This window comes from Saccharopolyspora sp. NPDC000359 (assembly GCF_040300525.1).
Lineage (GTDB): Bacteria > Actinomycetota > Actinomycetes > Mycobacteriales > Pseudonocardiaceae > Saccharopolyspora.
Genome location: NZ_JBEPDU010000031.1, coordinates 1 through 57,671, shown reverse-complemented (window position 1 = coordinate 57,671; position 57,671 = coordinate 1). Strand labels below are relative to the sequence as shown.

The following is a 57,671-nucleotide window of genomic DNA, read 5'->3' as shown; positions in this document are numbered from 1 at the left end:
CACCACGGCGGTGCGGTCGGGGTGCTCGGCGGCGCGTTCGCGCAGCATCTGGCCGAAGGTGTAGCCGCGCCAGTAGCCCGCCGCACGGTAGCGGTCGGCGAATTCCGGCGGCCAGGTCGGGTGGTCGGGGATCGTCATCTCCGGTCCTCTCAGACGGCCTTGTCCAAGCCCATCGCGGACAACGCGGTGCGGAACTTCGCTGAGGTCTCGGCGAGTTCGTCGGCCGGGTCCGAGCCCGCGACGATGCCCGCTCCGGCGTAGAGCCGCAGCGAGTCGTCCTCGACGTCGGCGCAGCGGATGGCCACCACCCACTCCCCGTCCCCGGCAGCGTCGCACCACCCGACCATGCCCGCGTAGTAGCCGCGTTCGAAAGGCTCCGCCTCGGCGATGACCTCGCGCGCCCGGTCCACCGGGGTGCCGCACACCGCCGGGGTGGGGTGCAGCGCGTCGGCCAGCTCCAGCGACGAAGTCGCCGGGTCGCGCAGCTCGCCGGTGACCTCGGTGGCCAGGTGCCACATGGCGTTGGTGCTGATCACCGACGGTTCGGGCACCCGCAGCTCGCGGCAGTACGGGCGCAGCGCCTCGGCCACCGCCTCCACCACGGCCGCGTGCTCCCGCAGGTCCTTGTCCGAAGTGGACAGTTCGGCGGCCCGCCGTCGGTCCTCGACCGGATCGGCGCTGCGCGGCCGCGATCCGGCCATCGGGTTGGAGCGCACCTGCGTGCCGCGCCGCGACACCAGCAGCTCGGGGCTCGCGCCCAGGAAGGTGCGGCGCAGCGGCGGCTGCGGGCCGAAGCTGTCGCGGGTGCCGTCCTCGCCACGCTTGGGCAGGTCGACGGCGAAGGTGTAGCTGGCCGGGTCGGCCAGGGCGAGGTTCTGCAGCACGGTGCGCACGTCGATGGGTTCGGCAGCGGCCAGCTCCAGCGAGCGGGCCAGCACCACCTTGCTCAGCTCGCCGTCCTCCAGCCGGCGCAGCACGCGCTGCACGCCGCGCTCGTACTCGGCCGGAGCGGGCACCGGGCGGACCTCGCACTCCGGTGCGCCGCTGCGCGGGATCTGCGGGACCACGACGTTCAGCGGTTCGGCGCGGAGCACGTCCTCGGGCAGCACCAGGTGCGCGGGCAGGTCGTTGCCGAACGGCACGGCACCGACGACCACGGGGTTGCGGTGCCCGAACTCCGCCGCGCTGTTGAAGAACTCCGAGACGCGTCGCGGCAGGTCCTCCCGCGCGCACTGGGTCTTCGGGACCGTGGCGGAGACGCCGCGGGCCAGCAGCACCCCGCGCGGGGTGGAGAACAGGAACGACGAGCCCGCCTCGTAGGCCGCCAGCAACCGGGCCGCCGCATCGTCCGCGACGAGGTCGATGCTGTCGATATCGCTGTCGATCGTGGTCATGGCAACCTTTCGGGGTTCGCGGCCGGGTTCAGGCGCGCAGCGTGGCGCCGCCGTCGACGTACAGGTCGTGCATCGTGATGTGCCGGGCCCGGTCGGAGGCCAGGAACACCACCGCGTCGGCGATGTCCTCCGGGGTGGCCAGCCTGCGCAGCGGGATGCCGACCTTGAAGGACTCGGGGGAACCGGCGATGACCCGCTCGGCGCCGTGCTCGTCGGCCCACATCCCGCGCTGCATGTCGGTGTCGGTGGAGCCGGGGGCGACGACGTTGCAGCGGATGCCGTGCTCGGCGAGCTCCAGCCCGAGCGACTTGGTGAACATCGTGGCCGCGGCCTTCGACGCGGCGTAGGCGGCCATGCCGTGGCGGGGCACGCCTGCGGCGTTGGAGCTGACCGTGACGATCGAGCCCGCCTTGCGGGCGATCATGTGCTTGGACACCGCGCGGGAGAAGTTGAACACCCCGGTGGTGTTGACCGCGAAGGTCCGCTGCCAGTCCTCGTCGCTGATCTCCTGCACGGTGCCCTGCTGCAGCACCCCGGCGACGTTGGCCAGCACCCCGATCGGACCCACCTCGGCCTCGACCCGCTCGACCACCGCGGTGACGGCGGCCGCATCGGCGACGTCCGCCTGGTATGCCCGCACCTGGTCGCCCAGCTCGGCGGCGACGGCGGCCACCTGCTCGCCGTTGCGGTCCACCGCGGCGACGGTGCCGCCGAGCTCGACGAAAGCCCTGGTCACCGCGGCGCCGATGCCCTGGCCCGCGCCTGTCACGATGGCGACCGCGCCGCCGATCCCCGTCCGATACATCGCACCTTCTGAAACTCAGGCAAGCCTAACCTTTGTCAGGCGAGCCTGAGTTTAGAACACGGATGCCCCTCATATCTCCCCTCCAACGAGGTGGCATTGATCACCGAGCGCAACGCCCCTCCCCCACCAGGGAGCATCGGCCAGGGCTGTTCGAGCCCAACCAGCGGATCCGCAGCACCGGACGTGCCCGACAACCGGTGAGGTGCGGCACGAGGCGTGCGGGTCAGTCGGCGATGCCCCGGGCGAAGCCGAGGTCGACGAGGTCCTGGGGGCGCAGGTGGAGGTGGTGGGCGAGGGTGGGGACCTCTGCTGGGTCGCGTTTGAGGATCGCCGCGCTGGATTCCGGGGCGATCACCGCGAAGTAGGCGTCCGCGGTGACCCAGGTCCGCCCTGGCGCCGCCAGGGCCAGGGCCCCTCCGGAGCCGCCTTCGCCGATGACCAGGGTGGTGATCGGAACTCGCGCGTCAGCGACCGCGGTGAACAGCTCCGCGAGGGCGGGGCCGACACCGCCGCGCTCGGCCGCCGCGTCGTTGGCCGCGCCAGGGGTGTCCACCAGCGTCAGCACCGGGATGCCCAGCTGGTCGGCGAGCTTGATCAGGCGGGCCGCCGTGCGGAACCCGGCCGGGGTGTTGGCGGTGCCCGTCTGGGCGGCGAAAGCGATCGTGCGACCGCCGTGCTCGCCGAAGCCGCAGCGCATCCCCGCGTCCCGGCCACCCGCCCGGTCGCCGCTGATCTCGAAGCGGGTCGAGAAGTAGGCGTCCAGGTACGCCCCGGCGCGCGCCCGGTCGGCCGCCCGCGCACGTTGGACCGCCTCCCACCCCGTGGTCGACGGCTCACCGCTGGCCAGGGACTTCGGGACCGGGGCTGGTCCGGCCACCGACCCCTGGGGACGCAGGAAGCGGACCAGCTCGGCCAGCACCCGGGGCAGTTCGGTGTCGTCGACGATCCGGTCCACCTGGCCGTCGTCGAACTTGCCCTCGGCGTGGAACGCCTCCCCGGTCTCGGTCGCGCTCCGCACCCGGCTGCCGCCGAAGGCGACCGCCGCCGCGGGCTCGGCGAGCACCACGTCGGCGGCCGCCGACAGCGCCGCCCACATGCCGCCGGTCGTCGGGTTCCGCAGCACGGTGATGTGCGGGATCCCGTCGCGCCTGGCCAGCAGACAGGCCCGCGCGATCTCCTGCAGCTGCCGGAGCGCGCAGATGCCCTCCTGCATCCGGCTGCCGCCCGAGGCCACCAGCGAGACCACCGGCAGCCGCAGCTCACGGGCCCGCTCGAAGGCGGCCACGATGCGGGCCCCGGCCGCCTCCCCGACCGATCCGCCCAGGTAGGCGAAGTCGAACGCGACGAGCACCGCCGGGAACTGCCCCACCTGGGCCCGACCACAGAGCACCGACTCCTCGGCGCCGCTGCGGTCGGTCGCGCGGGCGCGCTGGTCGTCGTAGCCCGGCCAGCCCAGCGGGCCGTCGACCACAGCCGGGCCCGCCGGGGGCTCGAACGCCTCGAAACCCCGGCCGACCGCCTCCACCAGCGCGCGGGCCGCGCTGTGCTCAGCCATGCTGCAAGGCCTTCTTCTGCACCTTGCCCATCTCGTTGCGCGGCAGGGCGTCCAGGTAGCGGATCACGCGCGGGCGCTTGTGCGGGGTGAGCAGCCGGGCAACGTGGTCGACCAGCTCCTGCTCGTCGACCTGCTGGCCGGGTGCGCGCACGATCCAAGCCACGATCCGCTCGCCCAGGTCGGCGTCGGGTTCACCGGTGACCGCGACCTCGGCGACCGCCGGGTGCTCCAGCAGGCAGTTCTCGATCTCGCCCGCGCCGATCTTGTAACCACCGCTCTTGATGATGTCGGTGGCCTTGCGGCCGACGATGCGGATGTAGCCGTCCGGGGCGCGGGTGGCCACGTCGCCGGTGCGGAACCAGCCGTCGGTGAACGCCTCGGCGGTGGCCTCGGGGCGGTTGAGGTAGCCGCTGAACAGGTTCGAGCCGCGGATCCAGATCTCGCCGACCGCCTCGTCGTCGCTGACCTCGATCTCGGTGCCCTGCTCGTCGACCAGCCTGAGCTCGACCCCGGCGAACGGGCGCCCGACGTAGCCGGGTCGGCGGTCGCCGTCAGCGCGCACCCCGCAGTTCATGATCGTCTCGCTCATGCCGTAGCGCTCCACGACCCGCTGGCCGGTCAGCCGCTCGATCCGCTCGTGCTCGACCGCGGGCAGCGCCGCCGAACCCGACACGAGCAGCCGGGCCCCGCCGACCGCCTTGCCGATCTCCGGATCGCGCTCGGCGTCCTCGGCCAGCCGGTGGTACATCGTCGGCACGCCGAACATCATGGTCGCCGGACCGGCCAGCTCCGCGGCGATGGCCGCGGAGGAGAACTTGCCCAGGTGGTGCACCGTGCCACCCAGTCGCACCGGGCCGAGCGTGCCGAGGATGAGCCCGTGCACGTGAAACAGCGGCAGCGCGTGGGCGAGCACGTCGCGCTCGGTCCACTCCCAGGCCTCGGCCAGCGCGTCGAGGTTGGCGCGGATCGCGCGGCGCGGCAGCACCACGCCCTTGGGCGGACCGGTGGTGCCCGAGGTGTAGACGATCAGCGCCGGGGCGTCCTCGTCGGCCTCGGGCGGCAGCTCACCGCCGCGGGCGGTCAGGTCGACCTCGTGCACCGGGACCTCACCGAGACCGTCCGGGGCCTGGAACCCGGGGGCGGCGAGCAGGAGTTCCGGCTGGCTGTCGCCGAGAATGTGCGCGAGCTCGCGCTCCCCCACCTTCGGGTTGATCGGCACCACCGCGACGCCCGCGCTGAGCCCGCCGATGACCGCCGCGCAGGTCTCCAGCTCGTTGGTCGCCCACACCGCGATCCGCTCGCGGCCCGCGACGCGCTCGGCGATCGCCGCGGCCACCCCGGCCAGCTCCTGGTAGTCCAGCGCCCGCGCGCCGAAGCGCAGCGCCTCCTTGCCGTCCGGCTGCCGCAACTTCGGGAACAGCACCGGCCACCTCCACGATCGTCCGAGCATTGGTCCACTGGCTGGACCACTTTTGCGCCGCTGCGGACGCTCCGTCAAGCCGGTGTGGGAAAACTGGCTCAGCCACTCGGCCGCGCACCCGGTGCTAGCCTGATCAGCACCCCCGTCCCGGCCTGGAGGAACCCGGTGTCCGACGCCCTGCGCCCGCTCTCCCGCCCGCGCCTGTACGAGCAGGTCGTGCAGCGGCTGCGCGAGCACGTCGCCGCGTCCGGGTTGCGCGCGGGCGACCGGCTGCCCCCGGAGCGCAAGCTCGCCGAGCAGCTCGGCGTCAGCCGCGCCTCGGTCAAGCAGGCCATCGTGGTGCTGGAGGTCCAGGGCCTGGTCGAGGTCCGGCACGGCGGCGGCACCTACCTGCGCCGGGAGTCGCTGGAGGTGGAACCGGTCGACGAGCTGGTGGAGCGCAAGCGCCGCCTGCCCGACGTGCTGGACGCGCGCGAGGCGCTGGAGACCAAGCTCGCCGAGCTGGCCGCGCAGCGGCGCACCGAGGACGACCTGGCCGAGATCGACGCCGCCCTGGCGGACATGCGCCGCGAGATCGCCGACGGCGAGCTCGGCAACGACGGCGACCGCCGGTTCCACGCCGCGATCACCGCAGCCGCGCACAGCTCCCTGCTCGCCGACTTCATGCGCACCATCGCAACCGAGATCGCCGAGAGCCGCCAGGAGTCGCTGCGCCAGCCGGACCGCCCGACCAAGTCCCTGGCCCAGCACGAGCGCATCGCCGAGGCCGTCCGAGCGGGTGATGCCCGCGCCGCGGTCACCGCGATGCGCCGCCACCTGCGCACGGTCAGCCGCGTCCGCCTCCTGTCGTGGGACCCCGACGCCGACCCCGCTCCCCCGGCCGGGTGAGCTGCGGCACCTCTTCCCCGGCCGGGTGAGCCAGCGCGCCGGCCGATACAGTTGGTCGTCCTGTTCTGGTCGTTGTGGAGTGCGTGACGTGGCGAACCGCCCGGCTCCGGCGCGCGGGCGGGTGGTCCGATGATCGGGTGGCTGGCGGCCACCGCGGGCACCGCCGCGCTGGGCAGCTTCTTCCCGCTGGTCAACATCGAGCTGTACCTGCTCGGCGTGGTGTCCACCGTGGACGGCGTGAGCTGGTGGGCGCTCGGGCTGGCCGCCGCGGTCGGCCAGGTCGCCGGCAAGACGCTGTTCTACTTCGCGGGCAGGGGCGGGTTCGCGCTCGGTGAGCGGTTGCTGAAGCGGGTCGAGGCCGGGCGCCACGGCCGCTGGGCAGCCTGGTTCGACAAGTTCCACCAGCGCACCGCGGAGCGTCCCTGGTGGGGGTTGGGCGTGTTGTGCCTGACCGCGATCCCCGGCCTGCCGCCCTACAGCCTGATGTGCCTGCTCTCCGGCGCGGCCGGGCTGCCGCTGCTGGGCTTCCTGGCGGCGAGCCTGGTCGGCCGCGGCGCGCACTTCCTGGTCGTGGCGGGCGCTCCCGAGCTGCTGCACTGGCTCCCGACCGCGTTGGGGTCGTGACGGGGAATACCCCACCGCACCGGTGGGAAACCTGGTGGGCGGTTCGCGCCGACACCGAGGGGAGCCCACCACGATGACCACCGACGGAAACGACCCGAAGCAGCGGCAGCTCGACGAGGTCCGCCAGGACCTCACCGGCACCAGGCTGACCACCCAGCAGGGCGTGCGCATCGACCACACCGACGACTCGCTGACCGTCGGCGAGCGCGGCCCCACGCTGCTGGAGGACTTCCACGCCCGCGAGAAGATCACGCACTTCGACCACGAGCGGATCCCCGAGCGCGTGGTGCACGCCCGCGGTGCCGGGGCGTACGGGCACTTCCAGCCCTACGACGACTGGCTGGCCGAGCACACCGTCGCGCGGTTCCTGACCGACCCCGCCCAGCGGACCCCGGTCTTCGTCCGGTTCTCCACCGTCGCGGGCTCCCGCGGCTCGGCCGACACGGTCCGCGACGTGCGCGGCTTCGCCACCAAGTTCTACACCGAGCAGGGCAACTACGACCTGGTCGGCAACAACATGCCGGTGTTCTTCATTCAGGACGGGATCAAGTTCCCCGACTTCGTGCACGCGGTGAAGCCGGAGCCGCACCACGAGATGCCGCAGGCCGCGTCGGCGCACGACACGCTGTGGGACTTCGTGGCGCTGCAGCCGGAGACGCTGCACACGATCATGTGGCTGATGTCGGACCGCGCGCTGCCGCGCAGCTACCGGATGATGCAGGGCTTCGGCGTGCACACGTTTCGGCTGGTCAACGCCCGGGGCGAGGGCACGTTCGTGAAGTTCCACTGGACGCCGCTGCTGGGCAGCCACTCGCTGGTGTGGGACGAGTGCCAGAAGATCGCCGGGGCCGACGCCGACTTCAACCGGCGCGACCTGTGGGAGAGCATCGAGGCGGGCCAGTACCCGGAGTGGGAGCTGGGCGTGCAGCTGGTCCCCGAGGAGCGGGAGTTCGACTTCGACTTCGACCTGCTGGACGCCACCAAGATCATCCCGGAGGAGGAGGTGCCGGTGCGGCCGGTGGGCCGGTTGGTGCTGGACCGCAACCCGGACAACTTCTTCGCCGAGACCGAGCAGGTGGCCTTCCACACGGCCAACGTGGTGCCGGGCATCGACTTCACCAACGACCCGCTGCTGCAGGCCCGCAACTTCTCCTACCTGGACACCCAGCTGATCCGGCTCGGTGGCCCGAACTTCGCGCAGATCCCGGTCAACCGGCCGGTGGTGGAGGTGGCCAACAACCAGCGCGACGGCTTCAACCAGCGCCGCATCCACCAGGGTCGAACCAGCTACTCGAACAACAGCCTGTCCGGTGGGTGCCCGGCGCTGGCCGACGAGGACGTCTTCCGGCACTACCAGCGCAAGGTGGACGGCCACACGATCCGCAAGCGCAGCCAGAGCTTCGAGGACCACTACAGCCAGGCGACGCTGTTCTGGAACAGCATGGCGCCCTGGGAGAAGCAGCACATCGTCGAGGCGTTCCGCTTCGAACTCGGCAAGGTCGACCACCAGCACGTGCGCGCCAACGTGGTGGACCACCTGGAGCACGTCGACCACGAGCTGGCCACAGCGGTGGCCGAGGGGGTCGGCGTCGCGCCACCCAGCGGCGGCAGGCCGAACCACGGGCGCAGCTCCCCGGCGCTGAGCCTGGCCAACTCCCGCACCGACACCATCGCCACCCGCAAGGTCGCGGTGCTCGTCGCCGACGGGGTGGACGCCGTGGAGGTCGCGCAGGTCCAGCGCGGCCTGGCCGAGCGCGGCGCCCTGGCGGAGGTGCTGGGCCTGCGCGACGGCAAGGTCCGCACCGCCGATGGCGACGAGGTGGCCGCGGACCGGGCGGTGCACACCATGATGTCGGTGCTCTACGACGGCGTGATCGTGCCAGGCGGCGCGGAGAGCGTGCGCGCCCTGTCCGAGGACGGGCACGTCGTGCACTTCGTCGCCGAGGCCTACAAGCACAACAAGCCGGTCGCGGCCAGCGACGAGGGCATGGAGCTGCTCGAGCGCGCCGGGATCGCGGAGGTGCGCGAGGGTTCCGCGACCGACGGCGTGGTGGCCGAACTCGGCGTGGTGCTGGCCGGGCGCACTGGCGGCGCGCTGCCGGAGGGCTTCGTCGAGGAGTTCGCCTCCGCGCTGTCCAAGCACCGCATCTGGGACCGCAGGACCTCGTCGGTGCCCGCCTGAGGTGCGGGCTGTTCGCCCCTGCTGCTGGGGCGAACAGCCCGTACGCCCGATTGTTCCGGATCACGCGCGGGCATCCCCCGAACACCACGTGTCACGTTTCGCATCGAAAGGATCACGCGCAGCGATGCCGGTCGCGCCGCAGCGGCCCGACTCGCTTACCGTGCTTGCCCGTGAGCGTCTTCCGAACGATGCCCGTCGAGGACATCCTGACCCGCGGTGAGCACAGCGGGCTGATCCGCCGCCTCACCGGCAAGGACCTGATCGGCTTCGGCATCGGGATCATCATCGGCACCGGTGTGTTCACGCTGGCCGGGATCGAGGCCAAGGACCACGCCGGTCCCGGTGTGGTCCTGTCCTTCGTGATCGGCGGCGTCGTCGCCGCGCTGGCCGCGCTGTGCTACGCCGAGCTGTCCTCCGCGGTGCCGACCGCGGGCAGCGCCTACACCTACGGCTACGCCACGCTGGGCGAGCTGTTCGCGTGGATCATCGGCTGGGACCTGCTGCTGGAGTTCGCCCTGGGCGCCGCGGTGGTCTCCCGCAGCTGGTCGGGCTACGTGGCGAACCTGCTCGGCCTGCCACCGGAGTGGTTCGGCGAGGACGCCGCGGTCAACGTCGGCGCGATCCTGATCATCGCGGCGCTGACCGCGGTCGCGGTGATCGGCATCCGCGAGTCCTCGTGGGTGACCAACGGGCTGGTCATCGTCAAGGTCGCGGTGTGCGTGCTGGTGGTCGTGGCGGGGCTGTTCTTCTTCAACGGCGCCCACCTGGACCCGTTCATCCCGCCCGCGCAGCCCGCCGCCGAGACCGCCAGCCCGCTGGAGCAGCCGCTGGTGCAGGTCCTGCTCGGCATGGAGCAGTCGATGTACGGCATCGGCGGGGTGTTCACCGCGGCGGCGATCGTGTTCTTCGCCTACACCGGTTTCGAGGCGCTGGCCAACCTCGGTGAGGAGACCAAGCGCCCCAAGCGGGACCTGCCGGTCGGCCTGCTCGGCAGCCTGATCGTGTGCACCCTGCTGTACGTGCTGGTCGCGATCGTGCTCAGCGCGATGGTCGACTACCAGCAGATCGACGAGGGCGCCCCGCTGGCGGCGGCGTTCCAGTCGGTCGGCCAGCCGTGGGTGGCGGCGCTGATCTCGCTGGGCGCGGTGACCGGGCTGACCTCGGTGATGATGGTGGAGCTGGTGACCATCGGCCGGATCGGCTTCGCGATGAGCCGTGACGGCCTGCTGCCGCCCAAGCTCTCCCAGGTGCACCCGAAGTGGGGCACGCCGCACCGGATGACCATCGGCGGCGCGGTGGTGATCATGCTGCTGGCCGGGTTCATCCCGATCTCCGAGCTGGCCGACATGGTGAGCATCGGCGCCCTGTCCGGCTTCGTGATCGTCTCGCTGGCGGTCCCTGTCCTGCGCCGCACCAAGCCGGACCTACCCCGCCCGTTCCGGGTGCCGCTGTCGCCGTGGCTGCCGGTCCTCAGCGCCCTGGCGTGCCTGTACCTGATGACGAACCTGGACATCATCACCTGGCTCCGCTTCGCGGCCTGGCTGGTCCTCGGCCTGCTGATCTACTTCGGCTACGGCTACCGCCACGCCACCCTGTCCAAGCAGTCCCCGAAGAACGCCCACGACTGACCCGCTCGACTCGGACCGAGGGGCACCGGCTGGTCCAAGTGCTCGCGAAGCATCGGCAGCAGCGACAACTGCGTCGAGGTCCGATTACTCGGCTCGTCGCGGCGGGGAGAGGCCGCCGGGCCGTCATCCGGCGGTGACTGGTTGGCGGAGGATGGTTCGCCGCTTGTCCGGGGCTGCCCTGCGGAAGTCGCTGAGGTAGATCTCGTGGTGCTTGCCGACCATCCGCAGGCCGTGGGACGGGATGTAGTCGTCGTGCAGCTCCGCCAGGACCGCCGCCTCGTCGTCGAAGGAGCCGACGTGGAGGACCTGGACGCACATCCCCTCGGACAGGGGCTCCAGGCGGACGTCGTCGAGGCGCGGCGGCCGGTTCCGGGCCCTGGCCCGCTCCACGGCCGTGGTGAACATCGCGTGGTCGATCCAGTCGGGGACCATGAGCATCATCGTCCAGTCCCAGCTCGACTTGTCGCGGGCCGACGTGAAGGCGCTCATGTCCTCGGCCCACCACAGGCCTTCCAGCGGCGGGACCACGTAGTCGCGGCCGAGGTCCTGCTTGCTGGCGAACTTCAGCTTGTACGCCACCGGGTACAGCGACTCGACCGCCGCGGCGAAGTCGGGCGAGGTGTTCGGGTCGCCGTGGCCGTCGACCACCAGGTACTGCATGTCCGGCACGTCCAGGACCCGGAACCGGCCGCGTTCCGCCCGGTAGGCGTCGAGGTTCCTCCTGAAGTCGACCTTGCCCGGCATCGGCACCTCCGCTCGCACGGTCAGCGCCATCCTGCTGCACGGGTGTGACAACCGCTCAAGGACGCGCTGCCCGCCGGGCGACGAGCACCTCCACCAGGGCCAGCATCAAGGCAGCCCCCACGAAGCCGACCGAGACGATCAGGCCGCTGCTGATCGCCGCGTCGAAACCGCTGGTGCTCAACACCCCGAAGAACAGGCCGGACGCCGCAGCCGTGCCGACGGCCGAGCCGATGCGCTGGCCGGTCTGCTGCACACCCGCCGCCGTGCCGCCGTGGGCCGCGTCGATCTCGCTGAGGGTCACCGTCTGGTTCGGGGAGATCACCAGGCCGCTGCCGATCCCCGCCACCAGCAGCGGCGCCGCCGTCACCGCACCCGCCAGCGAGCCGGGGTGGGTGGCCAGCAGGACGTCCGTGGCCAGCAGGCCCAGCAGCGCCGCCAGCAGGCCGATGACCACCAGGCGCCGACCCATGCGGTGCACGATCCGGCCGCCCAGCGCGGAGGACACCGCGGAACCGACCGCGAACGGCGTCAGCGCCAGCCCAGCCTGCAGGGCCGAGTAGCCCAGACCGCGCTGGAAGTACACCGCCAGCACGAAGAAGATGCTGGTGAACCCCGCGAAGTACAGCAGGCCGAGGCTCGCGCCGAAGGAGTAGCTGCGGATGCGCAGCAGGCGCAGGTTCACCAGCGGGTGGTTCCCGCGCTTGCGGTACCAGTGCTCCCACGCCACGAACGACGCCAGCAGCACCACCGCGACGACCAGCAGGTACCACGGGGTTCCGGCGCCGCCGCCCTCCTGCTCGACCAGCGGCAGCAGCAGGCACAGCAAACCGCTGCCGAGCAGCAGCACGCCCACCAGGTCCAGGCTGCGGCGGGCATCGCGCGTGCGGTCGCGCGGCAGCACGCGCATCCCGTACAGGATCGCCGCCACCCCGATCGGCAGGTTCACGAAGAACACCCAGCGCCAGCCGTTCTCCACCCCGGCCAGCTCGATGATCAGCCCACCGAGCAGCGGCCCGATCGCGGTGGAGACGCCCACCACCGCGCCGAACAGGCCGAAGGCCTTCCCCCGCTCGCGGCCGTGGAACAACTGCTGCATCAGACCGAGCACCTGCGGGTTGAGCAGCCCGCCCGCCACGCCCTGCAGCAGGCGGGCCACCACCAGCCACAACGGGGTCATCGCGGACCCAGCCAGCGCGCTGGCCACGGTGAACGCCGCCAAGGCCAGCAGGAACATCCGGCTGCGGCCGCGGTCGTCACCGAGGCGCCCGGCGGGCACCAGCACCAGGCCGAAGGTCAGCGCGTAGCCGGAGACCACCCAGGACAGCGCGACGGCGGGCGCGTCCAGGCCCTCCTGGATGGACGGCAGGGCGACGTTGACGATGCTGACGTCCAGCAGCGTCATGAAGCCCGCGATCAGGCAGAGGGCCAGCACCCGCCAGCGGGTGGCGGGCGGTTCACCAGTCGCGGCCTTCGACTTGGTCGGGTCCACGGGACCAGCTCAGCACGTTCGTTCTAGGCTCGCACTGCCCGGTGCGCCACAGCATTGCGACCGACTGACTTATCAATCACGTCCAGCCTCCGGACGACCCCGACGTTTTGACATCCAAACGCTGCTGTCTAGGCATGTTCCCGCAGATGGCCAACCCGGGGCCGATCGCAACGCGACCCGATCATTGCGATTCTCGCAATGTGCTGTTAGCGTTTCGGCTGTGCAGGACACGACGGCTGCGTTGCGCCAGCGGGTGCGCGACGTGTTGCGCCAGTACCCGGGGAGCCAACGCGCGTTCGCCGAGCAGATCGGGTTGGACCCCACCAAGCTGTCCAAGTCGCTGACCGGGACCAGGCGCTTCACCCCGGCCGAGCTCACCCGCGTAGCCGAGCTGACCGGCGTCACGGTGAACTGGCTGATCAACGGTGGCGACGACGTCGAGACGGTGGCCGCCGCGCCGCAGCGCACCGCCCGACCGCTGCGCGACCCCGGCGACCTCCGGGAAGCCAGCCGCTACCAGCAGATCCTCGACGCCGCCTGGCACCTGATCGCCGAACGCGGCTACCACTCGGTGCGCGTGTCCGACGTGGCCAAGGAGTGCGGCACCAGCGCGGCGACCATCCACTACTACTTCCCCGGTCGCAACGACCTGCTCACCGAGACGCTGCGCTACTCGGTCCGGCAGGCCTTCGACCGGCAGGTCGCCGAGCTGCACGCCATCGAGGACGCCCACGAGCGTCTGCTGCGCCTGGTCGAGCTCCAACTGCCCACGCCCGGCCTGCTGCGCCAGGAGTGGTCGATCTGGCTGCAGGTGTGGAACGAGAGCGCGCTCAACCCCGACCTGCAGGTGCTGCACAGCGACTCCTACACGCGCTGGCACGACACCATCGCCCGCACCATCCGCCAGGGCCAGGAGCAGGGCGTGTTCGCCGACACCGACGCCGAGGAGCTGACCGTCACGCTGACCGCGCTGATCGACGGCCTGGGCATCCAGGTGCTCGCCGGGCGCCCCGGCCGGTCCGTCGAGCGGATGCGCAAGGCACTGCGCGAGTACGTCGAACGCGAGATCGTCCGGCACTGACATCCCCACAACCCCACCTGGGCACCGCACCGGTGCCCAGGCGCTGGAACCTGCCCACGAGAGGAGAGCCCGATGGCCAACGAAGTGATCGTCACCGCAGCGCTCACCGGCGCCGGTGACACCACCGGCAAGAGCGAGTTCGTCCCGGTGACCCCGGAGCAGATCGCCAAGGACGCGGTCGAGGCCGCCGAAGCCGGGGCGGCCGTGGTGCACATCCACGTCCGCAACGTCGAGACCGGCCAGGGCTCGCGGGACACCGCGCTCTACCGCGAGGTCGTGGAGCGCATCAAGGAGACCGGCACCGACGTGGTCATCAACCTGACCGCGGGCATGGGCGGCGACCTGTTCATCGACCCCGACGACCCGCTCAAGCCGGTCGACGGCACCGACCTGGTCAACGGCCTGGAGCGGCTGCCGCACGTCGAGGAGCTGCTGCCGGACATCTGCACGCTGGACTGCGGTTCGCTGAACTTCGGCGACGGCAGCCAGCTCTACATCTCCACCCCCGACATGCTGCGGGCCGGTGCCAAGCGGATCCAGGAGCTGGGCGTCAAGCCGGAGCTGGAGATCTTCGACACCGGCAACCTGTGGTTCGCCAAGCAGCTGCTGGCCGAGGGCCTGCTCGACGCCCCGCCGCTGTTCCAGCTGTGCGCGGGCATTCCGTGGGGCGCCCCGCCGGAGCCGGGCCTGCTGCAGGCGATGGTCGGCATGCTGCCCGAGGGCGCGAACTGGGCGAGCTTCGCCATCGGTCGCAACCAGCTGCGCTGGGTCGGCCTGACCGCCGCGCTCGGCGGCAACGTGCGCGTCGGCCTGGAGGACAACCTCTACCTGAGCAAGGGCGTCAAGGCCAGCAACGCCCAGCTCGTCGAGCGCGCGGTGACCATCGTCGAGGGCATGGGCATGCCGATCGCCACCCCCGACCAGGCCCGCGAGCAGCTCGGCCTGCAGAAGCGCTGAGCTCCCCATCCGGAAGGGAATCCCCGAGTTGAACGAGCACACCTCCTCCCCCGGCTCGGTGCGGCGGGTCGCCTGCATCGGTGCCGGTGTCATCGGCGGCGGCTGGGTCGCGCACTTCCTGGCGCGCGGCTACCAGGTCACGGCATGGGACCCGGCGCCGGAGTTCGAGGCCAAGCTGCGCCGCCTGGTCGACGCCGCGTGGCCCGCGCTGACCGAGCTCGGCCTGTCCGCCGGTGCCTCCCGCGACAACCTGGTCATCGCCGCGACGCTGCAGGACGCCGTCGCCGACGCCGAGTTCGTGCAGGAGAGCGCGCCGGAGGACCTCGCGCTCAAGCGGGACCTGCTGGCCCGCATCGACGCGGCCACCCCGGCGGGCGTGGTGATCTCCTCGTCCACCTCCGGCTACGGCATGACCGAGATGCAGGTGGACTGCCCGACCCCGCAGCGGCTGGTGGTGGGCCACCCCTTCAACCCGCCGTACCTCATCCCGCTGGTCGAGGTGGTCGGCGGCGAGCGGACCGAGCCCTGGGCCGTGCGGTGGGCCTCGGAGTTCTTCGAGGTCGCCGGCAAGTCGGTGATCACCATGGACCGCGAGGTGCCGGGCTTCATCGCCAACCGGCTGCAGGAGGCGATCTGGCGCGAGGCGCTGCACATGGTCGCCAACGGCGAGGCCACCGTGGAGCAGATCGACGCCTCCATCACCGAGGGCCCGGGGCTGCGCTGGCCGCTGCTCGGCCCGTGCCTGACCTTCCACCTGGCCGGTGGGGAGGGCGGCATGGCGCACATGCTGGACCACTTCGGCCCGTCGCTGAAGTCGCCGTGGACCCGGCTGGAGGCTCCCGAGCTCACCACCGAGCTGCGCGACGCGATGGTGCGGGGTTGCGAGGAGGCCGCCGACGGCCGCAGCATCGCCGAGCTGGTCGCCGACCGCGACCGCGCGGTGATCGCGGTGATGCGGGCGGTCGACGAGGTGCGGAGGGGCCGGTCATGACCGGGCTCGCCGAGTTCCGCCAAGCGGTCCGCCCGGAGTGGATCGACTACAACGGCCACCTCAGCGAGGCCTACTACGTGCTGGTCTTCGGGTTCGCCACCGACGCGGTGATGGACCAGGTGGGCCTGGACGAGGCCTACCGCGGCAGCACCGGCTGCTCGCTGTACACAGTGGAGGCCCACGTGCGCTACCTGCGTGAGGTCGGTCCGGACGCGGAGCTGGTGATCACCACGCGGGTGGTGGACGCGGGCGCGAAGAAGGTGCGCCTGTGCCACGAGATGTCCGTGGACGGCACGGTCGTGGCCACCGAGGAGATCATGGCCCTGCACGTCGACCAGTCCCAGGGCGGCACCACACCGTTCCCCCCGGCGGTGGCCGAACGCCTGACCGCACTGGTCGAACCCCAACCGGCCTACGCAGGCCGATCCATCGGCTAAAGCCTCGTGAGTGGCGATGGTGCCCCCAACAACCATCGCCACTCACGACACCATGACCGTGCTCGGGATGACCGGAGCGCTTCGGGTGGCTACGGTGGCGGGTGTCCCGCCCAGCGACCTACTGGAGGTTCGATGAGCCCGGAGACGCCGGAAGCCGATGCGGTCGAGCAGGCCCAGCAGGCCGAGGAGCTGGTCGTGGACGAGGAGTCGGAGCCGGTCGAGGTGCCCCTCGACGCCGATCCGGCCGACCTCGCCGACCAGTACCGCGAGGTTCCGATCGACGACGCCTACGACCGCGACTGACCCGCACCGCTACGCCGAGCGTCGGGCCGACCCGCCCGGCTCGGGGAAGACGCGGCCGGGGTTGAGGATGTTGTGCGGATCGAGCGCGGCCTTGATCGCGCGCTGCGCGCTCAGGGCCGCCTCGTCCAGTTCCTCGCCCAGCCAGCGGCGTTTGAGGTGGCCGACGCCGTGCTCGCCGGTGATGGTGCCGCCGAGGTCCAGGCCCAGCTCCATGATCGCGTCGAACGCCTGGTGCGCGCGGACGGTCTCCTCGGCGTCGTCGGAGTCGAAGGCCACCACCGGGTGCATGTTCCCGTCACCCGCGTGCCCGGCGCACAGCACCTGCACCCGGTACTGCTCGGCGATCCGGCCCAAGCCCTCCACCAGGTTCACCAGGTTCCGCCGGGGCACGCACACGTCGTCGACCAGCACCGCCAGGCCGAGGTGCTCGTGGGCGTCGCCGACCAGCCGCCGCGCCTGCATCAGCAGCTCGCCCTCCGCCGGGTCGTCGGCGACGACCACCTCGGAGGCCTGGTTGGCGCGGGCCACCTCGGCGAAGGCCGCCAGCTCGGCCGGTGCCGCCTCGCCCTGGTCGGACTGCACCAGCAGCATGCCCGCCATGCCGTCCGGGAAACCCAGGTCGGCGATCTTCTGCACCGCGTTGACCGTGGGCCGGTCCATGAACTCCAGCACCGACGGCCGGTGGCCCTGCCCCAGGTACCCGGCCACGGTGCGCACCGCGTCGGTGATGGTCGGGAAGAACGCGACCGCGGTCAGCGGCTGCGCGGCGGCCGGGCGCAGCGCCACGGTGACCTCGGTGACCACGCCGAGGGTGCCCTCGGAGCCGACGACCAGGTGCGTCAGGTCGTACCCGGCCACGCCCTTGGCGGTCCGGCGCCCGGTGCGCATCACCCGACCGTCGGCGAGCACGACCTCCAGGCCGCGGACGAAGTCGCCGGTCACGCCGTACTTCACGCAGCACATGCCGCCCGCGTTGGTGGCCACGTTGCCGCCGATCGTGGAGATGCTGCGCGAACCGGGGTCCGGTGGGTAGAACAGCCCGTGCTCGGCGACCGCCGCCGCGAGCACCCCGTTGACCACCCCGGGTTGGACGACGGCGACCTGCTCGGAGACGTCGACGTCGAGGATGCGGTCCATCTTCTCCAACGACAGCAGGATGCAGCCGTCCAGCGCGTTGGCCGCACCGGACAACCCGGAGCGGGCGCCCTGCGGCACCACCGGGACCCGGTTGCGGTGCGCCCACTCCAGGGTCGTCGCGACATCCTCAGTGGACCGCGCGCGGACCAGCACCGCCGGGGTGCCCGCCGGGCAGAACCCGGCACGGTCCCGGCGGTGGGCCTCCAGCACGTCGACGTCGTCGAGGACGCGGCCCTCGGGCAGTAGGTCGTGCAGGGCGCGCACATCGGCGGTGGTCATCGGGTCAACTCTCCGACCTGGGTGGGAACGGTCTCGCCGCTAGAACCTAACCCGCCGAACCACCCCGGAGTCCAGACCGCGGAATGGACCTGGTCACAGTGCGGGACGGCGCAGCGGGGCGGCTCAGCCCGGCCACTGGCCGAAGAGGTCGGCGAAGCCCTCCCGCCAGCTGGGCCACTTCGGGCGCCAGCCCAGGGTCTCGCGGAGGCGGAAGTTCGTCGCCCCACGCTGCTCGGTCAGCTGGTGCACCGTCAGCCAGTCCAGCTGGGTCCTGGCCTGCTCCAGGGTCAGCGACACCGGAGCAGGGCCGCCCGCCATCCGCGCGTAGGCGGGCAGCCACTCCGTCGCCTCCGCCGGTTCGTTGTCCACCACGTTGTAGGCGCCCGGTTCGCCGCCCGCAAGCAGTTCGAGCACCGCCCCGGCCGCGTCCTCGACGTGCGTGAACGAGGTCAGCCCGACCCCGTCGCAGACCACCGGCAGCTCGCTGCCGCACACCCGCGAGTGGATCGCGCCGCCCGGCGCGTACTGCGTGCCCGGGCCGTAGAGGTTGCCGTAGCGCAGCGCGACGCCCTCGGCGTCCGAACAGGTCAGAACCGCTTCCTCCACCGCCACCTGGGCCCGGACGGCGTCGCCCCAGCAGCCCGGCGCGTCCGTCCACAGTGGTGAGTCCTCGTCCAGCACGTCGTGGCCGTGCGGGCGGTAGGCAGCGGTCGTGCTCTGCCCGATGATGCGCGTCGCGCCAGCCGCTGCGGCGGCCGCGACGAGGTTCTTCGACGCCCGCTCGCGGGACCGCGCGGCGCGGCGCTGGCCGTCGGTGAGATCGGTCCGGCCGATCCCGGAAGTCAGGTCCACCACGACGTCCGGTGCGACGCGGCACAGCTCGCGCCGCACCCCGTCGGAATCCAGCAGGTCGGCGACAGCGACGTCGTCCACGGACGTCGGGCAGTCAAGCCGGTCAACGCGCCGGACGAGCACGGTGACGTGGTGACCTCTCCTCCGCAGCAGCGGCAGGAGCGTTCTTCCGACCACGCCGGTCGCACCGGCGACAACCACACGCAGGGGCACTTCGACCTCGCACCGGGTTAGACGTCAGCGGCTGGAAAGCCTACCCCGGCGGGATACCCCGGAATGGGTGAAAACGGTGATCCCCCAAGGCGGCAGACCGGCACCGCGGACGGCCCGGACCTGCCGCCCCCTCGAGGCGGCATCGGAGCCCACTCCGATGCGCAGTCGCGCCAGAGCGGCACGACCCTTCGTCAGATGGCGCGGATGCCCGCGGCCTGCGGCCCCTTCGGACCCTGGGCGATGTCGAACTCCACCCGCTGGTTCTCCTCCAGCGTGCGGAAACCGGAGGCGTCGATCGCGGAGTAGTGGGCGAAGACGTCGGCGCCGCCGCCGTCGGGGGTGATGAACCCGTAGCCCTTCTCCGCGTTGAACCACTTGACCGTACCGGTAGCCATTCCTTGTTTCTCCTGATTCTGCTGGCCAGGGTCAACACTGCGCCGACCCGCGGTCGCCGAGCTGATCACCCTCGTGCCGATGCGGCACCACGGCACAAAAAAAGTGCCTGCGTTCTGGCAGGCACTTTCCAAGTACTGCTGGGGCCAAAACTGCAACCACCGCAACGCTAGCACTCCGACTGCGGGTTGTCACACCTCGATCGCTGCATGTCAGCGCCCCAGCGAGCACCTGTTCACGGGATGCTCAACAGGCCCTGTCCGCGGGCTTCCGCGGCCAGGTTCTCCTCCCTCCGCTGGTCTGCGAGCAGCAGTGCCGCGGCCCGCGGGGTGAGCCCCTCGGAGTCCCAAGCCGCCAGCAGCGGCGGGATCTTCGCCAGCATCTCCTCCCGCAGCACCTGGAACGACAGCACCGGGTCGGCGTCGACCCGCCCCAGCAGCAGCCACCAGGCCCAGGCCACCGCGCCCGCGTTGGCCACGAAGTCGGGGATGACCGGGATGCCGCGGGTGGCCAGCATTTCCTCGGCGTCCGCGGTCACCGGGGTGTTGGCCGCCTCGACGATGACCTTGGCGTTGACCTCCGGGACTTGCGGCGGGGTGATCGCGTAGGACACCGCCGCCGGGATGAGCACGTCGACCTCGGCGCCGAGGACCGACTCGCGCGGCGAGCGCTGCACGTGCGCGGGCACCTGGTCGCGGTCGATCTCGCCGAACCGGTCGCGGGCGTCCAGCAGCGCCGGGACGTCCAAGCCGTCCGGGTCGTGCAGCGTGCCAGCCGCGTCGGCCATCGTCACGACCTTCAGCCCGGCCTCGTGCAAGTAGTAGGCCGCGCCGCCGCCCATCGTCCCCACGCCCTGCACCGCGACTGTGGTGTCCTGGGGCGCCCAACCCCGCGCGTGCACCACGCCGAGGCAGCTCTGCGCGACGCCGTAGCCGCCGACCACGTCGCCGAGCAGCAGCCCGCCCGGGACCGGTGCGTTGAGCCCGGCGCGGACGCGGCGCAGCGTGCGCTCCGCGTCCGGGGCCCGGCGGATCGCCGCGTGGTAGGACTGGTGCAGCCCGACCTCGGCGAAGACCTCGTCGATCAGGTGCTGCGGCACCCCGAGGTCCTCAGCGGTCACCCAGTGCGCGTCCAGGTACGGGCGCATCGCCTGCACGAACCGGCGCAGGACTCCCTCGGCCTCCGGGTCCTTCGGGTCGCAGTCGATGCCGCCCTTCGCCCCGCCGACCGGCAGGTCGAACACGGCGGTCTTGCGCGCCATACCGCGCGCCAGGTCCTCCACCTCGGACAGGGTGCACCCGGCGCGCATCCGGGTCCCGCCAGTGGCCAGACCGGACACCAGGCTGTGCACCACCAGGTAACCGTTGCGGCCGGTCACCGGGTCCGTCCAGATCACCCGCATCATCGGGTCGCGGTCGACGAGTGCCACGGGCCGAACCTCCTTCCATCAACGCGTGAACCCGCCGCGGAGAACCCGCGCGGGGAGTGCAACCAGTGATCGAACTAGCGACGAGCCGCGTGGTCGCGGTGCTCGCCCGGCGGCCGACTCGGCCGGTCAGTGATGTCGCAACCAGAGCGAGGAAGAGGACAACCATCGGGCGGGACGCGGGTTGCAGTAGGACTCGACTCGCATGACACACCTCCCGCATGTCCGCCCGGATGGCTCGAAGTTAAGGGCGGCCGGATCGGATTGTCAACAATCGTCTTCTCCGACAAGCCCCGAGTCATCGGAACGGGTGCGCGCCCGCCTGCCGCGACCCCCGCCGAACCGCCTCCGACCAGCACCGGGACCCCCTCCACACCCCAGGCCACACGAATGGGGGACACGCGGTCCTAAGCTTCGATCGCGCCGGACGCGGGAGCAGCGCGAACCGCGCCGGGACTTGGCCCAAACCACTCCCAAGATCACCGCGCGGCTGGAAGGATGCGGAGCATGAGCCAACCGGGACGACCCCATGAACTGCCGGGATCGCTGGACGAGGCGACGCAGCAGCAGCTGATCCAGGAGATCGGTCGGCTGATCGTGCGCGCGCTGCCCCCCGGCTGGCGGGAAGCCTCCGTCGAGTACCGCGCGCTCGGCGACCACCAGGAGCTCGTCGCGCAGCTGATCGCCCCCAACGGCACCGCCGTCCCGCTGGCCGCCCCGCCGGAGGCCGCCGAGTTGTTCACCCGGTTGCGCCACGGCATGTACCAGCCGGACCGCGGCACCTGGGTGAGCGCGCTGTACCGGTTGCAGCGCCCGGGCAGCTACACCGTCGACTTCAACGGGGACTACGAGCCCAACTGGCGCACCGCTCCCCCACCCACCGCCCACGCCGACGAGCTCAGCCGGTTCCCGCGCCCGGCCGCCACCACCCCGGCCTGGCTCGCGCCCCACCCGGCGGGCCAGCTGCGCACCGCCGAGGTCTTCGACGACTCGGGGCGGCCGATCACCGAGCGCCCGGAACTCGACCCGGCCGAGCGCGAGCCGATCGCCGACTACCTGGAGCGGGCCCCGGTCGTGCTGGCCGCGCGCAGCTACGACACCGACCGGCTCGACCCGAACCGCAGCCCGGCGGTGCCGATGACCTTCCACACCGACGGCAGCTGGGTCTGGCCCGGCGCGGTCGGCTACTACCTGCGCCAGCACGGCGTCGCACCGGAGTCCGACCTCGTGGCCCACATCCGCCGCCAGGGCTTCCAGGTCCCGGAGGTCCCCGAACCGGTCCGGGAGCAGGCCGTCACCCTCATCACCGGCGAACAACGCGCCTGATCCGCTCCCCGCCAGGAGCCACACCGCCGGCAACCCCCGGGTTGGGCCGCGCGCCGGGGTTGATGCGGTTGCAAGGGAAATCAGGTGTGCGATTTCCATGGGAACCGCGTTCGGTCCGGTGGGGAGGGTGACCCGGGGCGGGGTGCGGTTCCGCCGGAGCTGACACAATCCTGGTATGCGCGAGGTGGTGTTCGCCGGGGGGCTGGTGGCCACAATGGACGCCGCCCGGTCGTTCACCGATGCGATCCTGGTGCGTGACGGGCGGATCGTCGCCGTGGGGCGGGACGCGGTACGGGAGCACTCGTCCCCGCGCGCCGAGTTCGTCGACCTGCGTGGTCGGTTGCTGCTGCCGGGGTTCCACGACGCGCACGTCCACCCGGTCTACGGCGGGATCGAGCGGCTGCGCTGCGACCTCACCGACTGCCTCGACGTCGCGCAGTGCCTGCAACAGGTCCAGGCCCACCTGCGCGCGCACCCGGACGTGGGCTGGGTGCTGGGCGGCGGCTGGGACATGGGGTTGTTCCCCGGTGGGGCGCCGGACCGGACCACGCTGGACCTGGTGACCGGGTCGCGCCCGGCGTACCTGCTCAACCGCGACCACCACGGGGCTTGGGTGAACACCGCCGCGCTGCGGCTGGCCGGGGTCGACCGGCACACCCCCGACCCGCCGGACGGCCGGGTCGAGCGCGACGCCGACGGCGAACCGTCCGGCACCCTGCACGAGGGCGCCACCCGGCTGGTCGAGGCAGTGCTGCCGCCGACCGGGGCCGAGGAGCTCCTCGCCGGGCTGCTGGAGGGCCAGCGGCACCTGCACGCCCGCGGCGTGACGTCCTGGCACGACGCGATCGTCGGCCCCTACCTCGGCTACGACGACCTGCTGCCGACCTACCTGGACGCCGACCGGCGCGGGCTGCTGACCGGCAAGGTCCGGGGCGCGCTGTGGTGGGACCGCGCCCGCGGCCGGGAGCAGGTCGAGGAGCTGCGGCACCGCCGGGAGGAGGCGCGCGGGCACCGGTTCCGGGCCGACACCGTGAAGATCATGCAGGACGGCGTGTGCGAGAACTGCACCGCCGCGCTGCTGCTGCCCTACCTGGGCGGCCACGGCAGCGGACTGTCCTTCGTGGACTCCGCGCTGCTCGCCGAGGTGGTGCCGGAGCTGGCCGCCGACGGCTTCCAGCTGCACTTCCACGCCATCGGCGACCGGGCGGTGCGCGACGTGCTGGACGCACTGGCCCGGGCCCCCGGACAGGACCTGCGCCACCAGATCGCGCACGTGCAGGTGGTGCACCCCGCCGACATCCCGCGCTTCCACGAACTCGGCGTGGTGGCCACGATCCAGCCCCGGTGGGCAGTCAACGACGCGGCGATGACCGAGCTGACAGCGCCGCGACTGGGGCACCGCCGGACCGGGTGGCAGTACCCGTTCCGGTCGTTACACGCGGCGGGCGCGGTGCTGGCCGCCGGGAGCGACTGGCCGGTGTCCGAGGCCGATCCGGTGCTGGCGGTGCACGTCGCGGTCAACCGGAGCGAACCCGGCACCGACGACCCGCCGTTCCTGCCCGAGCAGTCGCTGGACCTCGTCGACGCGCTCGCCGCCTACACCGCGGGCAGCGCGTGGGTCAACCACGCCGACCGCGGGACCGGGACCGTCGAGGTCGGCAAGGCCGCCGACCTCGTGGTGCTCGACCGCGACCCGTTCTCCCTGCCGCCGCGGGAGATCTGGCGGTGCGCAGTGGACCTGACCATGGTCGACGGAGCAGTGGTGCACCAGCGGGGGTGACGGTCCGCGACATCGCGCTGGGCCGGGCGGGCGACACCGGTTCCCGATCGTGTGGAAGGGGTTCCGGGGCATTGGCCGCCGCGGGCGCGGCTGGTTTCGTGCGCAGCGTCGGTGACCATCGCAGAGAGGTGCGCGGACCATGCAGGCCTTCCGACTGCCGGAGTTCTACCTGTCCTACCCGGCGCGGCTGAACCCGAACCTGGAGCGGGCTCGGGAGCACACCAAGACCTGGGCGCGGCGGATGGAGATGATCGACGTGCCGCAGCAGGGCGTGCCGATCTGGGACGAATCGGACCTCGACCGGCACGACTACGCGCTGCTGTGCGCGTACACGCACCCGGACGCCGACGGTCCCGAGCTGGAACTGATCACCGACTGGTACGTGTGGGTGTTCTACTTCGACGACCACTTCGTGGAGCTGTACAAGCGCAACCCGGACCTGGCGGGCGCGCGCGAGCACCTCGACCGGCTGCCCGCGTTCATGCCGGTCGAGGGGCCGATCACCGCGGAGCCGTCCAACCCGGTGGAACGCGGGCTGGCGGACCTGTGGGAGCGCACCGTGCCGTCGATGAGCGCGGACTGGCGGCGGCGGTTCGCCGAGAACACCAAGCACCTGCTGGACGAGTCGCTGTGGGAGCTGACCAACATCAGCGAGAACCGGCTGTCCAACCCCATCGAGTACGTCGAGATGCGCCGCAAGGTCGGCGGGGCGCCTTGGTCGGCGAACCTGGTGGAGCACGCCGTCGGCGCCGAGGTACCCGCCGCGATCGCCGCGACCAGGCCGATGCAGGTGCTGCGCGACACCTTCTCCGACGCGGTGCACCTGCGCAACGACCTGTTCTCCTACGAGCGCGAGGTGCAGGACGAGGGCGAGTTGAGCAACGGTGTGCTGGTATTCGAGGAGTTCCTCGGTTGTTCCACGCAGGAGGCCGCCGAAGCGGTCAACAACCTGCTGACCTCGCGGTTGCACCAGTTCGAGCACACTGCGGTGACCGAGGTGCCGCAGCTGCTCGACGAGCGCGGCATCGACCCGGTGGGCAGGCTGGCCGTGCTCGGCTACGTCAAGGGCTTGCAGGACTGGCAGTCCGGCGGCCACGAGTGGCACGTGCAGTCCGGCCGCTACCCGGACGGCGGTGGCGGCAGCGTGCTGGCCGGGCCGACCGGGTTGGGCACCTCGGCGGCCCGCATCATCTCCTCGCTGGTCTCCACCGCACCGCAGCGGTGGCGCAGCTACACCCGGATCCCGTTCCAGCCGGTGGGCCACGTGCCGCACCGGGAGATCCGGATGCCCTACCCGGTTTCGCTGTGCCCGCACCTGGACCTGGCCCGCGAGCAGACCGTCGAGTGGGCCCGCGCCACCGGCGTGTTCACCGACGTCCCGCGGGTGTGGGACGAGCCGACGCTGCGCGCCATCGACCTCCCGCACTGCGCGGCGGGCCTGGACCCGGACGCCACCGCTGAGGAGCTCGCGCTTGCCTCGGCGTGGCTGACCTGGGGGACCTACGGCGACGACTACTACCCGCAGGTCTTCGGGCACTCCCGCGACATGGCGGGGGCCAAGGTGCTCACCGCGCGGTTGAAGGAGCTGATGCCGGTCGAGGGCGTCAGCCCCGTCATCCCGACCAACGCGCTGGAGCGCGGGCTCGCCGACCTGTGGCAGCGCACCGCCGACCCGCTTCCGGTGGACAAGCGCCGGACGTTCCGCAACGCGGTGGAGGTGATGCTGGACAGCTGGCTGTGGGAACTGGCCAACCAGCAGCAGAACCGCATCCCGGACCCGGTCGACTACGTCGAGATGCGGCGCCGCACCTTCGGCTCGGACCTCACCATGAGCCTGTCGCGGTTCTCGCACGGCGCCAGCGTGCCGCCGGAGACCTACCGGACCCGCACCATCCGCGCCCTGGAGAACTCGGCAGCCGACTTCGCGACGCTGGTCAACGACGTGTACTCCTACCGCAAGGAGATCCAGTACGAGGGCGAGGTGCACAACGCGGTGCTGGTGGTGCAGAACTTTCTGGACTGCGACCTGGACCGGGCGTTCCAGGTGGTGCACGACCTGATGGACGCGCGCCTCGCGCAGTTCGAGCGCACCGTGGACGTCGAGCTGCCCGCCCTGTTCGAGGAGCGGGACCTGGACGCCGAAGCCCGCGCGACGCTCACCCGCTACGCCGCGGAGCTGCAGGACTGGATGGCCGGGATCCTCAACTGGCACCGCGAGTGCCGCCGGTACTTCGACACCGAGCTCCGCCACAACGTCCCGCTCGGCATCCCGCTGCCCCACCCGACCGGCCTCGGCACCTCCGCGGCCCGCCTGAGCTGGGACCCGGTGGTGGGCTAGGTGGCGCGCGGGGGCGGGGCCGTGCTCCGCCCCCGCGCACCACCGGTGCTCGCCGATCCGGCCGGAGCTCAGACCAGTTGGCCGCCCTGCACGACGTGGCGGATGTGCTCGGGGTCGGCGAGCTGGGCGATGTCGGCCAGCGGGTCCCCGTCGACCACCACCAGGTCGGCCAGCGCGCCCACGCGGAGGGTGCCGATCTCGCCGGTCATGCCGAGCAGCTCGGCCGCGGTGCTGGTCGCCGAGCGGATGACGTCCAGCGGCTGCTGGACCTCGCTGCGGATCCGGAACTCCTCGTTCTGGTGGCGGTGCATGCCGCCGAGCAGGTCGCTGCCGTAGGCGATCTTGACCCCGGCCCGGTACGCCCGCTCCAGGGCGGCCAGGCCGGCGCCCAGCACCTCGTCGACCTTGCGCCAGCTGTCCTCCGGCAACCCGAACTCGCGGCCTTCGGTCTTGAGCGCCCAGTAGGTCACCAGGGTCGGCACCAGGAAGGCGTCGTGCTCGAGGAACTCGGGCAGGTTCGACTCGTCGATGAGGTTGCCGTGCTCGATGGAGCGGATGCCCGCCCGCAGCGCCCGGCTCACCGAGCGTGCCGTGTAGGCGTGCGCCGCGACGTAGCGGTTGGCGGCGTCGGCTTCCTCCACGATCGCGCGGAGTTCGTCCACCGAGTACTGGGTGGAGTCGATGCGGTCGGTCGGCGAGGCCACCCCGCCCCCGGCCATCACCTTGATGTGGTGGGCGCCCTTGCGCAGCTCGTCGCGGGCAGCGGCCCGCACCGCGTCCACCCCGTCGGCGATCCGGCCGAGCCCGGCGCAGCACTGGTGGCCGTCGTGCACCCGGGTGCCGCGCGGTCGGCTGTCGCCGTGACCGCCGGTCTGGCTCAACGCCTTGCCGCAGAACGCCAGGCGCGGACCGCGGATCAGCCCTTCGGCCTGGGCGTCGGCCAGGCCGAAGTCAGCGCCCGAGGCGTCGCGGACGGTGGTGAACCCGCGGCCGAGCATCTGCCCCATGATCCGCGCGGCGTGGGCCGTGGCGTAGGAGGGCGACCAGGACGGCAGCGCGCCGAGGTCCGCGGTGGCCGCGGTGACGTGCACGTGCGCGTCGATCAGCCCGGGCAGGACCGTGGCACCGGCCAGGTCCACGGTGCGCGCGCCGTCCGGAGCGGTCAGGCCGGGGCCGGACTCGGTGATCCGGCCGTCCACGCACAGCAGATCGCCTTCGGCGTACTCGCCGGTTTCGACGTCGAGCAGCTTGCCGGAGCGCAGCAGCAGTGCGGTCACGAATCCTCCTTGGTGTCAAGGCGCTGGACCAGCTCGGTCAGCGCGGGGACGGCGAGCTCGGCCAGCTCGGCGGCGCGGTCGACCTGCGCCGGGCCGTAGGCGTGCTCGGCGTCGAGCAGGGCGAGGGTGCCCAGCGTGGCGCCGTCGGTTCCGATCACCGGCACGTTGATCACCGAACCGCAGCCGAGTTCGGTGATCAGCGCGTGGTCGGCGAAGACCTGCCGGACCGACTCGACGTCGGGCCCGAAGAACGGCTCCTGGCGGATGATGCAGCGGTCCAGCCAGTCCGCGGCGACCTCGACGGACTTCTCACCGCCGATCGGGTACTGGTCGGGGTGGCTGGTGTGCGCCCGGTGCAGCACGCGCCGCCCGGGCAGCCAGGCCAGCACGGTGAACAGCCGGACGCCGAGCTCCTGCCGGACCCGTTCCTCCACAGTGGACAGCTTCATCGGACTGCTCCCTCCCGCGAGCCGGACTCGGTCAGGTCCTCCAGCGACCGACCCGCCGTGGCCAGCCCGAACACCAGGGTGCACAGGACGCCGACGGCGAGCACCGCCGTGGTGATGCCGAAAACCCCGGCGAAACCGAGGGATGCGGCGAACACGCCGATCACCGACGGCGCGATGATGCTGCCGAACCGGCCGAACGCGCTGGACAGGCCGGTGCCGGAGGCGCGGATCCAGGTCGGGAACACCTCCGGGGTGTAGGAGTACACCGCCGCGTAGGTGCCGTTGAGGAAGAACGACAGCACCGCGGCCGAGGTGGTGATCAGCACCGGGTCGGTCATCTGGGACATCCAGAACGCGCTGACCGCCGCGCCCGCCAGGTACAGCGCGATGGTGTTCTTGCGGTCCAGGCGCTCCCCCAGCCAGGCCGCCGAGAAGTACCCGGGGACCTGGGCCAGGTAGATGATGATGGAGAACTCGAAGCTCTTGGTGACCGTGATGCCCTGCTGCACCAGCAGCGTGGGGATCCAGGTGAAGAACCCGTAGTAGGAGAAGGTGATCACGAACCAGATCAGCCAGGTGATCGCGGTGCGCTTGGCCATCCCGCCGCTCCAGAGGTACTTCAGCGCGGAGAACAGGCCGATCTTGCGCGCCTCTGCGGGCTTGTCCACGGCGGTCTCGGGCACCGGCGGCAGCGGCTGCTTCGTGGCGGCCTGCACCTTGCGCTCCAGGTCGACCACGACCTGCTCGGCTTCGGCGGTGCGACCGGCGGCCAGCAGGTAGCGCGGGGACTCCGGCAGCGAACGCCGCCACCAGAGCAGCATCACGATCGGCAGCGCGGTGATCACCTGCGCCCAGCGCCAGCCCTCGGGCAGCGGCTGCACCACGAACCGGCCCAGCAGCGCGGCGCCGACGAAGCCGAAGGAGAAGAACCCGGCCAGCGCGCCGACGAACCAGCCGCGCCGGGCGGCTGGGACGAACTCAGCCAGGAACGGCGCGATGATCGCGCTCTCCGCGCCGGTGCCGAACCCGGCCAGCACCCGGGCGACGAGGAAGATCTCGTAGTTCGGGGCGACCGCGGCGATGACGGAGAACAGCGCGTAGGCGGCCAGCGCCCACATCATCACCTTGCGGCGGCCGATCCGGTCACCGAGCAGACCGGCGCAGGTGGCGCCGAAGAGGAAGCCGAACGGGGCAGCCGAGCCGACCAGGCCGAGCTGCGTGTTCGTCAGGCCCCACACCTCCTGCACGCTCGGCATCAGGAAGGCCACCACGGCGGCGTCCATCCCGTCGAAGGTGTAGCCGAGGCCTCCGAGCAGCAGCAACAGGTAGTGCGGACGGCTCAGCGGGAGCCGGTCCAGCCTTGCTAGCAGGGACAAGGGTGCCTCCAGGTCGTCCAGCACCGTCAATCGAGTGATGGGCAACGTATAGTGCGAATCTCAAGTTTTGCAATATCTGTTGCGTTGATTTCCGATTACAGTGTGCATCGGCCAGCGAGTGCGAGGAAGGACGGCCGATGACCGAGAGCAGCACCGCGGAGGCGGACGGCTTCGAAACCTGGTTGCGCGCCCGCGTTCCCGAGCGCGGGCTGCGCCCCAAGGGGGCCGCGGTGCTGGAGGTCCTGCTCACCCAGCCGCGGCGGGTGTCCTACAGCTCCGCCGCCGAGGCCGCCGAACTGGCCGGTGTCAACGTCGCGACGGTGACCCGGACCGCGCAGGCGCTCGGCTTCAGCGGCTGGTCGGACCTGCAGCAGGAGCTGCGCGCGCGATTCCTGTCCTCGCTGAGCGCCCCGGAGGTCGCCGCCGCCCAGCACACCGAGGGCGACCTGGGCACCGCCTCGCTGCGGCGCGACCTGGAATCGCTGGCCGTGCTCAACCGGCGGTTCGACGAGCAGCAGATCCACACCGTCGCCGAGGCGATGGCGCGAGCACGGCGGGTCCTGGTCGTGGCCCACGGCAGCTACGTCGCGATCGGCACGGCACTGGCCCACAACGTCCGGCTAGCCGGGTACGACGCGACCCTGGTGCACGACGCCGACCTGGCCAACGCGGTGTCCCGGATCAGCTCTGAGGACGTGCTGGTGGCGATCAGCTTCTGGCGGCTGTACCAGAACACCGTCACCGCGGCCGAGGAGGCACACGCCCGCGGCGCGCGGGTCTTCGTGCTCTCCGACGCGGCGAGCCCGGCCCTGGTCGCCACGGCCGAGGAAGTGCTGCTGATCCCCGCCGAAGGCGCGGCGTTCTTCCCGTCGCTGACGCCGGGGCTGGCGGTCGCACAGGCCATCGTCGCACAGTTGTCCACAGTGGACTCGAAGCGGACCCGCAGGTCGATCGAGGCCGCCGAGGAGCAGTGGTCGCGCTTCGGCCTGATGCACCGCCAACCGCGCCGCGGCTGACCCGGTGGCGCGGCGCGCGGGAGCACGCCGCACCACGGACCGGGGCGCCAACACGTCACTCGGCTTGGCGAACCTCGGCCATGGCCGTCCAGTGCGCGAGGTACTTGGCCGCCTCCGCCACCAGCAGCGCGTCGAGCTCGGCCCGGTTGGTGTTCCGGCGCAACCGCAGCGCCTTGCCGCGCCGCACGTCGAGGACAACCGGCGTCGCCCCCGGCAGCACCACCGGCACCAGGTGCTCCAGCACCCGCAGCGCCAGGTTCGCCGCATCCGCTTCGAGCACCGGCTCCTTCAGGTAGGGCAGCACGACCTCGGTGTGGCCGTCCCGGTGCCGCAGCGCCAGCGCGCTGTGCCGGGACACGGTGACCGACAGCTCGCCGCAGTCCCAGGCGGCCGACTCCATCGGCACCCCGGTGGCCCTGACCTTCCCCCACCACCGCGCGAAGCCCTGGTGCAGCTGCTGGAAGTGCGGTTGCTGCACCGGACGGGCCCGCCGGACCGCTTCGGCGACGACCTCCGGTGCGTTCGGCGAGCTCACCGCCCTGCGCAGCGCCAACCGGAACGGCGCGTAGAACGTCCAGGCCATGCTCGTCTCGTCGATGTGGATCTCCCACTGGTTCCGCACGATGCCCGCGCAGCCGCGCGGCGTGCTGCGCGCGTAGTCCAGGAACGAACCAAGACCGATGTGCACACCGTCCACGAGTACCCCTCCGCGGCCGAGGGCAGCATTCACCGCCACCGCGAACCGCACGCCCGGAGCATGACGGTCCACAGTGGTCTCGATGCGCCCAATTCCCCTGCCCGACAACAAGATCATACCACGTCAGAGCATGTTTTAGAACACGCATTCGAGTGATTCAGCAGGGGTGACGACCGCGCCGCCCGAGTGAGGACCCGTTTCGCCACCGCCGCCGCAGCGGCTACCGTGTGGTCTCCAGACGGCTGGACGACCCGGGGGTCCTGACATGACCAGCAAGCTCACCGAGATCGCCATCGACTGCGCCGATCCCTCCGGTCTCGCCCGCTTCTGGTGCGCGGTCCTCGGCTACGAGGTGCAGGACGAGGAGGACGACCTCGTCACGATCGGCTCCCCCGAGGTGCCCGAGGGCCGGAGCCGCCGCGGCCCGGTGCCGCCGGTGCTGACCTTCGCCCGCGTGCCCGAGGGCAAGGCCGTCAAGAACCGGGTGCACCTGGACGTCAACGCCACCGACGTGCCGCAGGACGAGGAGGTCCGCCGCCTGCTGGACCTGGGTGCCCGGCATGCCGATGTCGGGCAGACCGGCGCGGAGAGCTGGGTGACCCTCGCCGACCCGGAGGGCAACGAGTTCTGCGTCCTCGCCGGCCGCCACCCCTGAGGACGCGCCGGGGTCAGCCCAGGGCGTCGAAGGCGCTGCGGCCCAGGGCGGCGATGGCGTCGCAGGCCGGGCCACCCCGGTAGCCGCTGAGCGAGCGCTCGTCGGTGAGCTCGTCGACCAGGACCGTGATCACCGCGCGCGGGCGGTCGGTGCCGACCAGGCCGACGTCGTGGCGCAGGCCGAGGAGCTCACCGGTCTTGTTCCAACAGCTCGCGCCCGCCGGGAGCCGCGCGGGCAGCCGGTCGCGGACCTGCTGCTCGGCCAGCACGCCCAGCGCGTGCTCGGTCAGCTCCGGCGGCAGCGCCGTTCCCCCGGCCAGCCGGTCGAGCACCCGGGCCTGGTCCAGCGCCGTGGTCTCGTTGCGGCCCGGTTCGTGGTGGTGCATCAGCCGCCGCTCCACCCGGGTGGCGGTGCAGCCCAGGTCCGCCGCGCAGTCCCGGATCGCGTCGAAACCGACGGCGTCGATGACCGCGTTGGTGGCGGCGTTGTCGCTGACCACGATCATCAGGGTGATCAGGTCGCGCAGCGAGAGCCGGTCGACGCTGCGCAGCTGGCGCAGCAGCCCCGCGCCGCCGACGCGCTCCGCGGGCAGCTCCCGCGGGTCCTCCAGCCCGATCCGCCCGGCCTGCACCGCGCGCAGAGCGGTGATCATGACCAGCACCTTGATCGTGCTCGCGGCGGGCACCACCCGCTCGGCGCCGAGCAGCACCGGCTCGCGCTCGACCAGGTCCCACGCGGCGAACCCGACGCGACCGGGCAGCTCCGCCGCCGCCAGGTCGGCTCGCAACCGCTCCGCGAACCCCACACGCGCTCCCATCAGGTCAGGGGCTGCCCGGGGCTCGGGTGAGCACCAGGAACAGCACCGCGAACAGCGCCAGGTTGGCGACCATGATCGCCCAGCCGTTGTACATCATCATCCGCAGGTCGCGGGAGCGCGCCAACCCCATCTGCCCGATCATGTCCGGTCCGGGGAACGGGCCGAACCAGTCGATCTGGGAGGACCCCAGCAGCACCGCCGCCCACGCACCCGGCGGGACCCCCGCGGCGGCCAGCGCCGGGCCGAACAGCTTGTCCAGCAGCACCACCTGGGCCACGGCGGCGCCGGAGATGCCGAGCCACCCCACCACCAGCACCACCATGCAGAACAACCACGGCCCGACGTCGTCGAGCGTGGGCGCCATCAACTGCTGCACCGCGTCGTAGGCACCGGACCCCTCCAGCAGCTCCAGCATCGGGTTGAGCAGCCAGAACAGCAGGAACAGCCACAGCAGCGGCTGCGCACCCCGGTACCCCGCCTGCAGGGCGTCCTTCGGCGGCATGCGCGCGAACAACGCGGTGACCGCGGCGCTGACCGGCATCACGATCAGCACGTAGGTGTAGCTCGCCTGGAACACGATGCCGAGCGCGACCAGGACCGCCATGCTGCCGAGGAAGCCGACCGTGGCCCGCTTCGCCGCGGCCGGTTCGCCCGGCAGCTCCTCGCCGACCTCGTCCGGGTAGCACTCGGTGCCCTCGGTGCGCCGCTGGATCCAGTGCGACATGCCGAGCCCGGTCAGCCAGACCACGGCGGCCATCGGGATGCCCGCGTTGAGCAGGTACTCGCCGTAGCCGACCCCCGCCGCGCCCATGATGGTGACCACCGGCGGCGTGAACGGCCCGGTCACCAGCCCGGCTGCGGTACCCGCGTGGAACATCGCGGCCATCGACGGCGGGGTCAGCCGCAGCGCGGCGGCGATCGGCAGCACGATCGGCACCAGCAGCGCGCTCGCGCCGGACAGCGTGCCGAGGGCCGCGGCGAGCAGCGTCGCCGCGGCCATCACACCGATCCGGAACCGCAGCCGAGTGCTGATGCCGATGCCGTGCAGCACGGCCCGGACCAGGGTGGCGGCCGCGCCGGTCTCGGTGACGACCCGGCCGAGACCACCGCCGAGCAGCACGATCAGCCCGACGACCGCGATGAACGAGCCCAGCGATTCGCCCATCAGCTCGCCCAGCGCCAGCGGCGTGGTGCCGGTCTGCAGCGCCGCCACGACGAGCGCGCCCACCGTCGCCAGCACCACGTCCACGTCCAGCAGCACCAGGATCGCGTAGACCACGATCGGTGCGAGGCCCCACAGTGTTCCGGCCGATCCAGTCGCCAGCACCACCGCCGCGGTGATCAGCGCGGCGCCGAACACGCCCGCTGCGGCGCGCGGCTTCCAGGTCGTCATCGGCCGGTCTCGTCGAACGAGGCGAGGTCGACCGAGCCGCCCGGCATCACCCGCCGGGTGCTGCGGTAGCTGTAGAGCGCGTAGACCAGCAGGCCGATCACCAGCCAGCCCGCGAAGCGCAACCAGGTCCCCGCGGCCAGGAACGACATCAGCCAGGCGGAGAACAGCACGCCGAGGACCGGCACCACCGGCATGCCCGGGCAGCGGAACCCGCGCGGCAGGTCCGGCCTGCGGTGGCGCAGCACCACGACCGCGGCACAGACCAGCACGAAGGCGAACAGCACGCCGATGTTGGTCAGCTCGGCGGCCTCCTGCACCGGCAGCAGGCCCGCCAGCACGGCCGAGACGATGCCGAGGATCCAGGTCGCCCGGTGCGGCACGCGGCGCACCGGGTGCAGCTCGCCGAACCACTTCGGCATCAGCCCGTCGCGGCTGAGCGCGTACCACAGCCGGGAGGCGCCCATCATGAACGAGAAGCTGACCGTGACGATGCCCAGCACCGCCCCGACCGCGATCACCACGGCCACCCCGGACAGCCCGACCCCGGCGAACGCGCTGGAGAACCCGCTGTTCGGGTCGACCTGGTCGTAGCGCACCATGCCGGTGAGCACGATGCAGGCGCCGACGTAGAGCACCATCGAGATGGCCAGCGACAGCAGCATGGCCTTGGGCAGCAGCTTGCGGGCCTCGATGGACTCCTCCGCGGCGGTGGACAGCGCGTCGTAGCCGAACACCGCGAAGAACACCGTCGCCGCACCGGTGACCGCACCGCCCCAGCCGAACGGCGCGAACGGCGTCAGGTTCCCGAAGTCCACCTGGGCCAGGCCGACCACGACGACCAGCAGCACCACCGCGATCTTGACCACGGTGAGCACCACGTCCACCTTCGCCGAGGTCCTGGTGCCCCGGTTGAGCAACCAGGCCACGCCGAGGCAGATCAGCATGGCGATCAGGTCCACCCGGTGGCCCTCGCCGGTGCCGGGCGCGCCGAGCATCCACACCGGCAGCTCCACGCCGATGGACTCCAGCAGGAACCCGGCGTAGCCGGACATCCCGATGGCCACGGTCGCGACGATGGCGGTGTACTCCAGCAGCAGGTCCCAGCCGATGATCCAGCCGACGACCTCGCCGAGCACCGCAGCGGCGTAGGTGTAGGACGACCCGGCGCGCGGCACCATCCCGGCGAACTCGGCGTAGGCGAAGGCCGCGCACAGCGAAGCCGCCCCGGCGATCAGGAACGACACCAGCACGGCGGGCCCGGCCACGTCCCGCGCCACGGCACCGGCCAGGCTGAAGATCCCGGCCCCGATGATGGCCCCGACGCCGATCATGGTCAGCTGCGGCAGCCCCAGCACCCGCAGCATCCGCCGCTCGGACGGCTCCTCGGGTTTCGGGACGGTGCGGCGGAAGATGCCGTTCGGTCCGGTGCCGAACAGCGACCCACCCGTCGCAGCAGTCTCCTCGCGCATGAGTACCTCCCCGCGCTGCGCCGGAGTGCGCTAGCGATGCGGGGATGCTCGTCGATGAAACCGCCCCGGGAAAGACGCGAAGCGCGCGGATGCTTTCCCCTGAGCCCCAGCAGGTCTTCAGCTGCGAGCCATCCCGGTGCACTTGTCCCGACTCGTGCCGTTTCGCACGAAACCGCCAGTGCTTCAGAGCGTTCCGAGGACGGCGTGGGCCGCAGCGGCGTCCTGGACGCCCAGTCCGACGCTGTTGTAGAACACCACCTCCGCCGCGTCGCGGCGCCCCGGCGCCGCTCCGACGAGCACCGCGCCCAGCGCTCGCAGCTGCTCGCGCGCGATGTCGCCGCGCTCCAGCGCTCCGGCGATCGGCCCCGCGTGCGTCGCGGCCGTGTCGACTTCGTCGACGACGACCGCTCCGGCGCGCCGCACCAGCTTCGCGTCCACCTCGCACCGGTGGTGCTCGAAGCTGCCCACGCTGATCACGGTCGCTCCGGCCGCTACCGCGGCGGTCGGCACGACCGGCTCCGCGCTCAGGGTGCACGCGGCGATCAGCGGCGCTCCGCGCACCGCTTCCGCCGCGCTCGCCGCCGCTCGCACCGGCAGTCCGAGCTCCGCGGCCAGCTCCGCTGCCGCCGCTTCGCGCCGCGCCGCGTCGCGGCTGAACACCCGCACCTCGCGCAGCTTCCGCACGCGCGCGATCGCGCGCACGTGGGCGCGGGCCTGCACGCCGGAGCCGAGGACGGCGAGCTCGTCGGCGTCGGGCAGTGCCAGGGCGTCCGCGGCGACGGCGCTGCCCGCCGCGGTGCGGATCTCGGTGAGGGCGGTGGCCTGCATGGTGGCCGCGAGCTGCCCGGTCGTCGCGTCCGTGACCAGCACGGTCGCCGAGATCGCGGGCAGTCCGCGCGCGGCGTTGCCGGGGTGGACTGCGACCAGTTTGCTCACCGCGCCGTGCCGGGGCGACAGGCGGCTCAGGTAGCCCAGGGTGGTGTCCTCACCGGTCCGGATGGCGACCTTCTCGGCCAGCTGCGCCTCGCCCCGACCGAGCGATTCGAACGCCACCCGCTGCGAGGCGATCGCGGTGTCCATGTCCAGTGCCGCGGCAACATCGGCGTCGCTCCACATCCTCATGCGCGACCACGCTGCCACCCGCAACAACAGAGATCAACAACCGTCCGGTCCGCGACGTCGCTGTTGACCAGGTCGGTCATCTCGGTGTTGATCTCACCGAGCTCGGCGGTGACGTTCTTCCGCGTCTCCGCGTGCGCCTTGCTCTGATCGCCATCACCGGTCAGCGCGTCCAACGCGCCCGAGCGGACCGACGTTCCCATCAGCCAGCCGACACCGGCGGCGAGGATCGCCGTGCCCAGCGCATCCAGTCCGGCCCCGACCGCACCCGTGATCCTGGAGGCCCAGTCGCCGGACTCGATGGCCTTCCTGGTCCCGTCGAAGGCAGGTCCGTCGTCCGCGCGCACCGCGCTGACCGGGTCCCACGGGCACTGCGGTTCGAAGCGGTGGGCGCGACGAGGCACAGGGGTGCTGTCGCTCAGCTGGAGGAGAAATCACTCTCCTGATCCTCCGCGAACGCCCCTTCGACGAACTACGGTGAGCCGTGCGACGAGGGTGGCGCGCAGCACACCGCCGCGCCACCGCTGGACAGCAGGCCGTTCGAGCAGGAAGAGGTGCATGTCGGTGCAGTCGACGTTGAACTCCGTGATCGGTCCGGAGTCCCCGGCACGGGTCGACGGCGGGGGCGAGTACCTCTCGCGCAACCCGGCGAACCTGGAGGACGTGGTCGCCCGGGTCTCGCTCGGGGGCCCGGACGTGCTGCCCGCGGCGACCGAGCAGGCGCAGCGGGCGCAGCGCGAGTGGGCGCAGGTGCCGGCGCCGGTGCGCGGGCGCGTGATCGCCGGGTTGGGCCGGTTGGTGGAGGCCAACAAGGAGTCGCTGGCGCGGCTGGTGACGCGCGAGATCGGCAAGCCCTACGCCGAGGCGCTGGGCGAGGTCCAGGAGATCGTCGACACCTGCGACTTCTTCCTGGGCGAGGGGCGGCGGCTCTACGGGCAGACGGTGCCCTCAGAGATGCCGGACAAGCAGTTGTTCACCTTCCGGGTCCCGGTCGGGGTGGCGGTGGTGATCACTGCGGGCAACTTCCCGGTCGCGGTCCCGTCCTGGTACCTGGTCCCCGCGCTGCTGTGCGGCAACGCAGTGGTGTGGAAGCCCGCCGAGTACGCCGCGGGAGCCGCCCGCGCGCTGGCCGAGCTGGCCTGGCGGGCCGGGGTGCCCAAGGGCGTGCTGAACCTGGTCTACGCCGACGGCGAGGCGACCTTCCAGGGCTTGGAGACCGCGCTGGCGGCGGGCACCGTCAACAAGGTCGGCTTCACCGGATCCAGCGCGGTCGGCTCGCAGGTCGGCGCCCTGTGCGGCAAGTACCTGCAGAGCCCGTGCCTGGAGCTGGGCGGCAAGAACCCGATGGTGGTCGCGCCGGACGCCGAGCTGGACCTGGCGGTGGAGGGCGCGCTGTTCTCCGGCTGGGGCACCGCCGGGCAGCGCTGCACCTCGCTGGGCAACCTGATCGTGCACCGCGACGTCCACGAGGAGTTCGTGCGGCGGTTGGACTCGGCGCTGCGGGCGGCGACCATCGGCGACCCGACCGGTGACGTGCTCTACGGGCCGCTGCTGGACCAGAAGTTCGCCGACAACTTCGAGCGCATCCTGGGCGAGATCGGCGACCACCACACCGTGCTGGGGTCCGAGTCGGTCGGGCGGATCACCGAGTCCGCGCCGCGCAAGGGCTTCCACGGCGACCCGGCCAGCGGGCTGTACTACCACCCGGTGCTGCTGGACGGCATGCGCCCGGACGACCACGTCTTCCGCAACGAGACGTTCGGGCCGATCGTCGGCGTGACCACCTACGAGACGCTGGACGAGGCCATCGAGCTGGGCAACGCGCCGGGCTACGGGCTGTCCGCGGCGGTCTACACCACCGACCCGGCCACCGCGTTCCGGTTCCGGCAGGGCATCGGCGCGGGCATGGTCAGCGTGAACAACTCCACCTCCGGGGCGGAGGCGCACCTGCCCTTCGGCGGCAACGGCAAGTCCGGCAACGGCAGCCGCCAGTCCGGGGTGTGGGTGCTCGACCAGTTCACCCGCTGGCAGTCGTTGAACTGGGACTTCTCCGGCAAGCTGCAGAAGGCGCAGATGGACGTCGACACCGTGGAGCCGGAGCTGGACTTCCGGCTGCCGCCCGAGCTGGGTGGTGCCCGGTGACGCTGCCCGCTCGGGCGGAGGTCGTCGTGGTCGGCGGCGGGGTGGTGGGCGTGAGCACCGCCTTCCACCTCGCCGAGGCCGGGGTGGACGTCCTGCTGCTCGAGCGCGACGAACTCGGTTCCGGCAGCACCAGCAAGGCCGCCGGTGGGGTGCGGGCGCAGTTCTCCGACCCGGTCAACATCGAGCTCGGGCGGCGCAGCCTGCGGGCGTTCGAGGACTTCGCGCGGCGGCCCGGTGGTGAGATCGACCTCAAACAGTTCGGCTACCTGTTCCTGCTGTCGGACCCCGAGGACGTCGCGGCGTTCGAGGCCGGGGTGCGGCTGCAGAACGAGTTCGGCGTGCCGAGCCGGATGCTGACCGTCGCCGAGGCGTGCGAGCTCTCCCCGTACGTGGTGCCCGACGGCCTGCTGGCGGCGGCCTTCTCCCCCACCGACGGGCACTGCACCCCGGAGGCGGTGGTGCAGGGCTACGCCCAAGCCGCCCGGCAGCACGGCGCGGTGATCCGGCGGCACTGCGCCGTCACCGGCATCGAGACCGCGGGTGGGCAGATCACCGCCGTGCGCACCGAGCACGGGTCGGTGTCGACCTCCACCGTGGTGTGCGCGGCGGGGGCCTGGTCGGCGGAGGTCGGCGGGATGGTCGGCGTCGACCTGCCGGTGCGCCCGCTGCGGCGGCAGATCCTGGTCACCGAACCCGTGCCGGACCTGCCGCCCCGGCTGCCGTTCACCATCGACTTCGCCACCAGCTTCTACTTCCACGACGAGGGGCCGGGCCTGCTCATCGGCATGTCCGACCCCGACGAGGAGCACGGGTTCAGCGTGCACACCGACGACCGCTGGCTCGGTCGGCTGGCCGACGCGGTGGCGCGGCGGGCGCCCCGGCTGGCCGAGGTCGGGGTGGCGCACCGCTGGGCCGGGCTCTACGAGGTCACCCCCGACCACAACGCGCTGGTCGGCGAGGCCGGGGGTCCGGGCCGGTTCCTCTACGCCACCGGCTTCTCCGGGCACGGCTTCCTGCAGGGACCCGCCATCGGCGAGGTGCTGCGGGACCTGGTGCTGGACCGGGCCCCGGCGGTCGACGTCTCGGCGCTGGACGTGCGCCGCTTCGCCACCGCCGAGGTCCGCCCCGAGCACAACTGCGTGTGATCCGAACTCGCGCCGTGCGCGGCGGTGGTCGTCCGCACCACCGCCGCGCACCAGCGCGGAACTCGCTGCCGACGAAGGAGCGCGAACGTGCGTGATCTGTTGCAGGACATCGACGAGTGGGGCCCGGAGAAGGTCGTGTGCGTCTCGGACGCGCGGACCGGGATGCGGGGCGTGCTGGTCATCGACAACACCGCCCGCGGCACCGGCAAGGGCGGCACCCGGATGAGCCCGACCGTCACCGTCGGCGAGATCGCCCGGCTGGCGCGGGTGATGACCTGGAAGTGGGCCGCGGTCGACCTGTTCCACGGCGGCGCCAAGGCCGGCATCTTCGCCAACCCGGACTCGCCGGACAAGGAGCGGATCGTGCGCGCCTTCGCGCGGCGGCTGGCCGACCAGATCCCGGCCAGCTACGTCGCCGGGCTGGACATGGGCATGACCGAGCACGACGCGGCGATCATCCAGGACGAGCTGGGTGACCGCGGCGCGGCGGTCGGCGTGCCGGAACCACTGGGCGGGGTGCCCTACGACCAGCTGGGCGTGACCGGGCACGGGGTCGCCGAAGCGGTCGAGGCCGCGCTGGCGCACCAGGGCCGCAGCATCGCGGGCGCCCGGGTGGCGGTGCAGGGGTTCGGCGCGGTGGGCGCCGCAGCGGCCAAGCGGCTGCACGAGCTCGGTGCACAGCTGGTCGCGCTGTCCACGATCGACGGCTCGGTGCACGACCCGGACGGGCTCGACGTGCCGGGCTGGCTGGACGCGCGCGCCGAGTTCGGTGACGCCTGCGTGGCCAAAGCCCCTGCGGCGCAGCGCATCCCGCGCGGCGACGAGCTGCTGGTGGACTGCGACGTGCTGATCCCGGCGGCCGGGCAGGACGTCATCGACGAGGACGTGGCCGCCAAGATCCGGGCCGGGTTGGTCGTGGAGGGCGCGAACCTGCCCACCACGCCGGAGGCGCGGGTGCTGCTGGCCGGGCGCGAGATCACCGTGGTCCCGGACTTCATCGCCAACGCCGGTGGCGCGATCGCCGCCGGGTTCGCCATGGACGCCCGGCACTCCGCGTTCCGCCCCGAACCGACGGCCATCCTGGCCTCGGTGGCCGAGCGCACCCGCAACAACACGGTGCTGGTGCTCGACACCGCGAACCGCACCGGGTTGCTGCCGCACGAGGCCGCGCTGGACCTGGCCAAGCAGCGGGTCCGCACCGCGATGGAGTTGCGCGGGCGCCTGCCCCAGCCCGCCTGAGCAGGACGGACCGGCGCCGTCGCGTCCCGGGTGTTGCGCCCGGGCACCCCGAGGGCCGAACGTTGCTCCGAACCTCGAGAGTTGAAGGGGCCGGCATGCTGAACCCGATCCACCTGCGAACCCTCCAGGAATGCGTGCGCACCGGTTCGTTCGCCGAAGCTGGGCGGGCGCTCGGCTACACCGCATCGGCCGTCTCGCAGCAGATGGTGCTGTTGGAGCGCGCGATCGGCTCGACGCTGTTCGAGCGCTCCGCCCGCAGCGCCCGGAGCACCGCCTTGGCCGTGCGGCTCGCCGAACGCAGCCGCGACGCCCTGGGCGCGCTGGACGCGCTGGAACGCGAAGTGCGCGCCATGGTCGCCGGGGAGGAGGGCAGCCTGCGGCTGGCCAGCTTCGCCACCGCCAACGCGCGGGTGCTGCCGGACGTGCTGGCGGCGGTGGTCACCCAGCGCCCGAACGCCGAGGTCCAGCTCGACGAGGGCGAACCGGACGAGGTGCTCGGCGGGGTGTTGGACGGAACCCTGGACGCGGCGGTGGTCTTCGAGTACGACTTGGACCCCCGCCAGTGGCCGGTCGAGCTGTGCGTGGAGGAGCTGATGGCCGAACCGCTGCGGCTCGCCCTGCCCGAAACGCACCGCCTCGCCCGCGCCGCCGAGGTGGACCTGCGCGACCTGGCCGAGGACGCCTGGATATGCACCCGCCAGGACACCGCGGGCGCCCGCTCGCTGGTCCGCCTGGCAGCAGCAGCCGGTTTCGTCCCGAAGATCACCTTCCGCAGCAATGACTACTCGGTGATCCGCGACCTGGTGGCCCGCGAACTCGGCGTGGCGGTCCTCCCGGGCCTGGCTCTCCCGGACCAGGAGGTCCGCATCTGCCGGATGGCGGGCTGGCAACCCCACCGCCGCGTCAAAGCCCTCTACCGCAAGCAGAACACCAACCCCCTGCTCCCCATCGCCCTGGAATGCCTGGCCAAGTCCTGCGCCCAAGTGGCCAACAACTGGCACCCGAACCCACCCGAATGACACCAGAAGACCAACCCAAACCCTCCACCAAGGCACCCAACGCCGGCAAGGGGCGTAGGGCACCCCTAGCCGACAGCCAAGGGCCCGCCACCCCCAAACCCCTTTGAAAACCCAGTACCGACCCCCACCCAACCGCACCTCAGGGGACCGTGACGCAGCCCAGCCACGAGCAACCTCCCCAACGCACCCCCACCTCCCAACGCAACCACCACTGAAAATCCCGGAGAGGCGGCACAGTGAGCACCGAGCCTGTTGACGAGTTCTTCCAGCGCACCGTGGCCGGTTGGCCCGCCCGCCCGGGGACCGGCTCAAACCTCGCCGACGACCTGCTGGCGCTGTTCGACTCACAGGCCGGGAGCCGGCACCTCGACCTGCAGGCCCGGCAGCTGGGCAAGCAGGGCCGGGGCTTCTACAGCATCGGCTCGTCCGGTCACGAGTCCAACGCCGCGGTCGCCGCCGCGTTGCGCCCGACCGACCCGGCGCTGCTGCACTACCGCTCCGGCGGCTTCTACGTGCACCGCGCCCGCCAGGTGCCTGACCAGCACCCGCTGCGCGACGTGCTGCTGGGGGTCGTGGCCTCCGCCGACGAGCCGATCTCGGCGGGCCGCCACAAGGTGTTCGGCAACGCCGAGCTGGCCGTCATCCCGCAGACCTCGACCATCGCCTCGCACCTGCCGCGCGCGGTGGGCCTGGCCTTCTCGCTGGGCCGGGCGGCCAAGCTGGGGGTGGCCAGCGGGTGGCCGGAGGACTCGGTCGTGGTGTGCAGCTTCGGTGACGCCTCGGCGAACCACTCCACCACCACCGGGGCGATCAACTCCGCGCTGCACTGCGCGTTCCAGGACCTGCCGATGCCGCTGCTGCTGGTGTGCGAGGACAACGGCATCGGGATCAGCGTGCGGACCCCGAAGGGCTGGATCGAATCGACCTACGCCGACCGCGCCGGGCTGCGCTACTTCACCGCCGACGGCGCCGACCCGGTGCAGTGCCTGTCGGTGGCCCGGGAGGCCGCGGACTTCGTCCGCCAGCACCGCGCTCCGGCGTTCCTGCACCTGCGCACCGTGCGGTTGATGGGGCACGCCGGGTCGGATGTGGAGTCCGGCTACCGGTCGCGCACCGAGATCACCGGCGACTACCAGCGCGATCCGCTGCTGGGCACGGCGAAGGCGCTGGTGGACAACGGGATCCTGCGCCCGAAGGAGGTGCTGGCGCGCTACGAGGACAAGCGCGCGGAGGTCGCCCGGACCGCCGAGGAGGCGCTGGGGCGGCGCAAGCTGGGCAGCGCCGCGGAGGTCATGGCCTCGATCTGCCAGGACCGGCCGGAGGTGGTGGAGCGCCGGGCACTGGAGGTCCCGCCGCGGGAGCACTTCGGCGACCGGTTGCCCGAGGACGAGGGCCCGCTGACGCTGGCGCAGGCGATCAACCGCTCCCTGGCCGAGGAGCTGGGCCGCGACCCGGGCGTGGTCGTCTTCGGCGAGGACGTCTCCCGCAAGGGCGGCGTGTATGGGGTGACGCGCGGCCTGCGCAAGAAGTTCGGGGCCACCAAGGTCTTCGACACCCTGCTGGACGAGCAGAGCATCCTCGGCACCGCGCTGGGCGCCGGGCTCGCCGGTCTGCTGCCCATCCCGGAGATCCAGTACCTGGCCTACGTCCACAACGCGGCCGACCAGCTGCGTGGCGAAGCCAGCACGCTGAGCTTCTTCGCCAACGGCCAGTACCGCAATCCCGTGGTGGTGCGCATCGCGGGTTACGGGTACCAGAAGGGCTTCGGCGGCCACTTCCACAACGACAACAGCATCACCGCGCTGCGCGACATGCCGGGGGTCGTGCTCGCCTCCCCCTCCCGCCCGGACGACGCCGCGGCGATGCTGCGCACCTGCGTGGCGGCGGCCCACGAGGACGGCCGGGTGTGCCTGTTCCTCGAACCCATCGCCCTATACCACACCCGCGACCTGCACGAACCCGGCGACGGCGGCTGGCTGGCACCGTACCCGGCACCGGGCTCGCACCACGTCCCCCTCGGCCGGGCCCGCCAGTACGGCGAAGGCGCGGACCTGACGCTGGTCAGCTTCGGCAACGGCGTGCCCATGAGCCTCCGGACGGCGCGGCGCCTGCGCGAGCGCGGGATCGACGCAAGGGTCCTGGACCTGCGCTGGCTGGCCCCGCTCCCGGTCGACGACCTGCTCACCGCGGCGGAAGCCACCGGCCGGGTCCTCGTGGTGGACGAGACCCGCCGCACCGGCGGTGTCTCCGAAGCGGTGGTGACGGCCCTGGTCGACGGCGGCTTCACCGGGCCGGTCGCCCGGGTCACCAGCGAGGACAGCTTCATCCCGCTCGGCGCGGCGGCCTACCACGTGCTCCTCGACGAGGAAACCATCGAGACCGCGGCCCTCAAGCTCGCCAACGGCTGATCCGCGGCGACTGGGCAAGCTGACCGTGAGCGGTCGCGAACCTGACCGTCCGCTGACCGTTTCCGCTGCTCAGACCCCTCACCGGAGGAAGCCCGGGGGCGGCCCGGCCGTAGAATGCCGACTGCCGGGCGGGGACACCGCCGCGGCTGGCTCGAGAGACGACGGGTACCTGCCATGCTGTCCGCCCCACCGACCGACGGTGTCGCACCCCCGCGCGGGAGCGGGCAGCGGCTGCTCGTCGTGGACGACGACCCGATGCTGGCCGAGATGCTGGAGACCACGCTGAGCCTGGCGGGCTACCGGGTGACCGTCGCCGACCGCGGGGCCGAGGCCCTGCGCGCCTGCGACTCGATCCGCCCGGACCTGCTCGTGCTGGACGTGATGCTGCCCGACATGGACGGGTTCGCGGTGTGCCAGCGGCTGTTCGAGAGCGGGGCGCGGATCCCGGTGCTGTTCCTGACCGCCCGGGACGCCGTCGAGGACCGCGTCGCCGGGTTGACCATGGGCGCCGACGACTACCTGACCAAGCCGTTCAGCGTGGTCGAGCTGCTCGCCAGGGTGCACGTCCTGCTGCGCAGGGCGGGGATGACCGCGGAACCGAGCCCGGTGCTGCGCTTCGCCGACCTGACCGTGGACGAGCGCAGCATGCGGGTCCGCCGCGGCGACCGGCTCGTCGAGCTCTCGCCGACCGAGTACAAGTTGTTGCGCTACCTGGTGCTCAACGCCGACCACGTGGTGTCGAAGGACCAGATCATGGACCACGTGTGGCAGCACCGCTTCGACGTCGGGGTCGTCGAGAAGCTGGTGTCCCGGCTGCGGGCGAAGGTGGACGCCACCCCGCCCGCCCTGATCCGCACGGTGCGCGGCTTCGGCTACAGCCTGTGCCACCCGGGGGACGACTGACGTGGCACGTGCCCGGCGCGGTTCGCTGCGGCGCCGACTGCTGGCGGGGGCGGTCCTGCTGGCCGCCCTGGGGATGGCGGTGGTCAACGTGGCCTCGCTGGTCGGGCTGCGCCTCTACCTCACCGAGGTCGCCGACGACAACCTCGCCCAGGCCCGCGAAGCGGTCCAGCGCTACGTCGGCCGCCAGGACTCGGCGATCTCGGAGATGGTCATCGACACGTTGGTCCCGGCTGGCTCCTACGTCGCGCTGCTCGACGAGCACGGGCGCGTGGTCGTGGAGACCTCGACCCGCGGTCCCGACGGGCAGCCCACCCCTCCCCCCGAGCTGCCGGACCCGGTTCCGGGCGGGTTCGCCGAGCACCCGGTCACCGTGACGGTCCAGGGCGGGCCCGTGCCGCGGTACCGCACCCTGGCCTTCCCCATCGGGTCGAACACCGCGGTCCGGCCAGCCAGCGGCGCCGCACCGGAGCCGGTCAGCACCATGGTGATCGCCAGCAGCCTGGCCCTGGCCGACGGTGTGGTGTACTGGCTGATCGGCGCCGACGTCGTGGCCTCGCTCGCCGCGCTGGCCGGGATCGCGGTGCTGGGGCACGGGGTGCTGCGGGTGGGCATGCGGCCGCTGCGGGACATGGCCAGGACCGCCACCGCGATCGCCGGTGGGGACCTCCGCCAGCGCGTGGAGGTCGACCAGCGCCACTACGAGGTCGGTGAGGTCGGTGAGGCGCTGAACCAGGCCTTCGACGCGCGGCAGCGCTCCGAGGAGCGGCTCCGCCAGTTCGTCGCCGACGCCTCGCACGAGCTGCGCACCCCGCTGACCACCATCCGAGGCTGGGCGCAGCTGCACCTGCACGGACTCGCCCAGCAGCCCGAACTGGCCGAGCGCGCGATGCTGCGGATCGAGGCGGAAGCCGCCCGGATGCACACCACCGTGGAGGAGCTGCTGCTGCTGGCCCGGCTGGACCAGGGGCGCCCGCTCGCCGACCTCCCCGTCGACCTCGGCAAGCTCGCGGCGGATGCCGTCGCCGACGCCCGCGCGCTCGACCCGGACCGGCCGATCACCGTCGACGTGCAGCCGGAGGTGTTCGCCAGCGGCGACGAGGAGCGGCTGCTGCAGGTGCTGCGGAACCTGCTCAGCAACGCCCAGCGGCACACGCCCGCCGGGACACCGGTCACCGTGGCCGTTCGCGCGCTGCCCGGCGACCGGGTCGAGCTGGCGGTTGCGGACCAGGGGCCCGGCATGAGCCCGGAGACTGCGCGCCGGATCTTCGAGCGCTTCTACCGCGGCGACGACTCCCGCAGCCCCGAAACGGGCGGTACCGGGCTGGGCCTGGCCATCGTCAAGTCCATCACCGGAGCGCTCGGCGGCGAGGTCGCGGTGACCACCGCCGAGGGTGCGGGCAGCACCTTCACCGTCACCCTGCCCGCCGCCCGCTGACCAGCGGCGCGCTCAGGCCGCCGGGTCCCCGAAGACCTTGCCCGGGTTGAAGATCCCCGCTGGGTCGAGGGCGCTCTTGATCGCGTGGTGCATGGCGACCACGTCGGGGCTCAGCTCGGCGTGGAGGCCCTTGCGCTTGAGCAGGCCCACCCCGTGCTCCCCCGTCACCGTGCCGCCCAGGGCGATCGCGTCGGCAACGATGTCGTCGAAGGCGAGCTGGGCCCGTTCGCGCGCCGCCTCGTCCCCGGGTGGGGTGATGATCAGCGGGTGCAGGTTGCCGTCCCCGGCGTGGGCGATGTTGGCGATCTGGGTCTCGTGGCGCTGGGCGGACGCTTCGATCCTCGACAGCATCTCCGGGACCGCCGCCCTCGGCACGCAGACGTCCTCGGTGAGGACCGGGCCGAGGCGTTCCAGCGCCGGGTAGGCCAGGCGCCGCGCTGCAAACAGGGCATCGGCTTCGTGCTCGTCGGTGGAGCGGGCGCTCCAGGTCGCCCCGGCGTCGTCGAAGCAGCGCAGGAGGGTGTCGACCTCCTGCTCCCCCGCTGCGCCCGGGGTGTCCGAGCGGCCCAGGAGCAGCACGTTCGCCTCGGCGCTGAGGCCCATGTTCTTCCACTCGTCGACCGCGCGGAGGCAGTGCTGGTCGAGCAGTTCCAGCGCCGACGGGACCACCCCGGCCGCCGCCACCGCCGCGACCGCTTCCCCGGCCTGCACCAGCGAATCGAAGTAGCCGACCACCGTGCGCTCCGGGGCGCGCAGGCCGGGCAGGAGCTTCACGGTGATCTCGGTGATCACACCGAGCGTGCCCTCCGAACCCACGAACAGGCCGCACAGGTCGTAACCGGCCACGCCCTTGGCGGTGCGGCGCCCGAGGCGGACCACCTCGCCGCCGCCGACGACGGCTTCCAGGCCCAGCACGTAGTCGCGGGTCACGCCGTACTTCACGCAGCACACGCCGCCCGCGTTGGTGGAGGCGTTGCCACCGATGGTCGACCACGGGGAGCTCGCCGGGTCCGGTGGGTACCAGGCGCCGTGCTCGCGGCAGGCCGCGCGCAGGTCGTCGTTGACGACGCCGGGCTGCACCACAGCCAGCTGCTCGCGCGGGTTGATCTCCAGGATGCGGTCCATGTCCGCCAGCGAGATCAGCACGCAGCCGTCGATGGCGTTGGCACCGCCGGACAACCCGGTCCCGGCACCGCGCGGAACCACCGGGACCCCCAGCTCGGCGCAGATCCGGACGGTGGCCGCCACGTCCTCGGTGCTGCGCGCGCGGACCACGGCCAGGGGTTTGCCGAACGGGGCCCACTCGGCCTCGTCGTGGGCGAACCGACCGGTCGAGTCGGGATCGGTCAGCAGCACCGACTCCGGCAGTTCCGCGCGCAGCGCCGCCAAGGCCTTCTCCGACATCTCGCCCTCCGTCCGCGTCGAACCGCCCCCACGGTAACCAACGCCACCCACCACCCTTTAGCCGAGGCAACGACCCACTGGACGACCTGCAGTTCCAACTGCACCCACAGCACCCCAAACCGCAGTTTCAATTGAAACTGCGAACCACCGTGGCTGGGGATCGCAGTTTCAATTGAAACTGCGGTGGGTTCGGGGCGCGGGGGTCAGGGGTTGGTGGCGATGATGGTGTTCAGCAGGTCCGCGCCTGGGAAGTCCATCATGACCACGCCGGTGCGCGGGAGGTCGTGGGTCGACAGGTGCTCCAGGGCGTGGTCGTTCACGCCGCGGAAGCCCGCCGCTCCGCAGGCCACCGCGCTCGGGGGCGCAGCCGGGCTGGAGCCACTGGTGAAGTTCAAAAACAGCTCGCCGGGGTCCGCCGACACTGTCGTGCCCAGGTGGTCCCGGGCCTTGGCCCACTTGTCGTCGATGTCGAACAGCGTCGGCACGGTGTACTCGTCCTGGACGCGCTCGCCCCAGGTGTCGTTGGTGAGCTGACCGACGCCGCGGCCCTCGTGCAGACCACCGCGCGCCCCCTGCAGCGCCACCAGGACGATCTTGCGGCGCGCCTCGCCGAGGGTCGGGACGGCACCGCCCGCCGGGTCGAGCAGGTACTCGCCGTTGGGGTCGTTGTCCCGGTACCAGTCCAGGATCTGCGCCTCGTCGAGCTGGCTGCCCTCGTCGGCGCACGAGCCCACCTCACCGGTGCACTCGGCCTTCAGCCGCAGCAGGACCGCCTCCCCCGGGTGCGCGGCCAGGAAGTCCCCGGCCTCCCGCAGCACGTCGGAGAAGTTCGCGTTCTGGTAGAACGGCCCGTGGTGCAGCGTGAACCGGTCGTCGTAGCGGCGCACCCGGATGTCGATGGCGCGGATGCCCGACCGCAGCTGGACGGCCAGGGTTCGCGCGCTGTCGCCGTGGTCCTCCTGGGTCCGGGTCAGCTCACCGCCGTGCAGCGACAGCGTCTGGTGCGTGCCGGGGATCGACAGCTGCGCCAGGCTCGCGTCGTCGGGCAACCCGGCCATCCAGTCCGGGTTCGACGCCTCGGTGATGCCCTGGCAGTACGCCGCGGCAGCCGCCGTCCCCGGCACCGTCCCGACGGACAGCACCAGCGCGAGCGCGGCTGCCGCGCGAACCGCCTTCCCAGACATGCCGAACAGGATCGCGCCCCGGTCCCGGCTGCGGACCGAATGGCGGAAACTCGCCACCGGTTTCGGATCCAGCGGTGCCGAACTTCCCGCGAGGCCCGCCAGCACCGTCAAGGCGTGGTTCAGGTCCTCGTGCGGCGCCGCACCCGGGACAGCCCGGAAACCGGTGGTGGCGAAGGAGATCCAGGCCGCGCGCAGCTCGGCGTGGTCGGGTGCCCGGAACGACCCCGCCGCCCGGCGGTCAGGTCGGGCGGCGGGGTGTTCGTGGGCAGTTCGGTCAGGCGGCCTTGAGCACGCCGTCGACCAGCCCGAGGTGGCCCAGCACCTCGCGGGTGGCCTTGGCCCGGTTGAGGCTGTAGAAGTGCAGCGCCGGAACGCCTTCGGCGATCAGCTTCTCGCACAGCCGGGTGGTGATCTCCAGCCCCGCCTCGCGGAACCCGGCCGGGTCCTCGCGCAGCGGGTCCAGCACCGCCGACACCTCGTCCGGGATCGTCATGTTGCTCAGCTGGGTGGTCATGCCCAGCACCTTCGGCGTGGTGATCGGCATGACCCCCGGCAGCAGCGGCTGGTGGCAGCCGTGCTGGGCCAACCGGTCCCGCAGCCGCAGGAAGTACTCCGGCTCCAGGAACATCTGCGCCACCGAGAAGTCCGCCCCGGCACGCAGCTTGTTGACCATGTGCTTGGTGTCGGACTCCAGGTCCGGCGAACGCGGGTGCAGGTGCGGGAACGCCGCGACGCCGACGCTGAAGTCACCGCACTCGCGCACCAGCCGGACCAGCTCGTCGGCGTAGGTGATGCCCTCCGGGTGCGGGGTCCACTCGCCGAGCGGGTCGCCCGGCGGGTCGCCGCGGATCGCCAGCACGTTCTGGATGCCCTCGGCCGCGTACGATCCGATGACGTGCCGCAGCTCGGCGATCGAGTGGTTCACCCCGGTCAGGTGCGCCACCGGCACCAGGGTGGTGTCGCTGGCGATCCGGCCCGTGGTCCGCACCGTGCGGTCCCGGCTGGATCCGCCCGCGCCGTAGGTCACCGACACGTAGGCGGGGTCCAGCGGCTCCAGCTCCCGGATGGCCCGCCACAGGTGGCGTTCCTCCTCGTCGGTCTTCGGCGGGAAGAACTCCACCGAGAACACCGTCTTGCCGGGGCGCAGCCGGTCGATGACTTTGGTCATTCCTGGCCTCCCTCATTCCCAGCTAGGTCTCGTCAAGCAGCAGAACCGCCTCGCCCAGCGCGGCAGTACCCGCGGAACCCCACAGCGGCGAGCTGAACGGAAACCGGGCCACCGTCAGGCAAGCGCCGGAGGCGCTTCCGGCGGTGGACAGCAACCGCGAGGCCCTGTTGGCACTGATCCGAGGGTGTCGCATGCGCCGCAGGCGCATAACCCACTCCCGCAACCGGCACCGCCGCGGGTTCTCAGGGGCTTTCTCGCAAGGACAGCCCGGACGCCGCGTACGCCTCGGTACTCAAGTCCGGGATCCCGCAGTCGAGAAAGCCCCTGAGGTTCCGCTACCCGCACCGCTTTCGCAAGGCGAGCGCGGCCCCCGAAGATCAGTACCGGTAGTGGTCCGGCTTGTAGGGACCGTCCACGTCAACACCGATGTAGGCGGCCTGCTCCTTGGTCAGCTTGGTGAGCTTGACGCCGAGGGCGTCCAGGTGCAGGCGGGCGACCTTCTCGTCCAGGTGCTTGGGCAGCACGTAGACCTGCTTGTCGTACTCGCCCGGCTTGGTGAACAGCTCGATCTGGGCGATCGTCTGGTTGGTGAAGGAGTTCGACATCACGAAGCTGGGGTGGCCGGTGGCGTTGCCCAGGTTCAGCAGGCGGCCCTCGGACAGCACGATGATCGAGTGCCCGTCCGGGAACGCGTACTCGTGGACCTGCGGCTTGATCTCCTGCTTCTTGATGCCCGGGGTCTTCTCCAGCCCGGCCATGTCGATCTCGTTGTCGAAGTGGCCGATGTTGCCCACGATGGCGTTGTGCTTCATCTTCGCCATGTGGTCGGCGGTGATGATGTTGAAGTTGCCGGTCGTGGTGACGAAGATGTCCGCGGTCGAGACGACCTCGTCCAGGGTGGTGACCTGGTAGCCGTCCATCGCCGCCTGCAGCGCGCAGATCGGGTCGATCTCGGTGACGATCACGCGGGCGCCCTGGCCGCGCAGCGACTCCGCCGAGCCCTTGCCGACGTCGCCGTAGCCGCAGACCACGGCGACCTTGCCGCCGATGAGCACGTCGGTGGCGCGGTTGATGCCGTCGACCAGCGAGTGGCGGCAGCCGTACTTGTTGTCGAACTTGGACTTGGTGACCGAGTCGTTGACGTTGATCGCCGGGAACAGCAGCTCACCGGTCTTGGCCAGCTCGTAGAGCCGGTGCACGCCGGTGGTGGTCTCCTCGGTGACGCCCTTGATCTCCGAGGCGATCTTGGTGAACCGCTTGCCGTCGGAGGCCAGGCTGTTGCGCAGCGTCTCCAGGATGACCTTGTACTCCTCCGGGTCGTCCGCGGAGGCCTGCGGGACGGCACCGGCCGCCTCGAACTCGACGCCCTTGTGCACCAGCAGGGTGGCGTCCCCACCGTCGTCGAGGATCATGTTCGGGCCCTGCTCGCCGAACTGGAACAGCTGGTCGGTGCACCACCAGTACTCCTCCAGCGTCTCGCCCTTCCAGGCGAACACCGGGACGCCGGCGGGGGCCTCCGGGGTGCCGTTGGGGCCGACGACGACCGCCGCGGCGGCCTCGTCCTGGGTGGAGAAGATGTTGCAGGACACCCAGCGGACCTCGGCGCCCAGCGCGACCAGGGTCTCGATCAGCACGGCGGTCTGCACGGTCATGTGCAGCGAGCCGGCGATCCGCGCGCCCTTCAACGGCTGGGAGGCCGCGTACTCCTCGCGGGTCGCCATCAGGCCCGGCATCTCGTGCTCGGCCAACCGGATCTGGTGCCGCCCGGCCTCGGCCAGCGCCAGATCCCTGACGGCGAACTCCAGGCCGTTGACCTTCTGCAGCTTCGCGCTCATGGCTTCCTTTCTGGTTTCCCGATCATGTCAGGTCTTCGCGGATCGGGCTCCTGTGCAGGGTAGCGCCCACGAGGGGGCCCCGACCTGCGCCGATCCGCAGTCGTCCGGTCGTTGCCGGGCGGCGTGCGCGGAGCTGCCCAGCTCGCACCGCCGCGCACACCGCTGCCCGGGAACGGTTGCTCACGTGTTGAAGTACTTGGCTTCCGGGTGGTGGGCGACGATCGCGTCGGTGGACTGCTCGGGGTGGAGCTGGAACTCCTCCGAGAGGACCACGCCGATGCGCTCGGACTCCAGCAGGTCGACGATCTTGGCCCGGTCCTCGATGTCCGGGCAGGCGCCGTAGCCGAAGGAGTACCGCGCGCCGCGGTAGCCGAGCTTGAAGAACTCCCGCACGTCCGCGGGGTCCTCCTGGGCCACCGTGCCGCCGCTGGACCAGGCCAGCTCGCGGCGGACGCGGCGGTGCCAGTACTCGGCCAGCGCCTCGGTGAGCTGCACGCTCAGGCCGTGCACCTCCAGGTAGTCCCGGTAGGCGTTCTTGGCGAACAGCTCGTTGGCGTAGTCGGCGATCGGCTGGCCCATGGTGACCAGCTGCATCGGCAGCACGTCCACCTGGCCGGTCTGCTCGGCCTGCTCCCGGGTGCGGAAGAAGTCGGCCAGGCACAGCCGCCGGTCGCGCTTCTGCCGCGGGAAGAAGAACCGGCAGCGCTCCGGGGCGTCGGGCTCCTCCTTGTCCAGCACGACGAGGTGGTTGCCCTCGGTCACGCACGGGAAGTAGCCGTAGACCACCGCCGCGTGCTGCAGGATGCCCGCGGTGGACAGCTCGTCGATCCAGTGCCGCAGCCGGGGCCGCCCCTCGGTCTCGACCAGATCCTCGTAGGAGGGTCCTTCGCCCTTCTTGGCGCCGCGCAGGCCCCACTGGCCGAAGAACGTGGCCCGCTCGTCCAGCAGCGCCAGGTAGTCGGCGACCGCGACGCCCTTGACCACCTTGGAGCCCCAGAACGGCGGGGTGGGCACCGGCACGTCGGCGGCCACGTCGGAGCGCGTGGTGTCGTCGTAGCCGGGTTCCTCGCCCTGCTCGGCCTTGCGCTTCTCGGCGATGCGCAGGGACCGCTCGCGGCGGGCCTTGCGCTCGGCCTTCTTGACCTGCTCCTCGGCGTCCTCCTCGGGGCTGTCGCCGCGCTTGATGGCCATCAGCCGGTCCATCAGGTGCAGGCCCTCGAAGGCGTCCTTGGCGTAGCGCACGTCGCCCTGGTAGACCTCGTCCAGGTCGTGCTCGACGAAGGAGCGGGTCAGCGCCGCGCCACCCAGCATCACCGGGTACTTGTCGGCCAGGCCCCTGGAGTTCATCTCCTCCAGGTTCTCCTTCATGATCACAGTGGACTTCACCAGCAGCCCGGACATGCCGATGGCGTCGACCCGGTGCTCCTCGGCGGCTTCGAGGATGGCGCCGATCGGCTGCTTGATGCCGATGTTGACCACGTCGTAGCCGTTGTTGGACACGATGATGTCGACCAGGTTCTTGCCGATGTCGTGCACGTCGCCCTTGACCGTGGCCAGCAGCAGCTTGCCCTTGCCGCCGGAGTCGTCCTTCTCCATGTGCGGTTCGAGGTAGGCCACCGCGGCCTTCATCACCTCGGCCGACTGCAGCACGAACGGCAGCTGCATCTGCCCCGAGCCGAACAGGTCACCGACGACCTTCATGCCCGCCAGCAGGTTCTCGTTGATGATCGCCAGCGGCGGCTTCTCGGCCATCGCCGCGTCCAGGTCGGCCTCCAGGCCGTTGCGCTCACCGTCGATGATGCGCCGCTCCAGCCGCTCGAACAGCGGCAGCTTGGCCAGCTCCTCGGCGCGCGAGGCGCTGCTGGACTTCGCGGTCTGGCCCTCGAACAGCTGCATGAGCTTCTGCAGCGGGTCGTAGCCCTCGCGGCGCCGGTCGTAGACCAGGTCCAGCGCGACGCTGCGCGCCTCCTCGTCGATCTTGCTCATCGGCAGGATCTTGGAGGCGTTGAGGATCGCGGTGTCCAGCCCGGCTTCCCGGCACTCGTTGAGGAACACCGAGTTGAGCACCTGCCGCGCGGCCGGGTTGAGCCCGAACGAGACGTTGGACAGGCCGAGCGTGGTCTGCACCTGCGGGTGGCGCTTCTTGAGCTCCCGGATCGCGTTGATCGTCTCGATGGCGTCCTTGCGGACCTCCTCCTGCCCGGTGGTGATCGGGAAGACCAGGCAGTCGATGATGATCGCGGACTCCTCCAGGCCCCAGTTGGCGGTCATGTCCTCGATCAGCCGCTCGGCGACCCGCAGCTTCCACTCCGCGGTGCGCGCCTGGCCCTCCTCGTCGATGCAGGTCACCACGACGGTGGCACCGTGCTCGACGGCCATCTGCATGACCCGCTCGTACCGGGAGCCCGGCCCGTTGCCGTCCTCCCAGTTGACCGAGTTGATCGCGCACCGGCCACCGAGGTGCTCCAACCCGGCCTGGATGACCTCCGGCTCGGTGGAGTCGACCATGATCGGCAGCGTCGAGGCGGTCGCCAGCCGCGAGGCCAGCTCCCGCATGTCCACGGTGCCGTCCCGGCCCACGTAGTCCACGCACAGGTCGAGCATGTGCGCGCCCTCGCGGGTCTGGGCCTTGGCGATCTCCACGCAGTCGTCGTAGCGGCCCTCCAGCATGGCCTCGCGGAAGGCCTTGGAACCGTTCGTGTTGGTCCGCTCGCCGACGTTGAGGATGGAGGCGTCCTGCTCGAAGGGCACCGACTGGTACACCGACGAGATCGACGGGATGTGCTCCGGGGTGCGCGGTGCGGGGTTGATCCCGCGGACCGCCTCGGCCACCGCGCGGACGTGCTCGGTGGTGGTGCCGCAACAGCCGCCGACCAGCCGCGCCCCGTAGTCGTTGACGAACCCGACCAGCGCCTCGGCCAGCTCCTCGGGCTGCAGCGGGTACACCGCGCCGTTGGGGCCCAGCTCCGGCAGACCGGCGTTGGGCATCACCGACAGCGGGATGCGGGAGTGCTGTGCCAGCACCCGCAGGTGCTCGCTCATCTCCGCCGGGCCGGTCGCGCAGTTCATCCCGATCAGGTCGATGCCCAGCGGCTCCAGCGCGGTCAGCGCCGCGCCGATCTCGGAACCGACCAGCATGGTGCCGGTGGTCTCCACGGTGACCTGCGCGATGATCGGCACCCGCCGCCCGGCCTGGGCCATCGCCCGCTTGGCCGCGATGATCGAGGCCTTGGTCTGCAGCAGGTCCTGCGAGGTCTCGACCAGCACCGCGTCGATGCCGCCGTCGAGCATGCCCAGGACCTGCTCCAGGTAGGCGTCGCGCAGCTTCGCGTAGGGCGCGTGCCCCAGCGTCGGCAGCTTGGTGCCCGGTCCGACGGAGCCCAGCACGAACCGCGGCCGCTCCGGCGTGGAGTACTCGTCGGCCGCTTCGCGGGCCAGCGCCGAGCCCTTCTCGGCGAGCTCCCGGATGCGCTCCGGGATGTCGTACTCGGCGAGGTTGGCCCAGTTCGCGCCGAAGGTGTTGGTCTCGATCGCGTCCGAGCCCGCCTCCAGGTAGCCCCGGTAGATCGAGGACACCACGTCGGGCCGGGTCACGTTGAGGATCTCGTTGCAGCCCTCCAGGTTGGCGAAGTCGTCCAACGTCAGGTCGAAACCCTGCAACGCGGTGCCCATGCCACCGTCGGCGACGAGGACGCGCTCGCCGAGGGCGGTCAGGAACCCGCTCGGATCGTTCTGCCGATCTGCCATTGCCGTGCCTACTCCCCGTTGCTCAGCGGAGCTTCGCCCCGACCTCGCCCGCAGCCGAGTCACCGTACGCCTCGGCGAACCGGGCGAGGAACGACTCGCGCTCCACCTGGTACTCCTGCGGGCCGTCTGCCTCCAGGGAAACAGTGGCCAGGGCACATCCGAGCTGCAGCGACCTCTCCAGTCCCAGATCGTGGGAAAGTCCGGCCAGGAACCCGGCGCGCAGCGCGTCGCCGACCCCGGTCGGGTCGCCCTTCTGCTTCTCCTTCGGCGGCTCCACCTGCACCGAGGGTTGCGACCCGGACTCCACCTGGACGCCCTTCGGGCCCAGCGTGGTCACCCAGCTGCCGACCCGGTCGAGCACCTCGGCGTGGCTCCAGCCGGTGCTCTGCAGCAGCAGGCCGTGCTCGTACTCGTTGGTGAACAGGTACTGCGCGCCCTCGACCAGCTTGCGGATCCCGTCGCCGTCCATCCGGGCCAGCTGCTGGCCGGGGTCGGCGATGAACCGGTAGCCGCGGTCCCGGCACTCCTGGGTGTGCCGCAGCATCGCGTCCGGGTCGTTGGCGGAGACGACCACCACGTCGAGCCCGCCGACGCGATCGGCGACCGGCTTGAGCTCGATGTCGCGGGCCTCGGCCATCGCGCCGGCGTAGAACGAGGCGATCTGGTTGAAGTCGGTGTCGGTGGTGCACAGGAACCGGGCGGTGTGCTTGGTCTCCGAGACGTGCACCGAGGCGGTGTCCACGCCGTGCCGCTCCAGCCAGGAGCGGTAGTCGTCGAAGTCGCGGCCGACGGCGCCGACCAGGATCGAGCCGACGCCCAGCTGCCCGAGGCCGAAGGTGATGTTGGGAGCCACCCCGCCGCGGCGCAAGACCAGCTCGTCGACCAGGAACGACAGCGACACCTGGTCCAGGCGGTCGGCGACGAGCTGCTCGGTGAACCTACCGGGGTAGGACATCAGGTGGTCGGTGGCGATGGATCCGGTCACCGCAATCCGCACTGCACTACTCCTTTACCAGGGGGCGGGCCCGCCCCGAAGCTCTCCACATGGACGGCCGTCGCACCGGACTGCGGGGCACGGTCCCCCGCGCCCCGCAGTCCGCGCGCCAGCTCCGGCGTTCGATCAGATGCCGGCGGCGCTCTTCAGCGCCTCGGCACGGTCGGTGCGCTCCCACGGCAGGTCCACGTCACTGCGTCCGAAGTGACCGTACGCGGCCGTCTGCGCGTAAATCGGGCGCAGGAGGTCCAGGTCACGCACGATGGCGGCCGGACGCAGGTCGAAGACCTCGTTGATCGCCGCCTGGATCTTGACCGGGTCGACGTTCTCGGTGCCGAAGGTCTCCACGAACAGGCCGACCGGGGCCGCCTTGCCGATCGCGTAGGCCACCTGCACCTCGATCCGGCTGGCCAGGCCCGCGGCGATGGCGTTCTTGGCCACCCAGCGCATGGCGTAGGCCGCCGAGCGGTCCACCTTCGACGGGTCCTTGCCGGAGAACGCGCCGCCGCCGTGGCGGGCCATGCCGCCGTAGGTGTCG

48 protein-coding genes (1 of these 48 running past the window's edge) are annotated in these 57,671 nt (G+C 71.8%); 21 read left to right on the top strand and 27 right to left on the bottom strand.

Annotation, left to right across the window (positions count from 1 at the left end):
• The 5 genes from ABT324_RS20320 to ABT324_RS20300 form a co-directional block, all read right to left on the bottom strand.
• On the bottom strand, positions 1 to 138 hold the beginning of the coding sequence (locus ABT324_RS20320) for a (2,3-dihydroxybenzoyl)adenylate synthase (protein ID WP_351179597.1). Its footprint begins 1,482 nt before the window's first position; the window shows 138 of its 1,620 coding nt (coding positions 1-138); its start codon is at positions 136 to 138; its stop codon lies beyond the left edge, outside the window.
• Between the two features lie 11 nt (positions 139 to 149).
• Positions 150 to 1,394, bottom strand: a complete 1,245-nt coding sequence (dhbC, locus tag ABT324_RS20315) for an isochorismate synthase DhbC (RefSeq protein ID WP_351179594.1) — start codon at positions 1,392 to 1,394, stop codon at positions 150 to 152.
• A 28-nt stretch (positions 1,395 to 1,422) separates the two neighbouring features.
• Positions 1,423 to 2,199 (bottom strand): 2,3-dihydro-2,3-dihydroxybenzoate dehydrogenase, encoded by a 777-nt coding sequence (locus ABT324_RS20310; RefSeq protein WP_351179591.1) that lies wholly within the window; start codon positions 2,197 to 2,199, stop codon positions 1,423 to 1,425.
• Between the two features lie 223 nt (positions 2,200 to 2,422).
• Positions 2,423 to 3,754, bottom strand: coding sequence for a carboxyl transferase domain-containing protein (locus ABT324_RS20305; RefSeq protein ID WP_351179588.1), 1,332 nt, complete (start codon positions 3,752 to 3,754; stop codon positions 2,423 to 2,425).
• A complete protein-coding gene (locus ABT324_RS20300; RefSeq protein ID WP_351179585.1) occupies positions 3,747 to 5,204 on the bottom strand; it encodes an acyl-CoA synthetase in 1,458 nt (485 codons plus the stop codon). The genes ABT324_RS20305 and ABT324_RS20300 overlap by 8 nt, the downstream gene beginning before the upstream one ends.
• Positions 5,205 to 5,339: 135 nt before the next feature.
• On the opposite strand from ABT324_RS20300, the gene ABT324_RS20295 reads away from it, so the two are divergent.
• The 4 genes from ABT324_RS20295 to ABT324_RS20280 all read left to right on the top strand — a co-directional run bounded on the left by ABT324_RS20295 (position 5,340) and on the right by ABT324_RS20280 (position 10,496).
• On the top strand, positions 5,340 to 6,062 hold the full coding sequence (locus tag ABT324_RS20295; RefSeq protein WP_351179582.1) for a FadR/GntR family transcriptional regulator: 723 nt from the start codon (positions 5,340 to 5,342) through the stop codon (positions 6,060 to 6,062).
• A gap of 129 nt (positions 6,063 to 6,191) precedes the next feature.
• A complete protein-coding gene (locus ABT324_RS20290) occupies positions 6,192 to 6,686 on the top strand; it encodes a VTT domain-containing protein (RefSeq protein ID WP_351179580.1) in 495 nt (164 codons plus the stop codon).
• A 73-nt stretch (positions 6,687 to 6,759) separates the two neighbouring features.
• Complete coding sequence (locus tag ABT324_RS20285) at positions 6,760 to 8,868, top strand: catalase (RefSeq protein WP_351179577.1); 2,109 nt, start codon at positions 6,760 to 6,762, stop codon at positions 8,866 to 8,868.
• Between the two features lie 188 nt (positions 8,869 to 9,056).
• Positions 9,057 to 10,496: an APC family permease gene (locus tag ABT324_RS20280; RefSeq protein WP_502949776.1), complete on the top strand. Its 1,440-nt coding sequence runs from the start codon at positions 9,057 to 9,059 to the stop codon at positions 10,494 to 10,496.
• Between the two features lie 123 nt (positions 10,497 to 10,619).
• Here the strand turns inward: ABT324_RS20280 and ABT324_RS20275 are convergent, their stop codons facing one another.
• Positions 10,620 to 11,240, bottom strand: coding sequence for a GyrI-like domain-containing protein (locus ABT324_RS20275; protein WP_351179692.1), 621 nt, complete (start codon positions 11,238 to 11,240; stop codon positions 10,620 to 10,622).
• 55 nt (positions 11,241 to 11,295) lie between these two features.
• Entirely contained in the window at positions 11,296 to 12,729 is a 1,434-nt protein-coding gene (locus tag ABT324_RS20270; protein ID WP_351179571.1) for an MFS transporter, read from the bottom strand.
• A 220-nt stretch (positions 12,730 to 12,949) separates the two neighbouring features.
• Here ABT324_RS20270 and ABT324_RS20265 point away from each other — a divergent pair, with 220 nt between their 5' ends.
• The 5 genes from ABT324_RS20265 to ABT324_RS20245 all read left to right on the top strand — a co-directional run bounded on the left by ABT324_RS20265 (position 12,950) and on the right by ABT324_RS20245 (position 16,498).
• Positions 12,950 to 13,810: a TetR/AcrR family transcriptional regulator gene (locus ABT324_RS20265; RefSeq protein WP_351179568.1), complete on the top strand. Its 861-nt coding sequence runs from the start codon at positions 12,950 to 12,952 to the stop codon at positions 13,808 to 13,810.
• Between the two features lie 72 nt (positions 13,811 to 13,882).
• Positions 13,883 to 14,767 (top strand): beta-keto acid cleavage family enzyme, encoded by an 885-nt coding sequence (locus ABT324_RS20260; RefSeq protein WP_351179565.1) that lies wholly within the window; start codon positions 13,883 to 13,885, stop codon positions 14,765 to 14,767.
• Positions 14,768 to 14,795: 28 nt separating this feature from the next.
• Positions 14,796 to 15,758, top strand: coding sequence for a 3-hydroxyacyl-CoA dehydrogenase NAD-binding domain-containing protein (locus tag ABT324_RS20255; RefSeq protein WP_351179562.1), 963 nt, complete (start codon positions 14,796 to 14,798; stop codon positions 15,756 to 15,758).
• Positions 15,755 to 16,195, top strand: coding sequence for a thioesterase family protein (locus tag ABT324_RS20250; protein WP_351179559.1), 441 nt, complete (start codon positions 15,755 to 15,757; stop codon positions 16,193 to 16,195). The genes ABT324_RS20255 and ABT324_RS20250 overlap by 4 nt, the downstream gene beginning before the upstream one ends.
• Positions 16,196 to 16,327: 132 nt before the next feature.
• Entirely contained in the window at positions 16,328 to 16,498 is a 171-nt protein-coding gene (locus tag ABT324_RS20245) for a hypothetical protein (RefSeq protein WP_351179556.1), read from the top strand.
• A 9-nt stretch (positions 16,499 to 16,507) separates the two neighbouring features.
• On the opposite strand, the gene ABT324_RS20240 is transcribed toward ABT324_RS20245, so the two are convergent.
• From ABT324_RS20240 to ABT324_RS20225, 4 genes are all read right to left on the bottom strand, one after another.
• The gene (locus ABT324_RS20240) at positions 16,508 to 17,914 is read right to left on the bottom strand and encodes an FAD-binding oxidoreductase (RefSeq protein ID WP_351179553.1); all 1,407 of its coding nucleotides are present in this window, start codon (positions 17,912 to 17,914) and stop codon (positions 16,508 to 16,510) included.
• Positions 17,915 to 18,037: 123 nt separating this feature from the next.
• Entirely contained in the window at positions 18,038 to 18,943 is a 906-nt protein-coding gene (locus tag ABT324_RS20235; RefSeq protein WP_502949775.1) for an NAD-dependent epimerase/dehydratase family protein, read from the bottom strand.
• 227 nt (positions 18,944 to 19,170) lie between these two features.
• Positions 19,171 to 19,374 carry a cold-shock protein gene (locus ABT324_RS20230; RefSeq protein ID WP_351179550.1) on the bottom strand — a complete coding sequence of 68 codons (204 nt, stop codon included), beginning with the start codon at positions 19,372 to 19,374 and terminating at the stop codon, positions 19,171 to 19,173.
• Between the two features lie 233 nt (positions 19,375 to 19,607).
• Positions 19,608 to 20,777 carry a Glu/Leu/Phe/Val family dehydrogenase gene (locus ABT324_RS20225; RefSeq protein WP_351179686.1) on the bottom strand — a complete coding sequence of 390 codons (1,170 nt, stop codon included), beginning with the start codon at positions 20,775 to 20,777 and terminating at the stop codon, positions 19,608 to 19,610.
• A gap of 528 nt (positions 20,778 to 21,305) precedes the next feature.
• On the opposite strand from ABT324_RS20225, the gene ABT324_RS20220 reads away from it, so the two are divergent.
• From ABT324_RS20220 to ABT324_RS20210, 3 genes are all read left to right on the top strand, one after another.
• The gene (locus tag ABT324_RS20220; protein WP_351179547.1) at positions 21,306 to 22,124 is read left to right on the top strand and encodes a hypothetical protein; all 819 of its coding nucleotides are present in this window, start codon (positions 21,306 to 21,308) and stop codon (positions 22,122 to 22,124) included.
• A 175-nt stretch (positions 22,125 to 22,299) separates the two neighbouring features.
• Positions 22,300 to 23,904, top strand: a complete 1,605-nt coding sequence (locus ABT324_RS20215) for an amidohydrolase (RefSeq protein WP_351179544.1) — start codon at positions 22,300 to 22,302, stop codon at positions 23,902 to 23,904.
• A 139-nt stretch (positions 23,905 to 24,043) separates the two neighbouring features.
• On the top strand, positions 24,044 to 26,242 hold the full coding sequence (locus tag ABT324_RS20210; protein WP_351179541.1) for a terpene synthase family protein: 2,199 nt from the start codon (positions 24,044 to 24,046) through the stop codon (positions 26,240 to 26,242).
• Between the two features lie 68 nt (positions 26,243 to 26,310).
• Here ABT324_RS20210 and ABT324_RS20205 read toward each other — a convergent pair whose 3' ends face one another.
• From ABT324_RS20205 to ABT324_RS20195, 3 genes are read right to left on the bottom strand one after another with little or no spacing between them, the layout of a single operon-like run.
• Positions 26,311 to 27,519: a metal-dependent hydrolase family protein gene (locus ABT324_RS20205; RefSeq protein WP_351179538.1), complete on the bottom strand. Its 1,209-nt coding sequence runs from the start codon at positions 27,517 to 27,519 to the stop codon at positions 26,311 to 26,313.
• Positions 27,516 to 27,968, bottom strand: coding sequence for a GAF domain-containing protein (locus ABT324_RS20200; RefSeq protein WP_351179535.1), 453 nt, complete (start codon positions 27,966 to 27,968; stop codon positions 27,516 to 27,518). Before ABT324_RS20200 ends, ABT324_RS20205 begins: the two co-directional genes overlap by 4 nt.
• A complete protein-coding gene (locus tag ABT324_RS20195; protein ID WP_351179532.1) occupies positions 27,965 to 29,344 on the bottom strand; it encodes an MFS transporter in 1,380 nt (459 codons plus the stop codon). Before ABT324_RS20195 ends, ABT324_RS20200 begins: the two co-directional genes overlap by 4 nt.
• A 137-nt stretch (positions 29,345 to 29,481) precedes the next feature.
• Between ABT324_RS20195 and ABT324_RS20190 the strand changes: the two genes are divergently transcribed.
• Positions 29,482 to 30,360 carry a MurR/RpiR family transcriptional regulator gene (locus tag ABT324_RS20190; protein WP_351179529.1) on the top strand — a complete coding sequence of 293 codons (879 nt, stop codon included), beginning with the start codon at positions 29,482 to 29,484 and terminating at the stop codon, positions 30,358 to 30,360.
• 55 nt (positions 30,361 to 30,415) lie between these two features.
• Here ABT324_RS20190 and ABT324_RS20185 read toward each other — a convergent pair whose 3' ends face one another.
• Positions 30,416 to 31,057: a hypothetical protein gene (locus ABT324_RS20185; RefSeq protein WP_351179526.1), complete on the bottom strand. Its 642-nt coding sequence runs from the start codon at positions 31,055 to 31,057 to the stop codon at positions 30,416 to 30,418.
• Positions 31,058 to 31,322: 265 nt separating this feature from the next.
• On the opposite strand from ABT324_RS20185, the gene ABT324_RS20180 reads away from it, so the two are divergent.
• Entirely contained in the window at positions 31,323 to 31,712 is a 390-nt protein-coding gene (locus ABT324_RS20180; protein WP_351179523.1) for a VOC family protein, read from the top strand.
• Between the two features lie 13 nt (positions 31,713 to 31,725).
• Here the strand turns inward: ABT324_RS20180 and ABT324_RS20175 are convergent, their stop codons facing one another.
• The 5 genes from ABT324_RS20175 to ABT324_RS20155 form a co-directional block, all read right to left on the bottom strand.
• The gene (locus ABT324_RS20175; RefSeq protein WP_351179520.1) at positions 31,726 to 32,529 is read right to left on the bottom strand and encodes a serine hydrolase; all 804 of its coding nucleotides are present in this window, start codon (positions 32,527 to 32,529) and stop codon (positions 31,726 to 31,728) included.
• 4 nt (positions 32,530 to 32,533) lie between these two features.
• Positions 32,534 to 33,922 carry an SLC13 family permease gene (locus ABT324_RS20170; protein WP_351179517.1) on the bottom strand — a complete coding sequence of 463 codons (1,389 nt, stop codon included), beginning with the start codon at positions 33,920 to 33,922 and terminating at the stop codon, positions 32,534 to 32,536.
• A complete protein-coding gene (locus ABT324_RS20165) occupies positions 33,919 to 35,391 on the bottom strand; it encodes an amino acid permease (protein WP_351179514.1) in 1,473 nt (490 codons plus the stop codon). Before ABT324_RS20165 ends, ABT324_RS20170 begins: the two co-directional genes overlap by 4 nt.
• Before the next feature lie 183 nt (positions 35,392 to 35,574).
• A complete protein-coding gene (locus tag ABT324_RS20160) occupies positions 35,575 to 36,513 on the bottom strand; it encodes an ornithine cyclodeaminase family protein (protein WP_351179511.1) in 939 nt (312 codons plus the stop codon).
• Positions 36,510 to 36,914 (bottom strand): hypothetical protein, encoded by a 405-nt coding sequence (locus tag ABT324_RS20155; protein WP_351179508.1) that lies wholly within the window; start codon positions 36,912 to 36,914, stop codon positions 36,510 to 36,512. The genes ABT324_RS20160 and ABT324_RS20155 overlap by 4 nt, the downstream gene beginning before the upstream one ends.
• A gap of 154 nt (positions 36,915 to 37,068) precedes the next feature.
• Here ABT324_RS20155 and ABT324_RS20150 point away from each other — a divergent pair, with 154 nt between their 5' ends.
• The 7 genes from ABT324_RS20150 to ABT324_RS20120 all read left to right on the top strand — a co-directional run bounded on the left by ABT324_RS20150 (position 37,069) and on the right by ABT324_RS20120 (position 46,801).
• A complete protein-coding gene (locus ABT324_RS20150) occupies positions 37,069 to 38,652 on the top strand; it encodes an aldehyde dehydrogenase family protein (protein ID WP_351179505.1) in 1,584 nt (527 codons plus the stop codon).
• The gene (locus tag ABT324_RS20145) at positions 38,649 to 39,797 is read left to right on the top strand and encodes an NAD(P)/FAD-dependent oxidoreductase (protein ID WP_351179502.1); all 1,149 of its coding nucleotides are present in this window, start codon (positions 38,649 to 38,651) and stop codon (positions 39,795 to 39,797) included. Before ABT324_RS20150 ends, ABT324_RS20145 begins: the two co-directional genes overlap by 4 nt.
• Before the next feature lie 87 nt (positions 39,798 to 39,884).
• Positions 39,885 to 41,036 (top strand): Glu/Leu/Phe/Val family dehydrogenase, encoded by a 1,152-nt coding sequence (locus tag ABT324_RS20140; protein WP_351179499.1) that lies wholly within the window; start codon positions 39,885 to 39,887, stop codon positions 41,034 to 41,036.
• A gap of 95 nt (positions 41,037 to 41,131) precedes the next feature.
• Positions 41,132 to 42,055 carry a LysR family transcriptional regulator gene (locus ABT324_RS20135; protein WP_351179496.1) on the top strand — a complete coding sequence of 308 codons (924 nt, stop codon included), beginning with the start codon at positions 41,132 to 41,134 and terminating at the stop codon, positions 42,053 to 42,055.
• 236 nt (positions 42,056 to 42,291) lie between these two features.
• Entirely contained in the window at positions 42,292 to 44,463 is a 2,172-nt protein-coding gene (locus tag ABT324_RS20130) for a thiamine pyrophosphate-dependent enzyme (RefSeq protein WP_351179493.1), read from the top strand.
• A gap of 174 nt (positions 44,464 to 44,637) precedes the next feature.
• Positions 44,638 to 45,366 (top strand): response regulator transcription factor, encoded by a 729-nt coding sequence (locus tag ABT324_RS20125; RefSeq protein ID WP_351179490.1) that lies wholly within the window; start codon positions 44,638 to 44,640, stop codon positions 45,364 to 45,366.
• A gap of 1 nt (position 45,367) precedes the next feature.
• On the top strand, positions 45,368 to 46,801 hold the full coding sequence (locus ABT324_RS20120) for a sensor histidine kinase (protein ID WP_351179488.1): 1,434 nt from the start codon (positions 45,368 to 45,370) through the stop codon (positions 46,799 to 46,801).
• 12 nt (positions 46,802 to 46,813) lie between these two features.
• On the opposite strand, the gene ABT324_RS20115 is transcribed toward ABT324_RS20120, so the two are convergent.
• From ABT324_RS20115 to ABT324_RS20085, 7 genes are all read right to left on the bottom strand, one after another.
• A complete protein-coding gene (locus tag ABT324_RS20115) occupies positions 46,814 to 48,205 on the bottom strand; it encodes an FAD-binding oxidoreductase (RefSeq protein WP_351179485.1) in 1,392 nt (463 codons plus the stop codon).
• A gap of 203 nt (positions 48,206 to 48,408) precedes the next feature.
• Positions 48,409 to 49,389 (bottom strand): phosphatidylinositol-specific phospholipase C, encoded by a 981-nt coding sequence (locus ABT324_RS20110; RefSeq protein ID WP_351179482.1) that lies wholly within the window; start codon positions 49,387 to 49,389, stop codon positions 48,409 to 48,411.
• Between the two features lie 274 nt (positions 49,390 to 49,663).
• On the bottom strand, positions 49,664 to 50,557 hold the full coding sequence (locus tag ABT324_RS20105; protein WP_351179479.1) for a methylenetetrahydrofolate reductase: 894 nt from the start codon (positions 50,555 to 50,557) through the stop codon (positions 49,664 to 49,666).
• 377 nt (positions 50,558 to 50,934) lie between these two features.
• The gene (ahcY, locus tag ABT324_RS20100; protein ID WP_351179476.1) at positions 50,935 to 52,392 is read right to left on the bottom strand and encodes an adenosylhomocysteinase; all 1,458 of its coding nucleotides are present in this window, start codon (positions 52,390 to 52,392) and stop codon (positions 50,935 to 50,937) included.
• Between the two features lie 180 nt (positions 52,393 to 52,572).
• A complete protein-coding gene (metH, locus tag ABT324_RS20095; protein ID WP_351179473.1) occupies positions 52,573 to 56,139 on the bottom strand; it encodes a methionine synthase in 3,567 nt (1,188 codons plus the stop codon).
• A 22-nt stretch (positions 56,140 to 56,161) separates the two neighbouring features.
• Positions 56,162 to 57,136, bottom strand: a complete 975-nt coding sequence (locus ABT324_RS20090; protein WP_351179470.1) for a carbohydrate kinase family protein — start codon at positions 57,134 to 57,136, stop codon at positions 56,162 to 56,164.
• 123 nt (positions 57,137 to 57,259) lie between these two features.
• Positions 57,260 to 57,671, bottom strand: a 412-nt coding sequence (locus ABT324_RS20085) for a methionine adenosyltransferase domain-containing protein (protein ID WP_351179467.1), incomplete at its 5' end; no start/stop codon positions are given.

Excerpts from the sequence above, each read along its gene's own strand:
- dhbC (WP_351179594.1), bottom strand. The coding sequence starts at position 1,394 with ATGACCACGATCGACAGCGATATCGACAGCATCGACCTCGTCGCGGAC.
- ABT324_RS20310 (WP_351179591.1), bottom strand. The coding sequence starts at position 2,199 with ATGTATCGGACGGGGATCGGCGGCGCGGTCGCCATCGTGACAGGCGCG.
- ABT324_RS20305 (WP_351179588.1), bottom strand. The coding sequence starts at position 3,754 with ATGGCTGAGCACAGCGCGGCCCGCGCGCTGGTGGAGGCGGTCGGCCGG.
- ABT324_RS20300 (WP_351179585.1), bottom strand. The coding sequence starts at position 5,204 with ATGCTCGGACGATCGTGGAGGTGGCCGGTGCTGTTCCCGAAGTTGCGG.
- ABT324_RS20290 (WP_351179580.1), top strand. The coding sequence starts at position 6,192 with ATGATCGGGTGGCTGGCGGCCACCGCGGGCACCGCCGCGCTGGGCAGC.
- ABT324_RS20285 (WP_351179577.1), top strand. The coding sequence starts at position 6,760 with ATGACCACCGACGGAAACGACCCGAAGCAGCGGCAGCTCGACGAGGTC.
- ABT324_RS20280 (WP_502949776.1), top strand. The coding sequence starts at position 9,057 with ATGCCCGTCGAGGACATCCTGACCCGCGGTGAGCACAGCGGGCTGATC.
- ABT324_RS20275 (WP_351179692.1), bottom strand. The coding sequence starts at position 11,240 with ATGCCGGGCAAGGTCGACTTCAGGAGGAACCTCGACGCCTACCGGGCG.
- ABT324_RS20260 (WP_351179565.1), top strand. The coding sequence starts at position 13,883 with ATGGCCAACGAAGTGATCGTCACCGCAGCGCTCACCGGCGCCGGTGAC.
- ABT324_RS20250 (WP_351179559.1), top strand. The coding sequence starts at position 15,755 with ATGACCGGGCTCGCCGAGTTCCGCCAAGCGGTCCGCCCGGAGTGGATC.
- ABT324_RS20245 (WP_351179556.1), top strand. The coding sequence starts at position 16,328 with ATGAGCCCGGAGACGCCGGAAGCCGATGCGGTCGAGCAGGCCCAGCAG.
- ABT324_RS20240 (WP_351179553.1), bottom strand. The coding sequence starts at position 17,914 with ATGACCACCGCCGATGTGCGCGCCCTGCACGACCTACTGCCCGAGGGC.
- ABT324_RS20230 (WP_351179550.1), bottom strand. The coding sequence starts at position 19,374 with ATGGCTACCGGTACGGTCAAGTGGTTCAACGCGGAGAAGGGCTACGGG.
- ABT324_RS20225 (WP_351179686.1), bottom strand. The coding sequence starts at position 20,777 with ATGATGCGGGTGATCTGGACGGACCCGGTGACCGGCCGCAACGGTTAC.
- ABT324_RS20220 (WP_351179547.1), top strand. The coding sequence starts at position 21,306 with ATGAGCCAACCGGGACGACCCCATGAACTGCCGGGATCGCTGGACGAG.
- ABT324_RS20215 (WP_351179544.1), top strand. The coding sequence starts at position 22,300 with ATGCGCGAGGTGGTGTTCGCCGGGGGGCTGGTGGCCACAATGGACGCC.
- ABT324_RS20210 (WP_351179541.1), top strand. The coding sequence starts at position 24,044 with ATGCAGGCCTTCCGACTGCCGGAGTTCTACCTGTCCTACCCGGCGCGG.
- ABT324_RS20200 (WP_351179535.1), bottom strand. The coding sequence starts at position 27,968 with ATGAAGCTGTCCACTGTGGAGGAACGGGTCCGGCAGGAGCTCGGCGTC.
- ABT324_RS20190 (WP_351179529.1), top strand. The coding sequence starts at position 29,482 with ATGACCGAGAGCAGCACCGCGGAGGCGGACGGCTTCGAAACCTGGTTG.
- ABT324_RS20180 (WP_351179523.1), top strand. The coding sequence starts at position 31,323 with ATGACCAGCAAGCTCACCGAGATCGCCATCGACTGCGCCGATCCCTCC.
- ABT324_RS20175 (WP_351179520.1), bottom strand. The coding sequence starts at position 32,529 with ATGGGAGCGCGTGTGGGGTTCGCGGAGCGGTTGCGAGCCGACCTGGCG.
- ABT324_RS20170 (WP_351179517.1), bottom strand. The coding sequence starts at position 33,922 with ATGACGACCTGGAAGCCGCGCGCCGCAGCGGGCGTGTTCGGCGCCGCG.
- ABT324_RS20165 (WP_351179514.1), bottom strand. The coding sequence starts at position 35,391 with ATGCGCGAGGAGACTGCTGCGACGGGTGGGTCGCTGTTCGGCACCGGA.
- ABT324_RS20160 (WP_351179511.1), bottom strand. The coding sequence starts at position 36,513 with ATGAGGATGTGGAGCGACGCCGATGTTGCCGCGGCACTGGACATGGAC.
- ABT324_RS20150 (WP_351179505.1), top strand. The coding sequence starts at position 37,069 with ATGTCGGTGCAGTCGACGTTGAACTCCGTGATCGGTCCGGAGTCCCCG.
- ABT324_RS20135 (WP_351179496.1), top strand. The coding sequence starts at position 41,132 with ATGCTGAACCCGATCCACCTGCGAACCCTCCAGGAATGCGTGCGCACC.
- ABT324_RS20125 (WP_351179490.1), top strand. The coding sequence starts at position 44,638 with ATGCTGTCCGCCCCACCGACCGACGGTGTCGCACCCCCGCGCGGGAGC.
- ABT324_RS20115 (WP_351179485.1), bottom strand. The coding sequence starts at position 48,205 with ATGTCGGAGAAGGCCTTGGCGGCGCTGCGCGCGGAACTGCCGGAGTCG.
- ABT324_RS20110 (WP_351179482.1), bottom strand. The coding sequence starts at position 49,389 with ATGTCTGGGAAGGCGGTTCGCGCGGCAGCCGCGCTCGCGCTGGTGCTG.
- ABT324_RS20105 (WP_351179479.1), bottom strand. The coding sequence starts at position 50,557 with ATGACCAAAGTCATCGACCGGCTGCGCCCCGGCAAGACGGTGTTCTCG.
- ahcY (WP_351179476.1), bottom strand. The coding sequence starts at position 52,392 with ATGAGCGCGAAGCTGCAGAAGGTCAACGGCCTGGAGTTCGCCGTCAGG.
- metH (WP_351179473.1), bottom strand. The coding sequence starts at position 56,139 with ATGGCAGATCGGCAGAACGATCCGAGCGGGTTCCTGACCGCCCTCGGC.